Raw genomic sequence first — 57,671 nt, 5'->3', positions numbered from 1 at the left:
GCGTCGGCGCCGGGACGGGTGCGCGGGCGCGGGCCCCGGGAGCCACCGCCGGCGGCCGTGCCGAAGAAGGCGTCCATGATGTCCTGGAAGCCGACGAACGGGCCGGCGCCGCCGGCACCGCCGGGCATGCCGCCACCGGGCGCGAGCGGGTCACCGCCGAGATCGACGATCTGGCGCTTCTGGTCGTCGGAGAGGACCTCGTACGCCGCGTTGATCTCTTTGAACTTGTCGTGCGCTTCCGGATCCGGGTTGACGTCCGGGTGGTACTGCCGAGCGAGTTTGCGGTAGGCGCGCTTGATCTCGTCGTCGGTTGCCTCCCGGCTCACACCGAGAATTCCGTAATAGTCCTTGGCCACGGGGTTTGGAGTCCTCAATGTCTGCGCGAATCCGTCAATTCTGTGCCAACAGGTCGCCAACGTAGCGTGCCACTGCACGAACGGTAGCGATAGTGCCGGGGTAGTCCATCCGCGTGGGCCCCAGCACGCCGAGCCCACCAACGATCGTGGTGCCCGGTCCGTAACCACTGCTCACCACGGACGCCGACCGCAGGTTGTCGATCTCGTTCTCGTCACCGATCCGGACCCGGGTGGTCCGGGGCTCCAGGTCGCCGATGAGCTTCAGCAGGATCACCTCCTCCTCGAGAGCCTCGAGGACGGGCCGCAGCGTGCCCTGGAAGTCCAGCACACCGCCGCGTGTCAAATTCGCCGTGCCGGCGAGGGCGAGGCGCTCCTCACTCCGCTCGACGAGGGTCTCCAAGAGTACCGACGCGAGGCATGCCATCGTGGCCCGTCGCTCGGGCTCGTCACACTCGTCGACCAGCCGCTGCACCAGCGGCGGGGTGTCGGCGAGCCGCTGGCCGGAGAGCTTCTCGTTGACGCGACGGCGCAGGTCCCACACGTCGCGGTCGGGCACCGGGCCGGGCATCTCGACGAGGCGCTGCTCGACCCGCCCGGTGTCGGTGATCATCACGAGCATCAGGCGGGTGGTGGAGATCGGCACGAGTTCCAGATGGCGCACCGAGGAGCGGGAGAGCGACGGGTACTGGACGACGGCGACCTGGCGGGTGAGCTGGGCCAGCAGGCGAACTGTGCGGTGCACCACATCGTCCAGGTCGACGGCGCCGATCATGAAGCGCTCGATCGCGCGGCGCTCGGCCGGGCTGAGGGGCTTGATCCGGGTGAGCCGGTCGACGAAGAGCCGGTAGCCGGCGTCGGTGGGGACCCGGCCGGCGCTGGTGTGCGGCTGCCGGATGTAGCCCTCCTCCTCCAGCACCGCCATGTCGTTACGCACGGTGGCCGGAGAGACGCCGAGCTTGTGCCGGTCCACCAGGGCCTTGCTGCCGACCGGCTCCTGGGTCTCGACGTAGTCCTCGACGATCGCCCGGAGCACCTCGAGCTTGCGGTCATCCAGACTCATATGACCCCTCCCCCTGCTGGCACTCCCGCTAATAGAGTGCCAGTCTACGACGCCCCGGGCGGCAACGCGATGATCGAAAGTACCTGCCTGGTCGTCGACCGGCTCGATAGCGGGCCCTAGCGTGTCTTTCATGACCGAACAGCCCCGCCCGCCGGACGACGACCCGACCGCCCGCTATCAGCCGCCGGGCGGACATCCACCGCCTCCCTACAACCCGCCTCCGGGGTACGGCTACGGCTACCGGCCGCCGTCCACCGCCGGCGACGAGCGCACCTGGATCCTGGTGGCGCACTTCGGCGGGGCGGCCGGCGCGTTCTTCGGCGGCACGTTCTTCGGCTGGATCGCGCCGCTGGTCGCCCTGCTGGCCCGGGGCAACACCTCGCCGTACGTGCGGGAGGAGGCCGTCAAGGCGCTCAACTTCCAGCTGCTCTGGGGCATCATCGGCCTGGTCGGCAGCCTGCTCATCTGCGTCGGCGTGGGAATCTTCATCGTCGGCGCGGCCTGGCTCGTCGCCACCATCCTGGGTGTCGTCGCCGGCGTGAAGGCGGCCAACAACGAGCCGTTCGACTATCCGCTGAGCGCGCGCTTCATCAGGTGAGACTCACACCACGTCACGGATGACCGCGTCGGCCAGCAGGCGGCCGCGCAGCGTGAGCACGAGGCGGCCGTCGTCGTACGCCCCCGGCTCGAGCAGCCCGTCCGCCAGGGCCCGCGCGGCGCCCGTGGCGTCGACCCGGTCCAACCGGATGCCGTCGCGCAGCCGGACCCGGAGCATCACGTCCTCCATGTGCCGGTCGTCACCGCTCAGCTTCTCCCGGGCGTGACCCGGCGAACTCCCGGCGGCCAGGCGTTTCGCGTAGGTCACCGGGTGCTTGACGTTCCACCAGCGGACCCCGCCGACGTGGCTGTGCGCGCCCGGCCCGAGACCCCACCAGTCGGCGCCGGTCCAGTACAGCAGGTTGTGCCGGCACTCCCCGCCCGGCTTCGCCCAGTTGGACACCTCGTACCAGGTGAGACCGGCCGCACTCAGCGCGGCCTCGGCGGCCAGGTAGCGGTCGGCGGCCACGTCGTCCGAGGGGTACGGCAGTTCGCCCCGGCGCATCCGGCCGGCCATCCGGGTGCCGTCCTCGACGATCAGGGCGTACGCGCTGACGTGGTCCACCCCGGCGCCGATCACGGCGTCCAGCGAGGCCGCGAAGTCCTCCGGGGTCTCGCCCGGCGTGCCGTAGATCAGGTCGAGGTTGACGTGCTCGAACCCGGCCTCGCGAGCCTCGGCGGCGGCCCGCGGCGCCCGCCCGGCGGTGTGCCGGCGGTCCAGGACCCGCAGCACGTTCTCGGCGGCCGACTGCATGCCCAGCGAGATCCGGGTGAACCCGCCCCGGCGGAGTTCGCGCAGGTAGGCCGGGTCCACCGACTCCGGGTTGGCCTCGGTGGTCACCTCGGCGCCGGGGGCCAGACCCCAGGTGCGGTCGATGCCCTCCAGGATCCGGGCCAGGTCGCCGGCCGGCAGCAGGGTGGGTGTGCCGCCGCCGACGAAGACGGTGTCCACCCGGCCCGGCTCGATCACCCGGGCGGCCAGGGCCAGCTCGGCCAGAACGGTGTCGGCGTACTCCTCGCGGCTCGCCCCGCCGCCCAGCTCGCTCGCCGTGTACGTGTTGAAGTCGCAGTAGCCGCAGCGGCTGGCGCAGAACGGGACATGGACATAGACGGCGAAACCGTCCTTACCGACCTCACGGGTCGCTTCGTCGGGGAGCGACCCGTCGTCGGGTACGGGTTCGCCATCGGGGAGTGCGCCGGCCATCCAGCAAGCGTAGTTAAGGTTCCCGGCATGGATCTGGTCCGTACCGCCACCGGCGCCGGGGTGACCACCCTTACCCTGGACAACCCCGGTAACCGCAACGCCCTCTCCACCGCCCTGCTCCGGCGGCTGCTCGACGCGCTGGCCGCGTCGGCCGCCGACCCGGACTCCCGGGTGGTGGTCCTGTCCCATACCGGCCCGGTCTTCTGCTCCGGCGTCGACCTCAAGGAGACCGCCGAGGCCCGGCCCGGCGACAAGCTGCCCGCCGAGATGCTCGCCGACGTGCTGTCCGTGCTCTGGGAGTTCCCCAAGCCGGTGGTGGCGCGGATCGGCGGTCCGGCCCGGGCCGGCGGCCTCGGCCTGATCGGCGCGGCCGACATCGCGGTCTGCGCCCGCACGGCGACGTTCGCCTTCACCGAGGTACGGCTCGGGGTGATCCCCGCGGTGATCAGCTCCACCGTGCTGCCGCGCCTGGCGCCCCGGGCCGCCGCCGAGCTCTATCTCACCGGCGACGTCTTCGACGGGACCAGGGCCGCCGAGGTGGGCCTGGTCACCGCGGCGGTCGCCGAGGAGGAACTCGACGCCGCCGTCGCGGCCTACTGCGCGTCGCTCGTCCGCGGCGGGCCGCTCGCGCTCGCCGGCACCAAACAACTTCTCCGGCGTACGCGGAGCGCGTCCATCCGTACCGACCTGGCCGATCTCGCACAGCGGTCGGCGGGATACTTCAAGTCCGCGGAGGGCCGGGAGGGTGTGGCGGCCTCCCGGGAGAGGCGCGACCCCGACTGGGTTCGATGATCGCCCCTGGTCGGGGCCCCGGAGATCCAGTCACGCCGGGGCACGAGCGATCGTTGTCTAGGCTTGGCGTCCGGCTTCGCGGAGGAGGTGACGGTGCGAACCAGATCGATCGTCGGTGTGATCACCGCGCTGACCCTCGTCGGCGTGGTCGGCGTGATCGTGCTGATCAACAACCTGGCGGGCACCATCAAGCTGCCCCAGCTGGGCCCGGAGTGCACGGTCAGCGCCGAGGGTGAGGTGACCCTGGACTCGGCACAGATGGCCAACGCGGCGACGATCGCCGCCGTGGGCGTGCGCCGCGGGATGTCCGAGCAGGCGGTGGTGGTCGCGCTCGCCACCGCCTTCCAGGAGTCGAAGCTGGAGAACCTGGACAGCGGCGACCGCGACTCGGTCGGCCTCTTCCAGCAGCGGCCCAGCCAGGGCTGGGGCACGGTCGAGCAGATCCGGGACCCGAGGTACGCGGCCGGCAAGTTCTACACGGCCCTCAAGAAGGTCAAGGGCTGGGAGGACATGCGGGTCACCGACGCGGCCCAGCGGGTGCAGCGCTCGGCCTACCCGAACGCGTACGAGAAATGGGCCGACGAGTCCCGGGTGCTGGCCGCCGCGCTGACCGGCCGGGCCACCGGCGCCGTCGCGTGCGTCGTCCCGGACACCCCGGCCATCCGCGGCGCCGAGGCGGCCACCGCCCTGCTCAGCAGCCTCCAGCTGGACTGGGGCAAGAAGCTGGGCGGCCAGGCCCGCAGCGCCGAGACGGCCGGGCTGACCGTGGCCGTGGCCGACACCAGCGTCGGCTGGCGCTTCGCGCACTGGCTGGTCTCACACGCCTCGTCCACCGGCCTCGAACGGGTCCGGTTCGGTGATCTCGAATGGCACGCCCCCGAGGGGAAGTGGCAGCCGGTGGCCGACGGCAGCGGCGGCGACCAGGCGCAGGTGGTGGCCGAGGTCTTCCGCTGAAAGCACGGAAAGCCGGACCCGCGGGGGCGGGGCCGGCTTTTCCGTCTTCGCGGTCAGGCCGCGGTCACCGGGTCAGGTGGCGACGGCCACCGACACCGGCGACCAGCGCCACACCGATGGCGGCCAGAGCCACCTGGAAGAAGAACTCGATCCAGTCGAAGCCGGCGGTGTCGGCGACACCCGCGGCGCGGGCGATCACGGTGCCCAGCAGCGCGGCCACCACACCGACGACCAGGGTCAGCCAGAGCGGGATGTTCTGGCGGCCCGGTACGACGAGCCGGCCGAGCGCGCCGACCACGAGGCCGACGATCAGGGCGACGATGATGCCGGTGAGCGTGAGTTCCATGAGGTTCCTCCTCGGGGGTGGAGCTTGGTGGTTGCGTCCGTCGAGCCCCTGTGTTCCCGACCCCCCGAGGAATCAAACCGCCCTATTTCTTGCCTGACCCCTTCGCGTCAGTGCTGTCGGAGGTGGAGAGCGCGGCGATGAAGGCCTCCTGCGGAACCTCCACACGGCCCACCATCTTCATCCGCTTCTTGCCCTCTTTCTGCTTCTCCAGCAGCTTCCGCTTCCGGCTGATGTCACCGCCGTAGCACTTCGCGAGCACGTCCTTGCGGATCGCGCGGATCGTCTCGCGGGCGATGATCCGGGAGCCGATGGCCGCCTGGATGGGCACCTCGAACTGCTGCCGCGGGATGAGCTTCTGCAGCTTGGCGGCGATCGTCGTGCCGTACGAGTAGGCGTTGTCCTTGTGCACGATGGCGCTGAACGCGTCGACCGGCTCGCCGTGCAGCAGGATGTCCACCTTCACCAGGTCGGCCACCTGCTCGCCGGAGGGCTCGTAGTCGAGGGACGCGTACCCCTTGGTCTTGCTCTTCAACTGGTCGAAGAAGTCGAAGATGATCTCGGCGAGGGGCAGCGTGTACCGCAGCTCCACCCGTTCGGAGGACAGGTACTCCATGCCGAGCAGGCTGCCGCGGCGGCTCTGGCACAGCTCCATGACGGCGCCCACGTACTCGTTCGGCACCAGGACGGTGGCGCGCACCACCGGCTCATGAATCTCCGCGATCTTGCCGGACGGGAACTCGCTCGGGTTGGTGACCACCGTCTCCTTCGCGTCCTCGGTGATCACCTGGTAGACCACGTTCGGCGCGGTGGAGATCAGATCCAGGCCGAACTCGCGCTCCAGCCGCTCGCCGATGATCTCCAGGTGCAGCAGGCCCAGGTAGCCGACGCGGAAACCGAAGCCCAGCGCCGCCGAGGTCTCCGGCTCGTAGGTGAGCGCGGCGTCGTTGAGCTTGAGCTTGTCGAGCGCGTCACGCAGCGCCGGATAGTCCGAGCCGTCGATCGGGTAGAGACCCGAGTAGACCATCGGCTTCGGGTCCTTGTAGCCGCCGAGCGCCTCCTTGGCCGGACGGTTGTTACCGGTGACGGTGTCGCCGACCTTCGACTGGCGGACGTCCTTCACACCGGTGATCAGGTAACCGACCTCACCGACGCCGAGGGCTCCCGCCTTCTCCATCTCCGGCGAGGCGACGCCCAGCTCCAGCAGCTCGTGCACGGCGCCGGTGGACATCATCTTGATCCGGTCGCGGGCCTGGATCCGGCCGTCGACCACCCGGACGTAGGTGACCACGCCGCGATAGACGTCGTACACCGAGTCGAAGATCATCGCGCGGGCCGGGGCGTCCGGGTCGCCGACCGGCGGCGTGAACTGCCGGACGATCTCGTCCAGCAGGTGATCCACGCCGACACCGGTCTTGCCGGAGACCCGCAGCACGTCGCTGGGCTCGACGCCGATCAGCTTGGCCAGCTCCTCGGCGTACTTCTCCGGCTGGGCGGCCGGCAGGTCGATCTTGTTGAGCACCGGGATGATGTGGAGGTCGTTCTCCATCGCCAGGTACAGGTTGGCGAGCGTCTGCGCCTCGATCCCCTGCGCGGCGTCGACCAGCAGGATCGCGCCCTCACAGGCGGCCAGGCTGCGGGACACCTCGTAGGTGAAGTCCACGTGCCCCGGAGTGTCGATCATGTTGAGGACGGCGGACTCGCCCTGCTTGTCGCCCTCGCGGACCACCCAGGGCATGCGCACGGCCTGCGACTTGATCGTGATGCCGCGCTCGCGTTCGATGTCCATCCGGTCGAGATACTGCGCGCGCATCTGGCGCGGGTCGACCACCCCGGTGATCTGCAGCATCCGGTCGGCCAGCGTCGACTTGCCGTGGTCGATGTGGGCGATGATGCAGAAGTTGCGGATACGGCTCGGATCGGTCGATCCGATCACGTTCACGCCGGGGTCGAGCGGTCCAGGCACGGTCATCCGTTCTTCTCGGGCTGGTCTTGAGCGCCGGACTTCAGCCGGCGCCCCCTATCGTCCCACGCCCGCGGGGGCAGGTCCGATCACACCCGTTCGAGCGGTCCGTGCGGGCCCGGCGGCAGCTCCACGGCAACCGGATCTCCGGGACGAATCACCCCACCCCGCAGCACCACCCCCATCACCCCGGCCTTGCGGACCAGATCGCCCCGCTCGTCCTTCCGGAGCACCTCCTTGAGCAGCCCGGCCCGGAACCCGTTGATCTGCGCACACGGATTCCGCAGCCCGGCCAGGATGACCGCGGGCCGGGGATCGTCACCCCGGTCCCGCCGGGCGGCCTCCTCGACCGCCACCGCGGCCCGGGCGGTGGCCTCGTCCAACGTCGCGGCCTCCGCCGCCGCGAACACGGCCCCCAGCACCGCCACCCCGTCCCGCCGGGCGGCCTCCCCGACCGCCACCCCGTCCCGAGCGGTGGCCTCGTCCAACGTCGCAGCCTCCGCCGCCGCGAACACGGCCCCCAGCACCGCCACCCCGTCCCGCCGGGCGGCCTCCCCGACCGCCACCCCGTCCCGAGCGGTGGCCTCGTCCAACGTCGCAGCCTCCGCCCCCGCGAACACGGCACCCGGCACCCCCACCCCGTCCCGCCGGGCGGGTTCCGCGGCCGGGACGGCGCCGAAACGCAGAATCGTGCCGCGCGGAAGCCCGAGCAGGTCGAGGCCGTGGGTGGTCACGTTCTCCCCCAGGCCGCCGGAGGGCACGTCGTAGCCCTTCGAGGCCACCTCGTCGAAGAGCTCCGCCTGGATCAGGTGCACCTGCCGCAGGTTGGGCTGAGTGGGGTCGGCCTGCACCCGGCTGCGGTGCCGCACGTGCACACCCGCGTGCACATCGCCCTCCACACCGATCCCGGCCACCAGCACGATCTCGTCGCGATTCGGCTTCGTGAACGAGTAGACGTCGTTGCGACTGACCGCGGCCACACTTCCCGATTCAGCACTCATGCCGCCGAGTCTGCCCAACCCGCCCAACCGGGCCCGGCCCGTTTCCCACGTCCCGGGCACCCACCCGTCAGGCGACACGAACCGCCACCGGCCGGACCTCGACCCGGCTGTCATCCGCCAGGCATGACCCACCGCTGGTCGGGACCCAACCCACCGCATCCATCAGTCACCCGGCACGGAGCGCCGCCGGCCAGAACTCAACCCACCGCACCCGTCGGTCACCCGGCACAGAGCGCCGCCGACCGGAACTCAACCCACCACATCCGTCGGTCACCCGGCACAGAGCGCCGCCGGCCAGAACTCAACCCACCGCACCCGTCGGTCGCCCGGCACAGAGCGCCGCCCGGCCCGGAACAAGCCCACAGCACCCGGCACGAAGCGCCCTTGCCAGTGCCCATGTCCCGCCCGGCGGCTCATCCGGCCCAGGCCCGGACAGCACGTCAGTCCGGTGGCTCCAGGAAGAGGGCGGACAGGCGCGGGAGGCGGCGGCGCATCTCGTCCTCGTTGTCGAAATCCCACAGGTCGCCGACCTCCGGGCGGGTGCGTGGCCGCTCCTCGGCCGGCAGCGGCCCACCGGTGGCCTGCTCGTAGGCCCGGGCCGCGATGTCGAGCACCTCCTCGGCCGCGAAGACGGCGCCGGTATCGGCCGCCTGCTTGATCACGACGACGTTGGCCAGCACGTCGGGTTTCTGCACCGCCGACGCGACGGCCTTGCGCCCGTGGGCGATCAGCCAGCCCCGGAACGCGTCGAACCCGGCCTCGTCGACGCCGCCGTTGATCAGGTAGGCGGCCGCCCACAGATCCTCGGTGCCGGACGCGACCATCACCTTGTCCAGGTGACGGCCCCAGGCGACGATCTCCTCCGGATCGCGCGCGGCCAGGTCGGCGACGGCCCGCTCGGCCACCTCGGCGGGCGAGGCCGGCCGGTCGGCGGTGGCACGGTCGATGACCGCCCAGAAATCGTCGGTTCTCATGCCTGCGATCCTCCCAGTGGGGTACGACAATTCCGCCGGCGGCAGGATGGGGAACATGCGGCCGATCTCGCTGCCCGACGTACCGTACGACGCCACCGCCGTACGCCCGGAATGGTCTGATCTGCCGCGTGGCGTGCGAAAGGCGATCACCGCGCGTCTCGGATCGCCGGTCGTCGCCGCGCGCAGCGCCGGCGGCGGCTTCACCCGGGCCTTCGCCGCGCTGCTCACCACCGGGACCGGCGTCGCCGCCTTCGTCAAGGCCGCCCGGCTCGACGACCCCACCGCCCAGTGGTACGCACGTGAGCACGCGATCACCGCGGCCCTCCCCGGGGAGGTGATCGCGGCCCGGCCCCGCTGGACCCTGGCCGAGGCCGGATGGTTCGTCCTGTGCATGGAGCCGGTCGACGGCCGGATCCCGTCGCTGCCGTGGTCGGCGGCCGACCTGGAGGCCGCGCTGGCCTCCTGGCGCCGGGCCGCGTCGGCGCTGGCCCGTCCCACCCCCGAACTGCTCGCCGTGGGGCTGCCCGCGCTCCCGGACATCCTGCGCGCGGAGATGTCCTGGTGGTCGCTGATCGAGGCGGGGCACGAGCCGATGCCGGTGACCGCACGGGGCACCGTCGCGCCGGAGCGGCTGCGCGAACTGGCCGACCTCGAACGCCGGCTGCCCTCGACGGCCGGCGGCCCGGGAATGTGCCACGGCGACCTGCGCGTCGACAACGTCCTCGTCGACGGTTCCGGCCGGGCCTGGCTCTGTGACTGGACGTGGCCCTGCCTGGGGGCGCCCTGGTTCGACACGGTCACGCTGCTGATCAGCGCGTACGCCAGCGGCCTGGACACCGACGCCCACCTCCGGGCGTGGAAGCCGCCGCCGGACGGCGTGGACGGCGCTCTGGCCGCCCTCGCCGGGTACTGGCTGGTCCGGGCGGCCGACGGACCGACCAGCGCCTCACCGCACAGCCGTCAGCATCAGCGGTTCAGCGGAACCCAGGCGCTGGCCTGGCTGGCCGAGCGCCGCGGCTGGACTCGCTGACCGTGGGGCCGCGGCTGGACTCGCTGACCGTGGGGCCGGAGCCGTTTTGGCGGCTCGGAACGGTGCTGGTAGTCTGGCTCATCGCGTGTGGTGACACCCTGTCAGCTGCTCCGGCTCCGAGCCGGGACAGTCGGCGAGGCGCCCACCGCTTGAGACCATTTTTCCGAACCTAGTCAGGACAAGGCTGTCGCGTGGCGAACATCAAGTCCCAGATCAAGCGCAACCGGCAGAACGAGAAGGCCCGTCTGCGCAACAAGTCGGTCAAGTCTTCGCTGAAGACGGTGATCCGCAAGCTGCACGAGGCGAGCGACTCGGGCAACGTCGAGTCGGCCACCGCTCTTCTGCGTGACGCTTCGCGTCAGCTGGACAAGGCCGTCAGCAAGGGCGTCATTCACAAGAACCAGGCGGCCAACCGCAAGTCGGCCATCGCCAAGAAGATCGCCGCGCTGTCCGCCTGATCCGCTCGTTCCGGATCATGTCAGAGCCGCACAGTCGCGGCAGCTGACCCCGGCCACCCTTCGGGTGGGGCCGGTATTGGACAAAACCCGGGCACCGCTGGACCTCACGGTCACAGCGGTGCCCGGTCCTATTTCCGCGGTACGGGCGCCGAGCTTCGCATCCGGAACCAGTACGTTTCGGGCGGCCCGCCGTCCGGATCGCCGACTGAGCCGCGGCTGCGGTCGGCCGGCGGCATCGGATGCGGTGCCTTCCGGGTGCGGTGCCTCCCGGGTGCGGTGCCTTCCGGATGCGGTGGCGGGGTGCGGCAAGCCTCAGGGCGCGGTGACGGGGTGCGGCAAGCCTCCGGCCGCTGGATCGCCGGCCTCGCACCGGCTGTCGTGGGCAGACGGATCCGTCACACCGCGAGACTCGCGCCGTCGCCTCACTCGTAGCGGCGAGCCGCCGCCTGACGAGCCATCTGCTGCCGCACGTCCAGCCGGTCGGCCCACGGCCGGCGGATCGGCGCGCCCTTCCCCGCGGGACGGGCGTCCTCCGCCGGGTCCGGGGTGGCCGAGCCGCCCCCGGTCGCGGGCGTCACCGCCGGCTGGGCATGAAGCGGCTCACCAGCGGGACCGCCCCCACCGTGCCCCGGCCCGGCGTTGTGGTTGCCGCCGCCGTCACCGTAGGCGGGGCCGCGGGAATACGTGCCGGGATATCCCACCGCCGGCACACCGGGCAGGTCCTCCGTCGGAAACCCGTCCCCGAGCGACTCGGACAGCGCCGCCGGTCCGTACCCGGCGGTCTTCCGCTCCGGCGCGTAGCGCGGGGTGCCGAAGTCATCCGGCGATCCACTGACCGACCGGTACGCCGACAGCCCCTCCTCCTCCGAGGACGTGAGCCCCGGCTCCGTCATGGCGGCCGGGCGCAGCACGGACACCCGCGCCGTCGCGGTCTCGGTGGCCACCGGCCGTGGCGTGATCACGCCCGCGACCAGGTCGTTGAACTTCACCATCAGCGCCACGGTGATCGGCAGGACGAGCACTCCCCACCAGCTGACCAGCTCGGCGAGCGCGAGGAGGATGCCGAGGACGACCGCGCCCTCGAGGAAGACGAAGCAGAGCAGCCCGCTGGGCGCGAGACGGCGGAGCCGCAGCGCCCGGGCGTACAGCGGCCGGTTCGCCTCGTCGGCGCGGCGGGAGCGAATGGTCCGGGTCATCGGTTTCCTCCGTCCCGGCGGGCGGCCGCGATCGCGAAGACGGTCTGCTCCAGGGCGTAGCCCCGGTCCTCGGCGCCGCCCTTGACGGCGGCGTTGCACTCGGCGGCCGCGCGCATGGCGTCGGCCAGCCCTTCCGGGGTCCAGCCGCGGCTGCGCCCCTGGGCCTTCTCGATCTTCCAGGCCGGCATGCCGAGCGTGCCGGCCAGCTGGTACGGATTCCCCCGCCCCGCCGACGCGACCCGTGCCACGGTCCGCACTCCGTCGGCGAGCGCGTCGGCGATCGGCACCGGGTCGACCCCGACGTGCAGCGCCCAGCGCAGCGCCTCGAGCGCACCGGGAAGGTCCCCGACCATGGCGGCGTCGGCCACCGCGAACCCGGTCACCTCGGCACGCCCCTTGTAGTAGCGGGCCACCACCGCCTCGGTGATCTTCCCGTCGGTGTCGGCGAGCAGCTGGGAGCAGGCCGCCGCGATCTCGCGCAGGTCGTTGCCGACCGCCTGGAGCAGCGCGGAGGCCGCGGTGTCGTCACAGCGGGCCCCGTGGCGGCGGAACTCGTTGCGCACGAACGCGATCCGCTCCGAGTCCTTCTTCAGCTTCATCACGGGCACCACGGTCGCGCCGGCGGCGCGCAACCCGTCAGCGAACGCCTTGCCCTTGGCTCCGCCCACATGGGTGACGATCAGTGTCACGTCGGGGTCGGGGTTCTTCGCGTAGGCGAGCAGGGCGGTGGTCAGATCCTTGCGCGCGTCCTGACCGCTCCGGATCACCAGGACCCGGCGGCCGCCGAACAGCGACGGGCTGAGGATCTCGGCGACCTCACCGGCGACCAGCGACCCGGCCTCGAACTCCCGAACGTCCGCGCCGGGGTCAGCGGCCCGGGCCGCCTCGACGGCCTCAGCGACGGCACGGGCGGCGAGCAGCTCCTCATCGCCTTGGACGAGCAACAATGAGGGAGGCGGCGCGGCATTCACGCGCAACATCGTCGCACGGGGCAGCGACAAGTCCGCGAGCCTCACTCGTTAGCGCAGGACGCCGATCACCGAACGCGAAACCAGACATATCGGCAGGCTGGCATGTCGCCCCGTCCGCAGAGTCGCCTGCTCAGGACGAACGCATTGCCACACCGTTTTGCACCTTTAGTCCTTATAGAGCTTTATCAAGCACAAATCCCACCCTCCCACCACTCCCCTCGGGCGTGTCGCACCACCCGGCCACGAGGAACCGACGGCTCGGACGCGCCGCCCCGCCCCCACCGACCACGTCACGACGGCTCGGACGTGCCGGGCCACCCGAACCGCCGACGTCACGACGGCGGATCACCCCTCACCGCCACCGCCAGCCGCCCCTCCACGACCACCGCGGCCACGTCCCCCGACTCATCGGTACGCAGGACCCGCGCCCCACCCCGCGCGATCCGCCCGATCACCCCGGCGTTGGGATGGCCGTAGTCGTTGTCCCGCCCGACCGAGACCAGCGCCACCGCCGGGCGCACGGCGTCCAGCAGCGCCGTCGCCTGCAAGGAGCTCCCGTGGTGAGCCACCTTGAGCACGTCGGCCCGGAGCCCGGCCGTCCCCAGGCCCGCGACGAGATCCTCCTGTTCCTCGGTCTCCGCGTCGCCGAGCAGCAGCACCGACCGCCCGTCGGCCCAGGCTCGCAGGATCAGCGAGTTGTTGTTCGGATCCGAGTTGGTGCCCCGCATCACAGTGATCGGCCCGAGCGCCTCCAGCCGCAGCCCACCGACCGCATAGGCCCACCCGGCAGCGGCCACCCCCACCGCGACGCCGGCCTGCGCGGCGGCCTTCTCCACCGCGGCCCGCCCGCTCGCCGGCTCCGGCCAGGCGGGCCCGATCACCGCACCCACCCGCCGGCCCCGGAACACTCCCTCGACGCCGCCGATGTGGTCGACGTGGAAGTGGCTGACCACCAAAACCGCCACCTCCCGCACACCGAGCCGCCGCAGGCACCGGTCCACCGCGTTCGGTTCGGGCCCGGCGTCCACCACCACGGCCCGCCCCGCCCCGGCGGCCAGCACCACGGCGTCTCCCTGCCCGACCGCGCACGCCACCACGAACCACCCCGGCGGCGGCCACCCCGGGGACAGCAACCGCACCGGCAGCGCGCCGAGAACCACACCGAGCGCCACCACGGTCGCCAGCCGCCGCACGATCGCCCGGCGGGCGGCGAACAGCACGGCCACCGTCAGCCCGGCCAGCAGGAGCCCGCCGGCCGCGCCGTCCGGCCAGGGCAGCGCGCCCGCCGGCACCCGCGCGCCGATGTGCGCGACGAGCACCAGCCACTCCGCCGGCCAGTGCCCGAGCCATGCGGTGAACTCGGCGGCCGCCGGCCAGACCGGCGAGAGCACCGCCGCGCTCACGCCGAGCAGCGTGGCGGGGGCGATCGCCGGGACCACGACCAGATTCGCCGGTACCGAGATGAGGCTGACCGTGCCGGAGATGGCCGCCACCACCGGCCCGCAGGCCACCTGCGCGGCGGCCGGCACGGCCAGCGCCTCCGCCACCCCGGCGGGGCATCCGGCCCGCCGCAGCCCGTCCCGCCACACCGGCGCGAGCAGCAGCAACCCGGCCGTGGCGAGCACCGACAGCGCGAACCCCGGATCGGCGGCCAGCTCCGGATCGGCGATCAGCAGCGCCGCGGCCCCGGCGGCCAGCGCGGGCACCGCCGCCCGTGGCCGCCCGCCGGCCAGGCCCAGCAGCCCGATGGCGCCCATCGCACCGGCCCGGATCACGCTTGGTGACGGCCGGGCCAGGATCACGAACCCGGCCAGCGCGACCGCGCACAGCACCGCGCAGACGACCGGCCCGGCCGGGAACCGGCGCACCACGAACAGCACGACACCCAGCACGATCGCCACGTTCGTCCCCGAGACAGCCGTCAGGTGCGTGAGCCCGGTGGCCCGGAAGTCCTCCTCCAGCGCCGGGTCCAGCCGGCTGGTGTCGCCCACCACCAGACCCGGCAGCAGGCCACCGGAGTCGTCCGGCAGCGGCTCACAGGCCCGCTGGAGCCCGGCCCGCAGCACACCGGCGCCGCGCTGCGCCCACGACGGCCGCCCCCGCGGCACCGGCGGGGTCCGTGCCGAGAGCACCGCGGCCCGCAGGTCCCCGGGCCGGGGCGGCAGGAGGCGGCCGGTCACCGTGACCCGCTGCCCGGGCAGCAGCCCCCGCCAGCCCGGATCGGCGCCGAGCACCAGGGCCCGCGCGGAGAGCCGGACCGGCGGCGCGTCCTCCGCGGTCACCGACTCGAGGGCGACCGCCACCACGAACGTCGGCGGCCCGGCCGTCCCGGTCAGGAGCCGGGGATCGTCGCGCACCACGAGGGCGGCGCGGACCGTCGCGCCGGACTCGACGAGCACGGACAGCGCCGGCGCCTCCCGCACCGACATCCGCGCCGCCGTGGCGACCGCTCCGCACCCGGCTCCGAGCGCCACCGCCACACCGATCCAGCGCACCACGGCGACGGACCGGAGCGCCCCGGCGAGAACCGCCGCGCACCCCAGGCCACCCGCCCCGGCCACCATCCCCCACCCGGCGGAGAGGTGCAGGGCGCCCAGCGCCGCGAGCCACAGCCCGACCGTGAAACCGGCCAGCCGCAGATCCGGGACTGCCTCGCTCATCAGACCGTCACCAGGTCTTTCAGCTGCTCGAAGCGGGCCTGCCCGATGCCGTCCACCTTCCGCAGATCGCTGACCGCCCGGAACCCGCCCTGCGCCTCGCGGGCGTCCAGGATCCGCTGCGCCAGCACCGGCCCGACGCCGGGCAACCCGTCCAGATCGGCGAGGGTGGCGGCGTTCAGGTTCACCAGCTGTCCCGTACCGGCCGGAGCCGACGGCCCGGCGGCCGGCACGGCGCCCGGTGGCGGCGTGACCCCCACCATGATCAACTCGCCGTCGGCGACCCTCCGCGCGAGGTTGAGCATCGCCACGTCCACGCCCGGGTCGGCCCCGCCCGCGGCGGCCAGCGCGTCGGCGACCCGGGCGCCCGGGCTGAGCCGCACCAGGCCCGGCCGCCGGACCTTGCCGCCCACCGCCACCACCACCTCGCCGGCGGAGGCGCCGGGCCGGGACGGCTCCGACGGGACCGCCTCCACGACCACCGGCGACGGCTCGACCGGATCGACCCGCGGCCGGGCCCGCCACGCCACGAACGCCGCGATCAGCACGACCGTCAGTGCCACCGCGCCGAGCGCCCGCACCCCGGGACGCCCCGGATCGAGGGCGTGCAGCCACCGCCGGCGGCCACCCCCGAACGCGCCCTCACCCGGCAAGGCGCCCGAGCCGGCGGCGGGCGGAGCGTCCCCACCCGGCGAACCGCCGGCGGAACGGCTCTCTAAAGGGGAGACATCGTCCTCCTCCGCCGACCAGGCGGGGATGATGTCCGTCCACTCCAGCGGCCCGTCCGCCGGCGCCGCGCCCCCGTCGAGCACGGCCCGCAGCCGCGCCCCCACGACGTCACCGCTATCCTTCGCCTCTCGCACGGCCCGACCGTAGGAGCGATCGGCGTTCCCCCGCCCGAGGCCTTGTGGATGACGCGGCATTGTGGACAACCGCCCGATGCCTTCCGATTCGTGCTGAGGACTGCGTGTGACAGATGCCCGGGCCGCCGCGATCGTCCGGCTGCGTGCCGCCGGCTGCGTGTTCGCCGAGGAGGAGGCGGAGGTGCTGAGCGGTGCCGCGACCTCCGCCGACCACCTGGCCGCGCTGGTCGAGCGGCGCGCCGCCGGTGAGCCCCTGGAGCAGGTGGTCGGCCACGCCGACTTCTGCGGCGTCCGCGTACGCCTCCGGCCGGGGGTCTTCGTGCCCCGGGTCCGCAGCGAGCTGCTGGTCCGTCTCGGCGCCGCCGCGGTCCGTCCGGGTGACGTGGTCGTCGACCTGTGCTGCGGCTCCGGCGCCCTGGGCCTGGCCGTCCATCACCGGATTCCGGGGATCGTCCTGCACGCCGCCGACGTGGATCCGGTCGCCGTGGCGTGCGCCCGGGACAACCTGCCGGGTCACGCCGTCCATCAGGGCGATCTGTTCGGCGCCCTGCCGCCGGAGCTGCGCGGCCGGGTCACCCTCCTGCTGGCCAACGTGCCCTACGTCGCGACCCGCCACCTGCCGTTCCTGCCCGCCGAGGCCCGGGATCACGAACCGCGTACGGCGCTGGACGGCGGCGACGACGGCCTGGCCGTGTTCCGCGCGGTCACCGCCGGGGCGGCCGGCTGGCTGGCCCCGGGCGGCCTGCTGATCTCCGAGATCACCGAGGCGCAGACCGCGGCGGCGCTCGCGGCGGCCCGCGGGAACGGATTGACGCCCACCGTCACCACCGACGATGATCTCGACGCCCGCGCGATCGTGTCGCGCCAACCGCTGACGTAAGAAGAGGGACTCCGTGGGCCTGTTCCGCAGGATCGCCCGCGCCCGTCTGGCCGCCAAGGTCGTCCGGCGGCTGCGCCGTGCCGGTGTTCAGGACGCCCGCTATCACGCCACACCGTTCGAGGTGCGGTTCACCGCTCCGGGTGACACCGAGCCGACCATCCTGCGTCTCGATCCGCTGCTGAACGACCGGGCGCAGCTGGACGCCCTGGTCGCCGGTCTGCAACCCGTCCCGGCCACGTGGCCGGACGCCGCCCCGCTGTTGCGCCCGGTGCTCCGCGGCGCCGCTCCGGGCGCTCCGCTGCGTCGGCCGGTGCTGCCGTTCCTCTCCGAGTTCGTGGTGGTCGACCAGCCCGACACGATGACCTACGTCACCCCGGCCCAGTCGAAGACCTGGGGAGTCCGCACCGAACGGATCTTCGCGACCGCCCGCGGCAACCTGACCGGCGCGGTCCTGCGGGGCGTGGCCGCCGGCCCGGTGGTGGTCCGGTTCGTCGACGACGGCAACGCCTACTGGACGTCCCACCTGCTGCTGGACGGCTGGCTGGCGCACCTGGCCGACCAGGTCGGCGGCGCCCCGGTCGCCTTCGCCCCGGAGCGCGGCACCCTCCTGGTCACCGCCGACGGCGGGCCCCACCTGCCGGCCCTCTTCGCCGAGGCGGAGACGATCTTCGTGACCTCCCCGCACGCGCTGAGCCCGATGGCCTACACGAGCGACGACCGCGGCTGCACCATCCCCTACCCGGCGGCCCCGGACCATCCCCTGTACCAGCCGGTCCGTCGCGCCGAGCGCCTGCTGGCCGTGCACGAGTACACCCACCAACCGCCCGATCCGGACCTGCCGTCGGCAGCCATCGAGTTGCTGGGCTCCGCCACGGAGGGCTGGCGCACCCGCGCGGTCTGGCCCCGCGACACCCCCACGTTGCTTCCCGAGGCCGACGAGGTCCAGCTGGGCGACCGCGTCCTGCCCTGGTCCGCCCTGGCTCCGCACCTGACCGCCGGCGAGCACACCCCGGCCCGCTGGCTGGCCTCCTCCTGGGAACGTTTCCCGGGCTGACGGACCAGCGCGGGGTCAGGCGCGCTGGTGGACCACCACGCCGGCCAGCCCCGGACCGGTGTGGGCGGCGACGACCGCGCCCACCTCGGTGAGGTAACAGTCCCGCAGCCGGTCGCCGAGGCGGGCGCTCAGGTCGCCGACCAGCGCGGCCGCCCGGTCCGGCGTGCCCAGGTGATGGACCGCGACGTCGGCCTCGCCGTCGCCGGCCGCCTCGACAGCCAGGTCGACCAGGCGGGTGAGGGCCCGCCCGGCGGTGCGGACCTTGTCACGGACCACGACCGCGCCCTCGTCGACGTGCAGGATCGGCTTCACCGACAGGGCCGTGCCGAGCAGGGCCGACGCGGCGCCGATCCGGCCCCCGCGGCGGAGGAACTCGAGCGTGTCGACGTAGAAGAGGGTGGTGACCCGGGCCGCGTGGTCGGTGGCCGCCTGCCAGACCGCGTCCAGGTCGTGGCCCTTGCGGGCGGCCTCCGCGGCGGCCAGCGCCGGGAAGCCGAGCCCCATGGCCGCGGTCCCGCTGTCGACCACCTTGACGCGGGAGCCGATCTCGGCGGCGGCGAGCTGCGCGGCCTCGTAGGTGCCGGACAGCTTGGCCGAGATGTGCACCGAGACGACGCCGTCGGCGCCCTCGTCGAGCAGGCGACGGTACACCTCGGTGAAGGCTGAGGGCGCCGGCCGTGAGGTGCTGACGGCGGCCCGGCGCGCGGTGAGCGCCCGGGCCACCTCGGCCGGCGAGACCTCGATGCCCTCCAGGCCGCCCCAGCCGTTGATCACGACGGTGAGCGGCACGATGGTCAGGTCGTACATGCCGTCGAGTTCAGCCGGCAGGTACGCGGTGGAGTCGGTCACGACCGCGATGGTCATGCAGGCAAGGTACTTGATTCAGGGGGACGTCAGCTGCCGGCCACCGAGGAGACCAGGAACGGCTCACCCTGCATGCAGGTGGTCATCATCCCTGGATCGGCCTTGCCGACCACCGTGACCTCGGCGCCGACCTGCACCGTGGCCTGCAGTTTCTGGTCGTCGAAGACGAGCAGGTGGTCGCCGGCGCCGTCCTTGAGGAGCAGGCAGTTCGGCTCGACGCCGGCGGTCACGGTCCCGGTGAGGGTGGTCGAGCCGGCGGGTGCCGAGGGCGCGGCGGCGCTGGAGGTGACCGGCGCGGGCTCGGGGGCGCCGCCGGCGTCGATGGGGGCGTTGTTGTTCGCGCAACCGGCGGAGAGCGCCAGGAGCAGCGCGACGGGGACGACGGTTTTACGGATCAGCATGGTGGTGAGACGTTACCGGACATCGGCCGGTTCCCTCAGACCGGCGGCGGGACCGGCCGCTCGGCGAGGACGCCCACGTTGTACGCCGCCATCTGCCATCCCCGCGCGCTGTCGTGGGTCAGCTCCACCCAGTGACAGTTCTGCAGGGCCCGAAGGGTGCGCAGCTGCCCGCGCCCCCAGCCGAGCAGGTGGCCGACGCCCTGCCGGGCCGCCGCGCCGTGGGTGGCGACCACCACCGTGCCACCGGGCGGGGCCAGCCGGGCCGCGTCCTGGAGCGCGTCGGAGACCCGCTTGCCGAGGTCCTCGAGGGTCTCCACACCACCGCCGATGACGTCCTCGCCGGCGGTCCAGCGGGCGTGCTCCTCGGGCCGCCCGGCGGCCACCTCGGCCATGGTGAGGCCCTGCCACTCGCCGAAGTGCCGCTCGCGGAGCCGCTCGTCGGTGCTGATGGTGAGACCGGTCAGTGCGGCGAGCGCGGCCGCGGTGTCGGCGGCCCGGCTGAGGTCGCTGGCGACGATCGCGGCCGGGCGCGTCCGGACGAGCAGCTCGGCGGCGTCGACGGCCTGCCGCCGGCCGAGGTCGTTGAGCGGCACGTCGGTCTGCCCCTGCACGCGGGCGCCCGCGTTCCAGTCGGTGTTGCCGTGCCGCCAGACGATGAGCCTCGTCACGGCGCCTCGGTGCCGGCCGTGGCGTCGACCATGTCACGGTCGACGAACGGGATGATCGGGCAGTCCTTCCACAGCCGGTCGAGGGCGTAGAACTCGCGCTCCTCGCTGTGCTGCACGTGCACCACGATGTCGACGTAGTCCAGCAGCACCCACCGGCCCTGGTTTTGGCCCTCGCGCCGCACCGGCTTGGCCTTCTCCGGCAGGTTGACGAGAGCTTCCTCGATGGCGTCGACGACCGCGATCACCTGACGCTCGTTGGACGCCGAGGCGATGACGAAGGCGTCGGTGATGTAGATCTGGTCGGCGACGTCGATGACGGAGATGTCGTGTGCCTTCTTGTCCGCGGCGGCCTGAGCGGCCGTCAGGGCGAGTTCAAGAGCACGTTCGGTGACGGGCAAAGAAGAGTCCCCTCGGTCGGGTTTTCGGACTTCAAGCGTCTCACACCGGCTTGGCAATACCCGAGTCCCGATACAGGCCCCGCTTGTTGATGTACTGCACAACACCGTCCGGTACCAGGTACCAGACCGGTAGGCCGGACGCCACCCGGTTACGGCAGTCGCTGGACGAGATGGCCATCGCCGGCACCTCGACCAGGGTCACGCTGTCGGCCGGCAGGTGGGCCCCGGAGAGCTCGAAACCCGGCCGGGTGACGCCGATGAAGTGCGCCAGCTCCAGCATGGTGAGCGCGTCCTTCCACGACATGATCCGGCCCAGCGCGTCGGCCCCGGTGATGAAGTACAGCTCGGCCGACTGGCCGTAGACGGCGCGCATGTCCCGCAGGGTGTCGACGGTGTAGGTGGGGCCGTCCCGGTCGATGTCGGCGCGGCTCACGTGGAAGCGGGGGTTGGAGGCGGTGGCGACGACCGTCATGAGGTAGCGGTCCTCGGCGGGTGAGACACGGCCCTTCTCGTACGGCTGGCCGGTGGGGACGAACATCACCTCGTCCAGATCGAAGCGGGCCTGCACCTCACTCGCGGCGACCAGGTGACCGTGATGGATCGGGTCGAAGGTGCCACCCATGATGCCGACACGTCTTCCGGACATCGCAGAAGAATAACCCGGAAAGATCAACCATCGAGACGACGGCGTACGGCCACGAGCAGGTCGGCGGCCGTGAACGGTTTCTCCAGCAGCGCCACCCCGGGGTCGAGGGTGCCCTGTGAGGCCAGCACCGGCTGCGCGTAGCCGGACATGTAGAGGACCCGCGTCCCCGGCCGGGCGACGATCAGCCGCTCGGCCAGCTCCTTGCCCAGCATCCCGGGCATCACCACGTCGCTGACCAGCAGGTCGATCCGGCCGTCATGGCCGGCCGCCAGCTCCAGGGCCTGGGCGCCGCCCTCGGCCGCGAGCACCCGGTAGCCGGCGCCGGTGAGGATCCGCCCGGCCACGTCGCGCAGCGCGTCCTCGTCCTCGACGACGAGCAGGGTCTCCCCGCGCCCGCCGGTCGCGGCCGGCCGTTCGGCGCCCCCGTCGGCGTCCGGCGTGGCCCCGGCCGGCAGCAGCACGGTGATCGTGGTGCCGACTCCCACCGCGCTGTTCAGGGTCACCTCGCCGCCGGCCTGGGTGACGATGCCGTAGACGGTGGCCAGGCCCAGCCCGGAGCCCTCGGCGCTGCCCTTGGTGGTGAAGAACGGCTCGAGGCCCGTTCCGCCACGTCGGCGGGCATGCCCCGGCCGGAGTCGCAGACCCGCAGCCGGACCTTGTCGCCGAGCGCCGCGGTGTCGATCACCAGGTCGCCGCCGGAAGGCATCGCGTCCCGGGCGTTGAGGGCCAGGTTGACCAGCATCTGTTCGATCTGGCCGGGATCGCAGGTGGTCATCGGGAGGGCCGGGCCGGGCCGGAAGATCAGCTTGACGTGCTCGCCGAGGGTCCGCCGCAGCGGCTCCCGGACCCGTGTGATCAGCGCGTTGAGGTCGACCGGCCGCGGTCGGACCACCTCCCGCCGGGCGAAGGCGAGAAGCTGATGGGTGAGCTCGGTGCCGCGTCGGCCGGCCCGGACCACCTGCATGGCGTCGGAGGCGATCATCGCGACGTCCGGTTCGGCCGACTCGGCCTCCTCGATCACGAAACCGGCGTAGTTGAGGATCACCCCGAGCATGTTGTTGAAGTCGTGGGCGATCCCGCCGGCCAGCTGGCCCAGGCTCTCCAGCCGCTGGCTGCGGTGCGCGTGCGCCTCGGCCCGGAGCCGGTCCTTCTCCTCCTCGGCACGGATCCGCTCGGTGATGTCGCGCACCACGGAGACGGCGACACGGCCCTGGGCCGTGTCGACGAGTGCGGTGGAGACCTCGATCGGGAACTCCCCGCCGTCGCGCCGCCGGGCGGTGGTGACGACCCGGCCGGTCGAGCCGGGCAGGCCGTGCTCGATGAAGCGCTGCCGTTCCGGGAGAAGCGCCCGGGAATGGTCGGTGAGCAGCACCTCGATGGTTTGGCCGACGAGTTCCTCGACGGGCCAGCCGTACATCTGCCCGGCCCGGTCGTTGGCGAGCACGATGCGGCCCTCGTCGACGACCAGGATCGCGTCCGGCGCGGCCCGCAGCAGACCGCCGGACAGCTCCTCGGACCACTCCACGCCTTCACCCCCGCAGCCTCAGGCTACGAAAGCCCCGAGGCCGCGGGGGTGGAGTCGACCGAATCCGGTCAGCCGCGGGCGGCCAGCGCCCGCCGCATGTCGTCGTCGGAGTCCTGCACCACGCGGCGCAGGATCGGGTTCAGGCCGTCGGCGCCGAGCAGGCCGGCGGCGAACTCCCGGGTACGCGCCGACACGGCGACCGTCGGGTAGGCCATCAGGGCGATGTGCTCGGCGCTCATCCCGCTGCGCATCCGCATCATCTCCGGCATGTCGGCGAAGTACCGCTCGACGTACGGCTCCAGCAGGTCCAGCTGCTCGGGCTGCCAGAAGCCGGCCGCGGTGAGCTCGGCGAGCCGGTTGGAGAGCGAACCGTCGCCGATGACCGCCGCCCAGGCGGCCTCCTTGGCCGCGGCGTCCGGCCGGGCGGCCCGGCACCGGGCGGCCCACTGCTCACCGGACGCGCTGCGATCCTGCTCACGCTCCGCCTCGATGATGTCCAGGCCGGCCGCGCCGAGGACCGAGAGCCGGTAGATGATCAGCCAGCGCAGGTCGGCGTCGACGGTCAGGCCGTCCGGCACGCCGTCGCCGGCCAGCCAGCCGTGCAGCCGCGCGGTGTCGACGGTGGCGCCGATCAGGCCACGGACCGCGGCGAGCTGCCGGGAGCTGCCGCCCATCGAGGCGGCGAGCAGCCGGTCGGCGGCCTGGGCGACGAGTTCCAGGGCGGCCGGGCGGGTCTCCGGGGTGGCGTACCGGTCGACCAGGCCCCGGGTGGCGCGCAGCACGTCCTCGACGACGGCCACCTCGGTCTCCATCGGCAGCGCGGCCAGGACCAGGGTGACCAGCTCGGCGACCGGGCGCTCGCCGTCCACCACGGCGTCCAGCATGGCGGCCCAGATCACGGCGCGGGCCAGCGAGTCGTCCAGCAGCGGCAGGAGCTGCGGCACGGCGGCGGCCGACTCCGGATCAAAACGGATCTTCGCGTACGTCAGATCGCCGTCGTCCAGCAGCAGCAGGTCCGCCGCCGGCTCCCCGGTGAGAGCGGTCAGCACGGTACGCCCGGACGCCTCCAGCTCGACCTCGAGGCGCTTGCGGCGGACCACGCCTCCGCCGGGCACCCGGTCGTACAGGCCGACGCCGATCCGGTGCGGGCGCAGGGTCGGGTAGCCCTCGGGGGCGGTCTGCGCCACGGCCACCTCGGCGTAGTTCGCGCCGTCCCGGGTCACCTCGGCTCGCAGCGTGTTGACCTGGGCCCGGCGCAGCCACACCTCGGCCCAGCCGGACAGGTCCCGGCCGGACGCCTTGGACAGCGCGCCGAGCAGGTCGGCCAGGGTGGCGTTGCCGTACGCGTGCGCCTCGAAATGCGCGTTCAGCCCGGTCAGGAAGGCCTCGTCACCGAGCCAGGCGACCAGCTGCTTGAGGACGGCGGCGCCCTTCGCGTACGAGATGCCGTCGAAGTTGAGCAATGCCTCGTCGGTGTCGGAGACCTCGGACGGGGCGACCGGATGGGTGGAGGGCCGCTGGTCGGCCCGCAGTCCCCAGGCCTTGCGCTGCATCGCGAAGGTGGTCCACGCGTCGGAGAACCGGGTCGCCTCGGCGGTCACCCGGCTGCCCAGGTACTCGGCGAACGACTCGTTCAGCCACAGGTCGTCCCACCAGGCCATGGTGACCAGGTCGCCGAACCACATGTGGGCCATCTCATGGGCGATGATGTTGGCCCGGCGCTCCCGCTCGCTGTCGGTGACCTTGGAGCGCGGGATCATCTCGTCCCGGAAGACGACCAGGCCCGGGTACTCCATGGCGCCGAAGTTGAACTCGGGCGCGAACGCCTGCTGGTAGTGCCCGAACGGGTAGCGGATGTCGAACATCTCGTGGAACCGGTCCAGGCCCTGCCGGGTCAGCTGGAAGATCTCCGGCGCCTGGGCCTCCAGGTGCTGGGCCAGGGCGGCGCGGGCGTAGAGCGCCAGCGGGATGCCGTCGTGCTCGCTGGTCACCACGTGGTACGGCCCGGCGACCAGGCTGGCCAGGTAGGTGGAGATCCGCTTGGTGGGCGCGAACTCCCAGCGCCCGCCCTCCCGGGAGACCAGCATGCCGTTGGTGGCCACCACCCAGTCGGCCGGGGCGGTCACGCTCACCCGGAACGACGCCTTGAGGTCGGGCTGGTCGAAGCTGGGCAGCACCCGGCCCGCGTTGTTGATGAACAGGTGCTGGTAGAGGTAGGTGCGACCGTCGGCCGGGTCGGTGTACCGGTGCAGGCCCTCGCCGTCGTTCGAATACCGCATCAGGGCGTCGACGACCAGCTCGTTCTCCTCGGCCAGGCCGGTCAGCTCCAGCCGGACGCCGGTGGACGCCCCGGCCGGCACCGGCGCGCCGTTCAGCGTCATCGACGCGACCTCGACCGGCTCGAACTCCAGGAACGTGGCGGCGCCCGGCCGGGCCCGGAACCGGACCACCGTACGGGATCGGAAGGTGTCACCCTCCCCGGTGAGATCCAGGTCGACGTGATAGTCCTCGACGTCCACGACGGCCGCTCGGTCGGTGGCCTCGGCACGGGTCAGGGTCGGCATGACGACCATCATGCCCCGCCGCGGTCCGTCGATACGGCGAGGGCGGCGCCCTCGCCGTATCTTCGCGCCGAACTATCCCTCGATGTCGTCGTCCTCGTCGGTGACCAGCACCGGCATCTGCGAGTTCGCCACCGTGCTGACCGTCCCGTCGGCGGCCATGTGCTGAATCTCGTCGTCGTTGCGGACGCGGCGGGCCTTGCGGGCCGCGAGCCGCTGCGCCGCGGACGGCCGGGTGTCGAGTTCCTCCAAGCGGGAGTCGGTGCCGCGCGGTCCGGAGACGTACTCGCCGGCGTTGGGCTGCCAGTCGAACTCACGCGTGCCGATGCGCACCGGGTCGCCGGCCTGGGCGCCCTTCTTGGCGAGCTCGCTCTCGACGCCGAGCCGCTCCAGCCGGTCGGCCAGGAAGCCGATGGCCTCGTCGTTGTCGAAGTTGGTCTGCTTGATCCAGCGCTCCACCTGGGCGCCGCGGATCACGAAGACGCCGTCCTCGTCCTGCTCGATGGTGAAGCCGGTGTCGTCGACCGCCCGGGGGCGGATCACGATCCGGGTCGCCTCCTCGACCGGCTTGGCCGCGCGGTTCTCGGCGACCAGCTTGGCCAGGGCGAAGCTGAACTCGCGCAGGCCCTCACGGGTGACCGCGCTGATCTCGAAGACCCGGTAGCCGCGGGCCTCCAGGTCGGGCCGGACCATCTCGGCGAGGTCCCGGCCGTCCGGGATGTCGACCTTGTTGAGCACCACGAGACGCGGCCGGTCCTCCAGCCCCCCGTACGCCGACAGCTCGGCCTCGATCGCGTCCAGGTCGGCCAGCGGGTCCCGCTCGATCTCCGGCGCCGCCGCGTCCAGCACGTGCACCAGCACCGAGGTCCGCTCGATGTGCCGCAGGAACTGCATGCCCAGGCCCTTGCCGGTGGCCGCGCCCGGGATCAGGCCGGGCACGTCGGCGATGGTGTAGGTCTCGTCACCGGCCTGCACCACACCCAGGTTCGGCACCAGGGTGGTGAACGGGTAGTCGGCGATCTTCGGCTTGGCCGCGGACATCACCGAGATCAGCGACGACTTGCCAGCCGACGGGAAACCCACCAGGCCGACGTCGGCGACGCTCTTCAGCTCCAGGACCACGTCCAGCCGGTCGCCGGGCTCGCCCAACTCGGCGAAACCGGGCACCTTGCGCCGGGTGTTGGCCAGCGAGGCGTTGCCGCGGCCGCCCCGGCCCCCGCGGGCCACGGTGAACTCGGTGCCGGCCCCGATCAGGTCGGCCAGCACCTCGCCGTCCTCGGTCTGCACGACCGTGCCGTCCGGCACCTTGAGGATCAGGTCCCTGCCGGTCGCGCCGTCCCGGTTCGACCCGGCGCCGCCGCCACCGTTGTTGGCCTTGATGTGCGGGTGGAAGTGGAAGTCCAGCAGGGTGTGCTGCTGCGGGTCCACCACCAGGGTGATGCTGCCGCCGTGCCCGCCGTTGCCGCCGTCCGGCCCACCGAGCGGCTTGAACTTCTCCCGGTGTACGGAGACACAGCCGTGCCCGCCGTCACCCGCCTGCAGGTGCAGCACTACCCGGTCGACGAACGTGGTCACTTTGCGACTCCTACTACTGCTGGCTGAGAACCAGCCGCCGGGTTGAAAAACGACAGCGGGCCGCGGACCCGAGGGTCCACGGCCCGCTGTAGAGAAAAACTACTCCGCGACCGGCACGATGCTGACGGTCTTGCGACCACGCGTGGTGCCGAACTGGACGTTGCCGGCGGCGAGCGCGAACAGCGTGTCGTCGCCGCCACGGCCGACCAGGTCGCCCGGGTGGAACTTCGTGCCCCGCTGGCGGATCAGGATCTCGCCGGCGTTGACCAGCTGGCCACCGAACCGCTTCACACCCAGTCGCTGAGCGGCGGACTCACGGCCGTTACGCGAGCTGGATGCACCCTTTTTGTGAGCCATGGCGCGCCTACTTCCCGGTCTTGATGCCGGTCACCTTGACGCGGGTCAGCGGCTGACGATGCCCCTGGCGCTTGTGGTATCCGGTCTTGTTCTTGAACTTGTGGATCCGGATCTTCGGACCCTTGGTGTGCTCGGCGATCTCGCCGGACACCGTAACGTTGGCAAGCTTGGCCGCTTCGGTCACCAGGTTGTCACCGTCGACGAGGAGGACCGCGGCGAGGGTCAGGGCGTCGCCGGGCTGACCCGCGAGCTTCTCGACCTCGATCACGTCGCCCTCGGCAACCTTGTACTGCTTGCCGCCGGTCTTGACGATCGCGTACATGGGACGCGGACTCCCTGAGACTTACGCAGCCGTAGGGCTGCTGGCGGATGTTGCTGAGAGGCTCCGGCAAGCGCTTGGAGGCGCGCACGGAACTAGCGCCGAAAAGGCGCCGTCGGCAAGACTACTTCATAGCCGGGCCGAGGCCCAAACCGGGCTCTACCCTCGGCCGCAGGCCTTGTCCAGCGTGGCGTGCAGGGCGGCCAGCTTCTTGTCATCGATCTTGGCCACGTCACCCTTCAGGGCGGCGATCTGCGCGCCCATGGCGGCGAGCGCCTTCTTGAGCTCCGCGTCCGAGGCGAGCTTCGACATGTCGAGCAGGGCGAAGGAGAAGTTCTGCACGTCCCGGGTGATCTTCTCCTGAGCCTTGGCCTTCGCCTCGGCGCCCTCGGCGGCGGCCTTGGTCAGCAGCTGGTGGTCCTCGGCGAAGGTGGTGCCGAAACTCGTGCTGGTCCGGCTCGCCTGGGCGCAGATGGCCTCGGTGTCCGCGGCGAGCGCGGTGTCGGTGGGCTTCTCGGTGGTGGCGGCCGCCGACCCGGCCACGGCCGGGGTCGGCCCGGCGGCCGTGGGCGCGGGGTCGCCGCCGGAGCAGCCGGCCAGCAGGATCGCGGCGAGCGCCACGGAGGCGAGAGCAGGGGTACGCATGGGCGCCGGTCTCCTCGGGGGACGGGGATCGATCCCGCCGAGGGTAACGGAAAACCCGGCCCGGTAGTTAGCTTTCTTTACAGATCGCTACCGGGCCGGGTTTCAGCCGCTCAGGGGCGGGTACGGCGCCGTGTGCCACCACGCCGGGACCGTCGGCGGGTGCCCGTGCCGGCGCCCACCACGTCCTCGTCCTCGTCGTCGTCGGAGTCCTCCGCCGCGTCCGGGTCGTCGGCCCCGGCCAGCCGCATCGGCTCGGCCTCGCCCGCGTGCCCGTTGGTCTCCGGCGCGTCGTACCGGGACAGGTCGTAACCACTGATGTCGTAGTCGTCGTCGCCGTCCGAGGTGGTCAGCGCCGGCTGCGCGCGCCGGACGATGCCGGAACCCGCCACCGGGGCGGCCGGCGGCACCTCGGCCACCTCCGCGACCGGACCGGGCTCCTCGGCCGGCTCGGCGACGGCCGGCGGCTCCTCCACCGGCGTCACCAGCTCCTCGGCCGGCTCCACCGGAGTCACCGGCTCGACGGCCTCGACCTGCTCCACCGGCTCGACCGGGGCGCTGTCGCCACCACCGCGGCGGCGCCGCTGCCGGGAGGACGGCTGCTGCGGGGCCGGTGCTTCGGTACGCACCGCCGCGGCGACCGCCTTCACCTGGGAGGCACCGCCACCGCCACCGCCGCCGTTGGACCGTTTCTCCGGCACCGGCTCCTGGTGGATGATCAGGCCGCGACCCTTGCAGTGGTCACAGTTCTCGCTGAACGCCTCCAGCAGGCCCGCGCCGATCCGCTTGCGGGTCATCTGCACGAGACCCAGCGAGGTGATCTCGGTTACCTGATGCTTGGTCCGGTCCCGGCCCAGGCACTCGGTGAGCCGCCGCAGCACCAGCTCGCGGTTGCTCTCCAGCACCATGTCGATGAAGTCGATCACCACGATGCCACCGAGGTCACGCAGCCGCAGCTGGCGCACGATCTCCTCGGCCGCCTCCAGGTTGTTGCGGGTGACCGTCTCCTCCAGGTTGCCGCCCGCGCCGGTGTACTTGCCGGTGTTGACGTCGACCACGGTCATCGCCTCGGTCCGGTCGATCACCAGGTGACCACCGGACGGGAGGAAGACCTTGCGGTCCAGGCCCTTGAGGATCTGCTCGTCGATGCGCCACTCGGCGAAGACGTCCGCCACACCGGTGTGCCGGCGCAGGCGCTCCACCAGGTCCGGCGAGACCGAGTCGAGGTAGTTCTCCACCTCGGCGTACGCCTGCTCGCCCTGCACCACGAGCTCGCGGAAGTCCTCGTTGAAGAGGTCCCGGACCACCCGGATGACCAGGTCCGGCTCCTCGGAGAGGGCGCGCGGCGCGTTGCCCTCGGCGGCCCGGGCCTGGATGTCCTCCCACTGCGCCTGGAGCCGCTTCACGTCGCGGGCCAGCTCGTCCTCGCTGGCGCCCTCGGCCGCGGTCCGGACGATCACGCCCGCGCCGTCCGGGACCAGCTTCTTCAGGACGTCGCGGAGCCGCTTGCGCTCGGTGTCCGGCAGCTTGCGGCTGATGCCCGACGCGTTGCCGTTGGGCACGTAGACCAGGTGCCGGCCGGAGAGCGCGATGTGGCTGGTCAGCCGGGCGCCCTTGTGACCGATCGGGTCCTTGGTCACCTGCACCAGCACCGAGTCGCCGGAACGCAGCGCCTGCTCGATCGAGCGGGCCCGCCCCTCCAGGCCGGTGGCGTCCCAGTTGACCTCACCGGCGTAGAGCACGGCGTTGCGTCCGCGGCCCACGTCGACGAACGCGGCCTCCATGCTCGGCAGCACGTTCTGCACCTTGCCGAGGTAGACGTTGCCGACCATGGTGCCGGAGGTGGCGCGGGCCACGTAGTGCTCGACCAGGATGCCGTCCTCGAGGACCGCGATCTGGGTACGGTCCTGCTTCTGCCGGACCACCATGACCCGGTCCACCGCCTCGCGGCGGGCCAGGAACTCGGACTCGCTCAGGATCGGCGGACGGGTACGGCGCTGCTCCCGGCCGTCCCGGCGGCGCTGGCGCTTGGCCTCGAGCCGGGTCGAGCCGGAGACGCCCTGCACCTCGTCGGTACGCCGGGGCTCGCGCACCCGGACCACGGTGTGCACGCCGTCCTCGATGCCGCCGGTCTCGCCGTCACCGCTGGAACCCTTGCGCCGCCGCCGGCGCCGGCGGCGGGTGACCCCGTCGCCCTCGCCGTCCTCGGACTCCTCGTCCTCCTCGCCGTCCTCGGCGGAGGCCTCGGCGCCCTCCTCGGCGTCGCCGTCCTCGGTGTCGGTCTCGTCGGCCTCGTCGGACGGGCCCTTGCCCCGGCCGCGGCCACGACGGCCCCGGCGGCGGCGACGGCGGGTGCCGCCGTCCTCGTCCTCGTCCTCGTCGGCGCCGTCCTCGACGTCGTCGGCGCTCTCGTCGACCTCGTCCACCTCGTCGGTGACCGGCTCGGTCTCGGTGGCGGTGACCTCGGTGGGCTCCTCGGCCGCGCCACGACGGCGGCGCCGGCCACGGCGCGGGGCCTCGGCGGCCTCTCCGGTCTCCTCCTCGGCCGTCTCGGCGACCTCGGCGGCCGGGGCCTCGACGGCCACCGGCGGCTCGGCGGCGCCGCGACGGCGACGGCTCACCGGTGCGGGCTCGGCCTCGGCGGCCTCGGGCGGCATGAAGAGCACGGCGGGCGGCAGCGCGGCCCGGCGGGACCGGGCGGGCCGGGCCGGCTTCTCCTCGACGAAGTCGTCGTCGAGCGGCAGGACCCCGACGACCGGTACGCCGGCCGCGCGGGCCGCGGCGGCGGCCTCCACGGCGGCGTCCTCGATGAGGGCGGCCTCGTCCTCGGCGGTCTCGTCCTCGTCCTCGGCGGCGGCGACCGGGATCTCGGCGACCTCGGCGACCGGGGCCGCGGGAGCGGGCTGCTCCTCGGCCTTCTTGCGCCGGGCCCGGGTGGCCTTCTTCACCGGCGGCGGAGTCTCGGCGACCGGTTCGTCGGCGGCCGGTTCGTCAGCGACCGGCGCCGCGGCCTTCTTACGGCTCCGGGTGGCCTTCTTCACCGGAGCGGGAGCCGGGGTCTCGGCCTCCGCACCGGGCTCGGCGGCGCTGTCCGGCTCGGCGGCCTCCGGCGGAGGTGCCGCCGCCTTGCGACGCGGGGCCCGCGTCCGGCGTGCCGGGGTGGTGCCTGCGGCGGTATCTCCGGGAGGAGTCACTGCTCCGTCCCGTTCGCCGCCCTGATCTCCCAGGTTGACTGGGGGCTCGTTATCGAGCATGGGGCGCTCTCCAGTTCTCGGCGACCCCGGGCGCGGGTGAGCGCTGCCACGCAGGATCGCTGCAAAGTTTTTCGGGCCCGGCCGATTGGGGACGGGCTTGCCGAAGTCTGCCAAGTGAACCTTTTTCAACCTGGCAGCGGGCCGAAGACCGCCGGGCCGTTGGCCGGCGCCGGGTGCTGCCGCCCTCGCCACGTTGAAAAACGTTCAGCGAACGCCGGCCGGTTCGCGGCTAGCGTCCTCCGATGCCGACGTCCCCGCGATCCGCGTCCAACGGATCGACGATCTCCCCCTGCGCGGTGAGTGTGCCCTGGGCCAGCCGGGTAACCCGCGGGGGCACCGGCGGCTCCAGGCCGGCCACCACGCGCAGGCCGGAGAGGACGTCATCGGGTCGCACGGCGGGCGTCACCTGCCGTACGACAAGGTCGATTATCGCACACCGTACGCCAACGGCCCCGGAAGGTAGGTCCGGCTCCCCGGCCACCGCACAACGGGTCACCGCGGCCCGGGCGTCGAAGGTGCGGCGACCCTGTTTGGTCATGCGTTCCACCAGGACTTCCGCGGAATCGAGGAACGCGGTGACCGCCTTCTCGGCGTCCGCGGGATCGACCTCCGGCAGTTCCAGTTGCCAGCGGGACGCGTCGATCCGGTCGGCCAGGCTGCCCTCGCCGGCGATCACCGCCTCCAGGACGTCCAGGCCCGGGGAGAGCGCGGCGTCCAGTGCGGCGCGCAACTGCTCCGGGTCGACCGGCGCCTGCAGGCCTATCTCCAGATACTCCGCCTCGCTGCCGACGCCGGTGGGCGCGGCGCTCGCGTACGAGATCTTGGGGTGTGGGGTGAAGCCCTGCGAATAGGCGATCGGTACGGCGGCACGGCGCAGCGCCCGCTCGAACGCTCGGGCGAAGTCGCGGTGCGAGGTGAAGCGCAGCGGACCGCGCTTCGCGTACCGCAGGCGGATCCGCTGGACGACCGGCGCCTGGCCGCCGACGGGTTGGTTCTTCGGGGGAATCGGAAATCTCCTAAGCGGGGACCCGCAGATTGTTCACGGGTGTCAGAGGAAGCAGCTTCTTGCCGGTGGGGCCGATCTGGATCTCGGTGTCCATCGCCGGGCAGACGCCGCAGTCGAAGCAGGGGGTCCAGCGGCAGTCGTCCTGCTCGTACTCGCTGAGGGAGTCCTGCCAGTCCTGCCAGAGCCAGTCCTTGTCGAGGCCGGAGTCGAGGTGGTCCCAGGGCAGGACCTCCAGCTCCTCACGCTCGCGGGTGGTGAACCAGTCCAGGTCCACGCCCATCTCGGGCAGGACCTCGTCGCAGGCCTCGACCCACCGGGCGTACGAGAAGTGCTCGGACCAGCCGTCGAAGCGGCCGCCCTTCTCCCAGACCCGGCGGACGACCTTGCCGACCCGGCGGTCACCGCGGGACAGCAGGCCCTCGATCAGCGACGGCTCACCGTCGTGGTAGCGGAAACCGATCGCCCGGCCCAGCGAACGGTCACTGTTGATCTCCTGCTTGAGCAGCCGGAGGCGGGCGTCGATGACCTCGGGACGCTCCATCGGGGCCCACTGGAACGGGGTGTGCGGCTTCGGCACGAAACCGCCGATCGACACGGTGCAGCGGATGTCCTTGGTGCCGGCGGCCTCGCGGCCGGCCCGGATCACCTCGTGGGCCATGTGCGCGATCTCGAGGACGTCCTCGTCGGTCTCGGTGGGCAGGCCGCACATGAAGTACAGCTTCACCTGGCGCCAGCCGTTCGAGTACGCCGTCACGACCGTACGGATCAGGTCTTCCTTGGTCACCATCTTGTTGATGACCTTGCGGATCCGCTCCGAGCCGCCCTCCGGCGCGAAGGTGAGGCCGGTACGCCGTCCGTTGCGGGACAGCTCCTGGGCCAGGTCGATGTTGAACGCGTCGACCCGGGTGGACGGCAGCGACAGCGAGACGTTGGTGTCCGCGTACTGCTCGGCCAGGCCGGAGCACATGTCACCGATCTCGGAGTGGTCGGCGCTGGACAGCGAGAGCAGGCCGACCTCGTTGAAGCCGGAGAACTCCAGGCCCTCCTTGACCATCTGCCCGACCGTGGTGATCGACCGCTCCCGCACCGGGCGGGTGATCATGCCGGCCTGGCAGAACCGGCAGCCCCGGGTGCAACCCCGGAAGATCTCCACGGCGTAGCGCTCGTGGACCGTCTCGGCGAGCGGGACGAGCGGCTTCTTCGGGTACGGCCACGCGTCCAGATCCATGGTGGTCCGCTTGGCGACGCGGAACGGCACGTCCGGCCGGTTCGGCACGACCCGCTGGATCCGGCCGTCGGGCAGGTAGTCGACGTCGTAGAACCGGGGCACGTAGATGCTCTCGGTGCGGGCCAGGCGCAGCAGCAGCTCGTCCCGGCCACCCGGGCAGCCCTCCGCCTTCCAGTCCCGGATGATCCCGGTGATCTCCAGGACCGCCTCCTCGCCGTCACCGAGCACGGCGGCGTCGATGAAGTCGGCGATCGGCTCCGGGTTGAAGCTGGCATGGCCGCCGGCCAGCACGATCGGGTGGCTCTCGTCCCGGTCGGCGCTGTCCAGCGGGATGCCGGCCAGGTCCAGGGCGCTCAGCATGTTGGTGTAGCCGAGCTCGGTGGCGAACGACAGGCCGAACACGTCGAACGCCTTCACCGGGCGGTGCGCGTCGACGGTGAACTGCGGGACGCCGTTCTCCTTCATCAGCGCCTCGAGGTCGGGCCAGACCGCGTAGGTGCGCTCGGCGAGCACGTCCTCCTGCTCGTTGAGCACCTCGTAGAGGATCTGCACACCCTGGTTGGGGAGGCCGACCTCGTACGCGTCCGGATACATCAGCGCCCACCGGACCGTGGTGGCGTCCCAGTCCTTGACGACGGCGCCGAGCTCGCCGCCCACGTACTGGATCGGTTTGCTGACCCGGGGCAGCAGCTGCTCGAGCTGCGGGAAGACGGAACTCACGCTCATGGGTGTCCAGGGTACGCGAGGCCGATGGAGGCTATCGGTCCAGTTCCGCCGCCGCCCGGTCCAGATCGGTGGCCAGCAGGTCATCGCGGAACGAACAGAGCTGCAACGTCATCCGTGCGGCCCCACGCTCGCCGACGACCAGACGAACCGGCTTCCTCCGATCATCCAGGTCACCCACGATGAAGTCGAGCAACCGGACCCCGGCGCTGTCCAGGAAGGAGACCGCGGTCAGGTCGATCAGCACGGCGTCGGCCCCGGTGGTCCGGGCGACGATGGCCCGGCCGATGTCGTTGGCGTTGGCCAGGTCGATCTCACCCTTGAGGTGGACCAGTTCGGCGGCACCCCGCCGGGAGAAGCTCACCCACTGGTCCGTCATGGCGCGTTCCGATGCCGTCGCATGGTCACCGTCGTCCCCTGGTCCTGGTCGAAGCTCACGTCGTCCATCGACTCGTAGATCAGTTGCAGGCCCCGGCCCCGGGCCAGGTCGGCGCCCGGCCCGCGCCAGGTGCCGTGGTCGCTGACCCGGATCTCCACGGCGTCGGCGCTGATCGTGGCGGACACGTCCACCATCCCGAACGGGTCGTCCTGGTAGCCGTGCTCGATCGCGTTCGCCACCGCCTCGGAACAGGCCAGCAGGACCGCGTTCAGACAGTCCGGGTCGACGCCGTGGCCCGCCATCCAGCCCCGCATGTCCGCGCGGAGCAGGGAGATCTGGACCGGGTCGGCGCCGATCGAGCGCTCCAGCCGCTCGTCGGTGCCGAGGGAGACGCAGAGCATGCAGACGTCGTCGCTGTGGTCGCGGCCGACCAGGATGTCGGCCAGCCCGGCGGTCAGGCCCTTGAGCGGGGCGTCCCGCATCCGGGAGAACTCCCGGGCGAGGATCTCGAAACCCCGGTCGAGTCCGCGGCCCCGGCGCTCGATGAGCCCGTCGGTGTAGAGCAGCAGACGGCTCCCGCCGGTCAGCCGGATCCGGTCCTCGACCCGGCGCCGGTCGCCGGCCCGGGAGCCGAGCGGCGCCGAACGGGCCCGCATGAGGTACTGCGGCGAGCCGGCCGGCTCGTGCAACAGCAGCGGCAGGTGACCGGCCGTGGCGTACGCCAGTTCGTTGCCGACCAGGTCGATCTCGGCGTAGACGACGGTCGCCATCCGCGCCGACTCGACCCGCTCGCAGAACCGGTCCAGCCCTTCCAGCAGCCGGGCCGGGCCGTTCTCGGCGGTGGCCAGCGCCCGGATCGCGCTGCGCAGCTGACCCATCGTGGTGGCCGCGTCGATGCCCCGGCCGACCACGTCGCCGACCACCACGGCCAGCTTGTTCGCGGTGATCAGGAAGGCGTCGTACCAGTCGCCGCCGACCTCCAGGTCCTGCGCGGCGGCCTGGTAGTGGGTCTCCAGCGCGAACCGGGAGTCGGCGCCCGGCACGTCCGCGGCGAGCAGGCTGCGCTGCAACGTCCGGGCGATGGCCCGCTCCTGCTCGTAGAGCCGGGCGTTCTCCAGCGCCAGGGCGGCCCGGTCGGCCAGATCGACCAGGAAGAGCCGGTCCGCCCCGGCGCCGCGCCGGTCCGGGGCCATCCGCAGGGCCAGGGTGCCGATCACCCGGCCGCGGACGGTCAGCGGCAGCACGGTGCAGCCCAGTCCGTCACCGTCGTCGGCGTAGACCGGCGCGCAGGTCTCGACCGCCTCGGCGACCCGGGCGTCCAGCAGCTCCGGATCGGGGGCGGGGCCGCCGTGGTACTCGACCAGGCCGGCCGGGCCCACCTGGAGGCGGACCAGCGCCCAGTCGGCGATCTCCGGCACCACCCGCTCGACCAGACGGCGGGCCCGCTGCAACAGGCGGTGCTGCTCGTCCAGCGCCCGGGTGGTGCGGGCCAGGAAGGAGGACCGGTCCTCGCGGCGGCGTCCCTCGTCGTACAGCCGGGCGCGGTCCAGCGCCTGTCCCGCCTGCTGTCCGAGCAGACGGATCACCCTCAGCTCACCGTCGGTGAGCACGCGCTCCTCACGGAAACTGAACGCCAGCACACCCAGCACCGACGCGGCGCCGTGGTCGTCGGCCGGCCCGGTGGTGAGCGGCAGCAGCACCACCGTCTTGCGCTCGGAGCGGCGCATCGACTCGGCCAGATCCGGGAAGTGCGCCTCGGCCTCGGCCACCGTGGCGATCACGTGCAGGTCGCCGCGCCGGGCCACCTCGGCGACCGCCCGGGTCGACGAGCGGGGCATGTCGTCCCAGTTGCCGGTGGTCGGGTCGGTCGAGGAGACCGCGATCAGCTCGTCCCGCTCCGGGTCGACCAGGAAGATGCTGCTGCTGGTGGCCTGGAACGCGGGTTCCGGCGCGCGGATCACGGCTTCCGCCACCTCGGCCTCGGTGGGCGCCGCCGCCAGATCGGCCACTATCTGCTGGAGCACCCGTACCCGCTGCTCGGAGGACTCCGCGGCGCGGCGGGCGCTCAGCAGCTCCCGCTCGTAGCCGCGCCGCTCGGTGGCGTTGAAGACCATCGTGCGGATGATCCGGGGCGTGCCGGTGGCGCTGCGCTCCAGCACCGAGTTGACCAGGGTGGGCACCCGGCTCCGGTCGGCGCGGACCACGTCGAGCGCGATCTCGTGCACCTCGCCCTGCATCGTCAGCAACGGCGCGTAGTGCGTCTCGTGGTAGATCTGGTCACCCGGCGTGAGCAGGTCACGGAACCGTTTGTGACCGATCAGATCGGTACGGGCATACCCCGTCCAGGTCAGGAAGGTCTCGTTGACCCGGACGATGGTGCCGTCCGGGAGCGTCGTGAGGTAGCCGCACGGCGCGTGTTCGTACAGATCCTCGGGATCGTCGTCCCAGGGCAGTCGCAACTCCTGTGTCACGTCCGGCCCGCCAGATTCACTCACGCCAATCGTCCGCCGATCATGCCCGTGTCTTACAACCAGGACTTGATCGCGTCAACCGTCTCCTCCGGTGCGCTCAGATTCGGGCAGTGCCCGGTCGCGTTGAGGGTCATGAAGGTGCTCTCCCTGGTGTTCTTGTGGACGTACTCACCGACCACGGTGGGGGCGATGACGTCGTCCGAGCACTGGAGGATCAGTGACGGGACCCGGAGCTTCGGCAGGTCGGCGCGGTTGTCCGAGAGGAAGGTGACCCGGGCGAACTTCTTGGCGATCTCCGGATCCGTCCGGCAGAAGCTGTTCGTCAGCTCCTCGCCCAGCTCGGGCCGCTCCGCGTTGCCCATGATCACCGGCGCCATCGCGCTGGACCAGCCCAGATAGTTGCTGTCCAGCGACTCCAGCATCTCCTCGATGTCGGCACGGGCGAACCCGCCGACGTAGCCGTCCGCCTCGTCGTCGATGTACCGCGGGGACGGGCCGACCATCACGATCCCGGCGAACCGGTCCGGTTCCCGGATCGCGGCCAGCACACCGATCATGGCGGCCACCGAGTGACCGACGAAGACGACGTCCCGCAGATCGTGCTCCTCGACGATGTCCAGAACGTCCTCGGCGTACCCGGAGAGCGTGCCGTGCCGGGAGTCCCGGTAGGCCGACAGGTCCGAGCGCCCGTTCCCGACGTGGTCGAACAGGACGATCCGGTGGGTGTCCGCGAACGCCGGGGTGACCAGCCGCCACATGTTCTGATCGCAGCCGTACCCGTGGGCGAACAGCATCGGGCGGCCGGAATCCGCCCCGGAGATCGTGACAGCGTTCCTCTGCGTCGTGCTCATGGTGCGGCGACCTCTTCCGTCTGCACGCGAACGTGAATCCGGGCACTCATCCGGCCAGTGAGGCCGGACGATGCCAAGTCCGGGTAACCATACGACTCCGGAGCGTCTCGCACATCGCCCTCGTTGTCCGCCATTGGTGTCCGCTGCCCGGATCCGGCCCGGCCGCCCGATTGGCACGGCGTCCCTAACCTGGGTGAAGACGACTGTGTCGCCGAGCGTGGAGGAGATCGGAGAGATGGCCGACCCGCAGCCGGGCGACGAGACTCCGGCCGCCGGAATGCCCGACCCCACCCGGGACGCCGGATCCGGCGAGAACGACCCGCCCACCGCGGCGCTTCCCGGGCGGTGGAGCGGCGCCGCCGCGGTGCCCGAGACCGGTCCGCGCCGTTCCCGCTGGTCCCGCATGGTCGACCGGCTCACCGGCGGCGAGGCCGAGCCGGAGGACGACCGCACCGCGGTGCCGGCCGTCGACCCGTGGGCCGATCAGGACACCCCGGTCTGGGCGGACCCCTGGACCACACCGGTCGCGCCGGTCGCGCCGGTCGACCTGCCGGCGACCCGCCTCGACGCGCCCGTTCCGGCGCCGTCGGCCCCGCCCACCCGGGCGGCGGCCCCGAAACCCGCCGTCCCGCCACCGGGCACCTACCCGCCGCCGGCCGCCGGCACCGGCCTGCCGGCGCTGCTCCCGCCGAAGGTCCGCGCCTGGGGCCGCCGCACCGCCACGAAGGGCCAGGAAGCGGCCCGCCGTACCGCGGCGAGAGGTCAGGAGGCGGCCGGCGGCGCCCCGGAGAAGCTGCGGTCGTGGGGCCGGAAGGTCACGACCCCGGACCGGATCCCGGTTCAGCCCCGCCCGCCGGCCACGCCACCACCCTGGGCGGCCCGGCCGCTGCCAAGGCCACGCCGGCGCCGCCGGCTGCGCCGCGTCGTGCTGCTGGTGGTCATCGGGCTGGCCCTCGGCTACTGGCTGGTGCCGGGCGCCCGGCAGTACCCGGTGACGGCCGCGCTCCCGGACTCCTTCGCCGATCTGAAACTGCGCGACACCGCGGCCGGCCAGCGTGCCGCACAGCGGCTGGCCGACGAGTTGCAGTCGGCCGGCTCGGGCGGCGACTCCTTCGCCGGCATCTACGCCGACGGGCGCGGCAAGCGGGTCACCGTCTTCGGCGTCACCGGGTTCCGGCTGACCCCGGGTTCCGACGTGGAGGCTCAGCTGGCGCGGCTGTCCGACTCGCTCCGGCTGCGCGACGTGCAGCCGTTCGACCTGGGTGTGTTCGGCGCGTATCAGCTCTGCGGGACCGGCCGGCTGGAGGACACGGCGGTGGTGGCGTGCGCTTGGGCGGACCACGGCAGTCTCGCCACGGTCCTGCTCACCCGGCGGTCGCTGGAGGAGAGTGCCGAGCTGGTGAGCAGCCTCCGCGACACCGTCCTGGAGCCGGCCGCGTGACACGGCCGGCGCTGGGGGCCGTGTTCTATTCCTCGCGCTTGGGGGCGTAGCGGGGAACGTACTCCTGACCGGTGAGGCGCTGGATCTCGCCCATCACCTGGTCGGTGAGTTCGCGCAGCGCGGTGCGGTCGTCGGACCGGCCCACGGTGTCGATCGGCTTGCCGAACTTGACCGTGATGACGCCGCGCTGCAGCTTCGGGACGAGGCGGCCGATCGGCTGAACCTTGTCGGTCCCGAGGACGCCGACCGGAATGATCGGGACGCCCGCGGCGACGGCCAGCCGGGCGACGCCGGTCCGCCCGCGGTAGAGGCGGCCGTCGGGCGACCGGGTGCCCTCGGGATAGACCGCGACCAGCTCGCCGCCGCGCAGCGCCGGGATGGCGGCGTCGAAGGCGGTGAGGGCGGCCCGGCCGCCGGCACGCTCGACGCGGATGGCGCCGAGGCCCTCCATCAGCTTGCGGTTCAGGAAACCCTTGACGCCGGTGCCGGTGAAGTAGTCGGACTTGGCCCAGAAGGCCAGGTGGCGGGGCACCGCGGCGCCGAGGAGGAGCTCGTCGGCGACGGAGAGGTGATTGCCCGCGAAGATGGCGCCCCCGGTCTGCGGGATGTTCTCGATGCCTTCGACGTGCGGCCGCCAGCCGGTCATCAGCACCTTGCCGACAGTGACCTTGCCGATCGAGTAGAGCAGCGGCAACTCGTCCTCCGGACGCGTGGGGGGTGGATGGTGTTGTGAGGTTAGCTGACAGTGGCCGCGATGTACCTAGTGATCTTGGACCAGCCCGGACATTCGCCCACACCAGGCGAACATCCGGGCCAATCGGTTGAATCACACGGCCGAAACGGTCACCGTGACCTGCTCGGCGTCGCCGACCTCGCCCGTGAAGCCCTCCGCCAGCTCGGCGAACTCCACCGACGTGGCGAGAGTCTCACCGGCGACGAACTCCCGGTACGCCTCGACCGCGGCCCGGACCACCGGCGCGGCCGACAGCACGAGCGCGATCCGGTCGCTGACGTCGAGGTCGGCGTCCCGGCGGGCCTGCTGCACGACGCGGATCACGTCGCGGGCCAGCCCCTCGGTGGCCAGCTCCTCGGTGACGACCGTGTCGAGGACCACGACACCACCGCCGGCCGGCAGCGGCGCGGAGTTCTCCACGTCGGCGGCGACCAGCTTCAGCTCGTACTCCCCCTCGGCGAGGGTGACGCCGGCCGCGACCGGCGCGCCGTCGACGAGCTGCCACTCGCCGCTCTTGACCGCCTTGATCACCTGCTGGACCTGCTTGCCGACCCGGGGGCCGAGCGCCCGCGGGACGACCGTCAGAACCTGCTGGCAGTACGCGGCCACGTCGTCGGTGAAGACCACGTCCTTGACGTTGACCTCGTCCTTGAGCAGGTCACCGAGGCCGGCCAGCCGGCTTCCGTCGGCGGTGGCGACGGTGAGCGTGGCCAGCGGCAGCCGGACCCGCAACCCCTTGGCCTTGCGCAGCGACAGGGCCGCCGACGCCACGTCCCGGATCGCGTCCATCGACGCGACCAGCTCGTGGTCGGCCGGGAACACGTCCGCCGAGGGCCAGTCGGTCAGGTGCACCGAACGGCCACCGGTCAGACCCCGCCAGATCTCCTCGGCGGTCAGCGGCGCGAGCGGCGCCACCACCCGGGTGAGGGTCTCCAGCACGGTGGCCAGGGTGTCGAAGGCGTCCTCGTCGCCGGCCCAGAAACGGTCCCTCGACCGGCGCACGTACCAGTTGGTCAGGGCGTCGAGGTAGCTTCGCACGGTCGCCGCCGCGCCCGAGATGTCGTAGTCGTCCATCTGGCTCTGGACGTCGGCGACGAGCTCCCGGGTCTTCGCGAGCACGTAGCGGTCGAGCAGGTGCTGCGAGTCCGTCCGGAACTTCGCCTCGTACCCCGAGGCGTTCGCGTACAGGCTGAAGAAGTACCAGACGTTCCACAGCGGCAGCAGCACCTGCCGGACCGAGTCACGGATCGCCACCTCGGTGACCGGCATGTCGCCACCCCGGAGCACCGGAGACGACATCAGCATCCAGCGCATGGCGTCCGACCCGTAGGTGTCGAACACCCGGTACACGTCCGGATAATTCCGCAAAGACTTGGACATCTTGCGACCGTCCTCGCCCAGCAGGATGCCGTGGCTCAGGCAGTTGCGGAACGCGGGCCGGTCGAACAGCGCCGTGGCCAGCACGTGCATGGTGTAGAACCAGCCGCGGGTCTGCCCGATGTACTCGACGATGAAGTCGCCCGGGTAGTGGTGCTCGAACCAGTCCTTGTTCTCGAACGGATAGTGCACCTGGGCGAACGGCATCGACCCGGACTCGAACCAGCAGTCCAGCACCTCGGGCACGCGCCGCATCATCGACCGGCCGGTGGGGTCGTCCGGGTTCGGGCGGACCAGCTGGTCGACATAGGGCCGGTGCAGGTCGGTGATGGCCACCCCGAAGTCACGCGACAGCTCCTCGTAGGAGCCGTAGACGTCGACGCGCGGGTACTGCGGGTCGTCCGACTTCCACACCGGGATCGGCGAGCCCCAGAACCGGTTCCGGGAGATCGACCAGTCGCGGGCGTTGGCCAGCCACTTGCCGAACGAGCCGTCCTTGATGTGCGACGGCGTCCAGCTGATCTGCTGGTTCAGCTCGACCATCCGGTCCCGGAACGTGCTCACCGCCACGAACCAGGACGACACCGCCTTGTAGACGAGCGGGGTGTCGCAGCGCCAGCAGTGCGGGTACGAGTGCGTGTACCCGTCGTGGCGCAGCACCACGCCGCGCTCCTTCAGCGTGGCGATCACCGGCTTGTTGGCGTCGAACACCTGCAGGCCCTGGTAGTCCGGGACCAGCGAGGTGAACCGGGTGTGGTCGTCGACGGTCACGACGGTCGGGATGCCGGCCGCGTTGCACGCGTTCTGGTCGTCCTCACCGAAGGCCGGGGCCATGTGGACGACACCGGTGCCGTCCTCGGTGGTCACGAAGTCGGCGCCGAGGACCTGGAAGGCGTTCTCGCCGCCCGGCTCGACCAGGAAGTCGAACAGGGGGGTGTAGCGGCGGCCGACGAGGTCCCGACCGTAGACGCTGCCGACCTGCTCGTAGCCTTCGAGCTCCTTGGCGTAGGCGCCGACCCGCCCCGCACCCACCAGCAGCTTCTGGCCGGAATCATCGGACATGACGGCGTACTCGATGTCCGGTCCGACCGCGAGCGCCAGGTTCGACGGCAGCGTCCACGGCGTGGTGGTCCAGACCGCGATGTCCTCGCCCGAGTCGAGCCGGAACTTCACCGTCAGAGCCGGGTCGGTCCGGTCCCGGTAGACGTCGTCCATCCGCGTCTCGGTGTTGGACAGCGGCGTCTCGCACCGGAAGCAGTAGGCGAGGACCCGGAAGCCCTCGTACACCAGGCCCTTGTCATGCAGCGTCTTGAACGCCCACATGACCGATTCCATGTACTCCGGGTCGAGGGTCTTGTAGTCGTTCTGGAAGTCCACCCACCGGGCCTGGCGGGTGACGTAACGCTCCCAGTCCTTGGTGTAGGCGAGCACCGACGTCCGGCAGGCCTCGTTGAACTTGTCGATGCCCAGGTCGACGATCTGCGCCTTGGTGGTGATGCCGAGTTGCTTCTCCGCCTCGACCTCGGCGGGCAGGCCGTGCGTGTCCCAGCCGAACCGCCGCTCCACCCGCTTGCCGCGCATCGTCTGGTAGCGCGGCACCAGGTCCTTCACGTACCCGGTGAACAGGTGGCCGTAGTGCGGCAGGCCGTTGGCGAACGGCGGACCGTCGTAGAAGACGTACTCGTTCGCGCCGTTCTCCCCCGCCGGGCGCCGCTCGACGGACGCCTCGAACGTCTTGTCGGCGGCCCAGTGATCGAGGATGGCACGCTCGACCGCCGGCAGATCCGGGCTGGCCGGAACGCCGGCGGCGTCGGTGTGTTTCGGGTAGGCCATCTGGTGTTCCCCTCAAGCAGTTCACATGACGTGACTGCGAGGACGAGCCTTCGACGAAGACCCGCGGTACCACCTCGCTTGGCGGTTCGTGGAGACCCGCCCGCTCATTCGCCGGAAGGCTGCGCGGTCCGGTGTCCGCCCGGTTCTACTAGGGCCCAGGGCCCGTTCTTCCGGAGGCTCCCCGGTGATGGCCGGTTCAAAGCCTGCGTGCGCACAACGATACCGGGCACGCTCGGCTTCCCTCATCCGCATTACCCCGAGGGGTACGGGCTCCGCGCGGCCGCCGTGGGCCGGAAGCGGCGTCCGTCGCTGCTCGCGCCCGGTGCCGCCCGCGCCGGGCGGAGCTGCCCACTCACCCTTCGACCGTAGACTCGTGACCGTGATCCGGATCGAGCTCGACGAACCGACGCTGTCGCGTACCCGGATCGCGATCAGCCCGCTGATCGAGACGGTCTGCGGGCTCTGGCTGCTGCAACGCAACCCGGAGACGGCGCCCTGGCCGTACGACGGCTGGGCCCGGCGGGCGCGGGCCGTGCTGCGCTCCGATCCGGCGACCGCCCCGCTGCGGGTCTACTTCGAGGTGGGCCGGATGCTGCCGGACTTCCTCGCCCCGATGCCGGGATCGCCGGCGCCCACCATCGACGAGCAGCTCGACGAGGTCCGGCACACGCCCGCCGAGGTGATCGCGGGGCAGATCGCCCGGCACCATCCGGACGGCGTGCCACCCTGCCTGCGCCCGTTCGTCGACGACCGGGAGAACGCGCTGAACCGGCTCACCGACGCGCTCGCCGCCTTCTGGGACGGGGCCATGGCGCCGTACTGGCCGGCCATGCGGGCCGCGCTGGACGAGGAGGTGCTGCTGCGGGCCCGGGCGCTGGCCGCCGACGGCCCGGACGCCCTGCTCGCCCGGCTGCACGACCGGGTCCGCTGGCAACGGCCGGTGCTCACCCTGATGAAACAGCTGGAGGACGACGTCACCGCGACCGACCAGCGGCTCCTGCTCGTACCGCTGATCTTCTCGCGGGGCGCGCTGCTCTACTCCTCGGACCATCCCGAGGTGGTGCTGGTGACCTACCAGGCGCGCGGCGCCGCCGTCCTGGCCGAGAGCCACACCCCGGCCCCGGACGACCGGCTCGCCCTGCTCATCGGCCGGGGCCGGGCCACCGTGCTGCGGGCACTGACCACCCCGGCCACCACCACCGGGCTGGCAGAGGTGCTGGGGCTGGCGCCGAGCACGGTCTCCGAGCACCTGGCCGGGTTGCAGGCCGCCGGGGTGGTGCACCGGCGGCGGGCCGGGCGGCGGGTCCTCTACGGCCTGGAACCGGCCGGGCTGGCTCTGGTCAAGCTGCTCGGCGACGATTCGGCCACGACCGAATTCGTTTCCTGAATCGACGGTCGTTCCCTAGTTTTCCCGGCATGGAAAGCGACTACGCCATCGAGGCGGAGGGCCTGCGCCGCACGTACCGGACCCGCACCGGCTGGCTGCGGCCCCGGCGCGAGACGGTGGAGGCGGTCCGCGGGGTCGACCTGACGGTGCGCCGCGGCGAACTGTTCGGCCTGCTCGGCCCGAACGGCGCCGGCAAGACCACCACCATCAAGATGCTCAACACCCTGCTCATCCCGACCGCCGGCACCGCGCGGATCCGCGGCTTCGACGTGGTCGAGCAGACCCGGGAGGTACGACGGCGGATCGGGTACGTGTTCGGCGGCGACCGCGGCCTCTACGACCGGCTGTCGGCGCTGGACAACCTGCGGTACTTCGCCGAGCTGTACGGCGTACCGCCCCGCGACCAGAAACGGCGGATCGCCGAACTGCTGGAACTCGTCGGGCTCACCGGACGGGAGAGGGAGCGGGTCGAGGGCTACTCCCGCGGCATGCGGCAGCGGCTGCACATCGCCCGCGGGCTGCTGCACGCCCCCGAGGTGCTGTTCCTCGACGAGCCGTCGATCGGGGTGGATCCGGTCGCCGCCCGGGAGCTGCGCCGCACCGTGGCCGGGCTGGCCGCGAACGGCGCCACGGTCGTGCTGACCACGCACTACATGGCCGAGGCGGACGAGCTCTGCGACCGGATCGCGGTGATCTCCGGCGGCGAGATCCAGGCTCTCGGCACACCGGCCGAGCTGCGGAGCCGGGCAGACGGGCGGCGGGTCGTGGAGGTCGAGGCGTACGGCGTCCCGGACACCGCGATCAGCGCCCTACGGGGGCTGCCCGGCGTCCGCGAGACCTCGGTGGAGGACCGCGGTGCGCTGCAACTGCTGACCGTCCAGTCGGACGCGCACGTCGACGTCCAGGGTGACGTGCTGCGGGAGCTCGCCGGGATCCGGCTGGGCCGGGTGGACAGCCGGGAGCCGACGCTGGAGGACGCGTACGTGGCGATCGTGGGCGCCGCATGAGGACACTGCGCACCCTGCTGATCGGCACCCTGCTGCGCGCCAAGCACCTCAGCCGGTCCCCGTTCGAGGTCGCCCTGGCGCTGGTCATCCCGCTGGTCCAGGCCACCCTGGCGGTCTACCTGTTCCGGGCCGGCGACGAGCCGCACCGGCTGCTGGAGGCCGCGGTCGGCGCCGGCCTGATGGGCGTCTGGGCCTCGGTGCTCACCGGCTCCGGCGGCGCCATCCAGCACCAGCGGTTCGAGGGCACCCTGGAGATCATCATGCTGACGCCCCGGCACCCGGTGCTGGTGGTCCTGCCGCTCACCGCCGCCACCGCGGTCACCGGCTGCTACGCGCTGGTCGCCACCCTGCTGTGGGGCCGGATCGTGTACGGCATCCCGATCGACCTGGCGCACCCGCTCGCCTTCGGGGCCGCCACCCTGGCCTGCATCGCCGGGCTCGGCATGTTCGGCCTGCTGCTGGCGTCCACGTTCGTGCTGATGCGCAACGCCAACGCGCTGGCCAACCCGCTCGACTACCCGATCTGGCTGCTCTCCGGGATGCTCGTGCCGATCAGCGTGCTGCCGGCCTGGACCGCCCCGATCGCGGCCGTCCTGCCGACCACGTGGGGTGCCCGGGCGCTGCGCGAGGCCACCGTCGGCGGGCCGGTCTGGCCGTCGATCGGGATCTGCCTGGCCCTCGGCACGGTGTGCCTGGTGCTCGGCGCGGTCCTGCTGAAATCGTTCGAACGCCGCGCCCGCGCGGCCGCGACCCTGGCGCTGGCATGAGGACACTGAGGCTGATGGGCATCGGGGGCGCGCTGGCGTACCGGGCCCTGTTCAACTGGACCACCCCCGCCATGTACACCGGGACGCTGCTCGCCGGCCCCACCTTCCAACTGCTGTTCTTCGCCTATCTGGGGCGGCAGTTGCAGGTGGCCGACGACCGGTTCTTCATCGTCGGCAACGCGGTGCTGGCCGCGTCCACCGCCTGCGTGTTCGGCGGGACGATGGCGGTGGCCAACGAGCGCCGCTACGGCACCCTCGGCCACGTGCTGCTGTCCCCGCGCAGCCGGACCGTGGTGTTCTGGGGCCGGGTGCTGCCGTACGCCGGAAACGGCCTGCTCATCGCCGCGTTCACGCTGCTCATGGGCGTGTTGCTGCTCGGCCTGCGGATCCCCGTCACGGCCCTGCCCGGCCTGGCGCTGGCCCTGGCCGCCGGCTCCCTGGCCTGCGGCTTCTTCGGGCTCGCGCTCGGCGCGCTGGGTCTGCGGTTCCGCGACGTGTGGGTGGTCTCCAACGTGTCGGCCGCGCTGCTGCTCCTGCTGACCGGGGTCAACGTGCCGCGCGACGGACTGCCCGACTGGATGATCACTGTCGGACAGCTGCTGCCGATCACCCACGCGGCGGAAGCGGCCCGGCTGCTCGCCGCCGGGCGCGGCCTCGAAGCGGCCGCGCCCGCGCTGGGCCGGGAACTGCTGGTCGGCGCCGGCTACGCGGTCCTCGCCGCGCTCCTGCTCAAGGTCTTCGAGGCCGAATCTCGTCGCCGGGCCAGCCTGGAGACCCTGTAACGACTGTCAGATCTAGAACTTCGGGAACCAGAGCGCCAGCTCGCGCTCGGCGCTCTCCGGGGAATCGGAGGCGTGCACCAGGTTCTCCCGGTTGGAGAGTGCCAGGTCACCACGGATCGTGCCGGCGGCCGCCTTGCGGCCGTCGGTCGCGCCGATCATGGACCGGACCACCTCGACGGCCGAGTCACCGGAAAGGATCAGAGCCGCCAGCGGGCCACTCGTCATAAAGTCCTTCAGCGGCGGGTAGAAGGCCTTGTCCACATGCTCGGCGTAGTGCGCGTCGGCCAGGGAGCCGTCCATCGTGCGCAACTCCAGCGCCTCAATGACCAGGCCCTTACTCTCGAAACGGGACAGAATCTCGCCGAGCAGGCCGCGGCGTACCGCGTCGGGCTTGATCAGGACGAGCGAACGCTCGGTGGGGCTGGACACGCAGTTCCTCCGTTATCACTACAGGCCGACACGCGGGGAGTTCAGCCTATCGGTACCGCGAACGGGGCGAGCGGCGATGTCCGTACTGCCGCACTTTCGCGGACGCACCACCGGGCCATAACCTGACGGGAACAACCGGGAGGTCCACAGTGGCGAACCAGACCGGCCGGCCAATCGCCCCGGCGCGCAAGCTGGTAGCGGCGATCATGGCCACGCTGGCGGCCTTCGTGATCGTTTACGGGCTCGGCATGCGCAGTTCGGCCGTCGCCTTCTTCGGCGTCGCCGTTCTCGCCATCGCCATAGCGGTCGCTTTCCTCAACGTGTCGCGCCGCGGCGGCCGGGCCACCGTGGCGGGCACCGCCGAGGTGCGGTCGATCACCGAGCCGCCGCCGGTCGGGGCGTACGGGCGGGCCACCATCGACCTCATCGTGGTGGCGCCCGGCCTGGGCGCCTTCGACGCCACGGTCCGCGAGTCCCGGGTGCCGATCGAGAAGTGGCCGGATCCGGGCACGACCGTCCCGATCACCGTCGACGTCGACGACACCCGCCGCGTCCGGATCAACTGGAAGGACGCCGTCGCCCGCCCCCTGGACGGAGACCCGCCGCCGCCTCCCGCCCCCACCGACGGCCTCCCACCGGACGACCTCGACGACGAGTTGCTCGGCCCCGCCGACGCGGCCCCTTGGGAGGGCCGCGACCGCGAGTGGGACGTCGACACCACCGAGGACCCGCCACCCCCGCCCGGCCCGCGTGCCTCCTCCGGCGGGTTCGGCCGCCGGAGCGCCACGCCGGTCGTGGTCCGCGACACGCCCGCCGGCACCATCGTCGAAGGCCAGGTGGTCGGCACCGACGAGGAGCCGCCCCCGCTGCCCCGCCGGGCCCGCCCGTTCGGCCCCGCCGCCGCCAGCGCGTCCACCGCCTTCGACGACCCGCCACGGTCCGGTGCACGCGACCACGCCGAAGACTTCACCACCTCGTCGTACGACCCGGACCCCACCCCGTCGTCCGGCCCCACCCCGTCGGCGGGCCCGCGCCCAGGCCCCGGCCCCGGCCCGTCGACCGGCCCGCGCCCAGCCCCCGGCCCCACATCGTCGGCCCGCCCGGCCCCCGGCCCCACCCCATCGGCCGGCCCGCGCCCGACCCCGGGCCCCACATCGTCGGCCCGCCCGGCCCCCGGCCCCGCCGCGTCGTTCGCGGGACCGCCGTCCGGCGCGGCCTTCGCCACCTCGCCGGCGGATGCCACCGGCCCCGACCTCTCCGACCCGTCCGCAGGCGGACCCGGCCCGGCGAGCGGCCCCCGCACCACGACCGCCTCGGCCACCGCCCGCCCGCCGGGCTCCCGCCCGAGCCCACGCCCCCGGAGCGCCTCCGCCACCGCGACGGTCGAGCGCGACACCCCACCGGCCGCGTCCCGCACCACCAGGACGGCCACCACCGTGCCCCCGGCCCAGCGCACATCAACCGAGTCGGCTTCCACGCCACCGGCTGATCTCCACACCACCGAGGCCTCCAGCACGGCCGAACCCGACCGGACCGAGACCGACCGGACCGAGAGCAACCGGACCGGAATCAACCGGGGCGAGACCAACCGGGCCGAGACCAACCAGACCGAGACCAACCGAGCCGAGAGCAACTGGGCCGAGACCGACCGGGCCGAGAGCAACCGGGCCGAGAGCAACCGGGCCGAGACCGACCGGACCGGAAGCAACCGGACCGAGACCGACCGGACCGGAAGCAACCGGGCCGAGACCAGCTGGACCGAGACCAACCAGGCCGAGAGCAACCGGGCCGAGAGCAACCGGGCCGCGTCCCCGGCGCCCCGACCGCGCCGGCCCACCGAAGCCGGCGGCAGTGCACCGTCCACCCAGACCGCCCCGGAAGCGGAGACTCCTCAGAGCACCGTCCATCAGTCCGGCCTTCACGCGAACGAGACCGACACCGAGAGGCCCGAGACCAGCACAGCGGGCGCACACCGCGCCCACACCCACGCCGAACCCCAGGCCGATCCGGTCGTCGATCTCGATCTGGAGGACACCGACTCGGCCGCCGATCTCGGCCCGAGAGACACCGACTCGGCCGTCGACCTGGATCTGGAGGCCACCGACCCGGCCGTCGACCTGGACCTGGACGGCCCGCCCACCCGCACAGCGCGCTCCAGCACCGCGGCCGCAGCCGGCACCGCCGCGGCCTCGTCCCGGTCGGGGGCGATCCCGCGCCAGGCATCCCACCGCCGAGCCGACGACATCGACCCTCCGGCGCATCCCTCCGACGGCGCAGCCGTCCCCGGCATCCCCCGTGAGACCCCGGCTGGTCCGGACACCTCCGACCGAGGTCGCCACGATCGTGAGGCCGCCGGTCCGCGATCCGCCCCGGAGGCCACGGCCACCTCCAGCGCGCCGACGGTCCCCGCCGAGCACCCGTCTTCGCAGGCCCCCGAGGGCTCGCGGCGGCCACGCCGCAGCGCCGGGCCGGTCGATCCCGTCTCGCCCGCTTCCCGGGCGCCCCGAATCGGCACTCCCCCGCCACCACCCCATGCGTGGAGCCAGGGCCTGAAGCCACCACCGCCTCCGGCCCCGCGCCCGGCCGACGCCCCGCCACCGCCGCCCAGGCGCGTGCCCCGCCCGACTCACACGGCACCGCCCCCGCCCCCGGCCCGGCCCGCACCGCAAACGGCCGCCCCGGCACGGCCCAGCCCACAGACGGCCGCCCAGGCGCCAGCCCGGCCCAGCCCACAGGCCGGCGCCCAGACGCCAGCTCCGCCCAGCCCACAGGCCGGCGCCCAGACGCCAGCCCAGCCCAGCCCACAGACGGCCGCCCAGACGCCAGCCCGGCCCAGCCCACAGACGGCCGCCCAGGCGGCACCCCCGGCTCGGGCCGAAGCACCGCCCCGGGAGCCGTGGTCCCGGCCATCGCAGGCGACCGCACCCCGCGGCGCCGAACGCTGGGCCGCGCCCGCCCCCGGGGCATCGGATCACCCGGCGCCGCGGCAGTCCGCACCGAGCGCCCCCGCCCAGCCGCCCCACGACGACCGCTGGGCGCGTCCCACGGCCTCCCCGTGGGCGGAGCCGGAGGAGGAACCCACCCCGGTTCCCCCGAACGTCGACGCCCATCCGCTGGGCAGCCGAACCCGGTTCTTCGTGCAGCCGGGCACCGAGCCGGGCGCCGAGGACGAGCCGGACACCAGGCCGGGGCCGGGGCCGACCCCGGTGGCGTTCCCGGCGCGGCCCCGCCCGGAGCGCGCCACGCCCTCGCCGGCCCCGCTGACGACGCCCCCGACCGCCCCGGCCCCGGACCGCCCGTTCCCGAGCGCGCCGGCGCCGGCCGCCTCGCGTCCGTCCCGCGACCACGTCGACATTCCGCTGGATCTGCCGTTGCGCGGCAATCCGGAACCGGCCCCGGAGACGTCCCCGCAGGCGGCGCCCGCGGTGGCCGACGGCATCGTCGCGCCTCCGGCACAGCCGCCGAAGGGCACGTCGGCGTTACGTGACGGCATCCTGGGTGTGGCGGTGGGCCGCGCGGCCGTCGCACCGCATCCGGAGGGCGGCAACCCGTGGGGTGATTTCGCCGGCCGTAACGAGCCGGACGAGCATGCCGCCGAGGTGATCACCGGCTATCCGAGCGCCCGTCCGGGCCCGGCCGGCTCGATTCACGGGGTGGGCATCACGATCCTGGTCACCGATCTGGCGCGCTCGACCGAGTTCTACCGGGACGTGCTCGGCTTTCACGAGATCGACAACGGCGACGGCAGTGCCGTGCTGGCGTCCGGCGACACCCGCCTGGTGCTGCGTACGGTGCACAACCTGTCGTCCGACGCGGGCCGGCTGATCTACCTGAACTTGGAGGTCGGCGACATCGAGGCGGTGCACGCCGAGTTGCGGGAGAAGGGTGTCAAGTTCGTCCACTCGCCGCGCCCGGTGAACCGTGGCGACCGGCTGGAGCTGTGGTCGGCGACGTTCCGCGACCCGGACAACCACAACATCGCCATCACCCAGTGGCGGGCCATCCACTGACGGGTGTCACCCGGTCCCGGACGGGACCGGGTGTCAGCCCAGGATCGTCCGGCGTACGTGCAGCACGTACGCCCACGTCAACCCGAAGATCAGCCCGACCGCGGCCAGGGTCCAGTGCAGGAACCCGCCGAGCAGCAGCAGGACCTGGAGCACGGTGCCGCCGGCCCACGCCCAGCTCCGTTTCATGCTGCCGGCCAGCACGATCGCCAGGACGACGAGGACGAGCACCAGGGTGATCGCCGGGCCGCTGTCGTCCCCGGCGATCATCTTCAGGGGCGCCACCATGAGCAGCAGCACGACCGTCTCCAGCGCCAGCGTCCCGGCGCCGAGTCCCCGTACCGCTGCTTGGGGGTTCTTGAGCCCGGAGGGGCGAGGCTCTTGCGGGGCGCTCATCGTTTGAGCAGCTTCCGCGCGTCGGCGACGGTGACGACCGATCCGGTGATCAGCACCGCGATGCCGCTGGTGTCCCCGGAGGCGTCCTCCTCGGCCAGGACGACGGCCTCCTCGATGGCGTCGGGCATGGTGGCCGTGACCGTGACCCGGTCCTCACCGAAGACGGCCACCGCCAGCCGGCCCAGCTCTTCGGCGGGCATGGCGCGCGGTGAGCTGTTCTGCGTCACCACGATCTTGGCGGCGACCGGTTCGAGCAGGTCGAGAAGGCCGGTGACGTCCTTGTCGCCAAGCACCGACACCACCGCCACCAGGTGCCGGAAGGAGAACTCCTCCTCCAGCGCGGTGACCGTGGCGGCCATCCCGTGCGGGTTGTGCGCGCCGTCGAGCAGGATGGTGGGCGCGCTGCGTACCCGTTCCAGCCGGCCGGGCGAGTCCACCTGGGCGAACCCTTCCCGGACCAGGTCGACATCGAGTTGCTTGCCGGCGCCGGCGCCGAGGAAGGCCTCGACGGCGGCGAGCGCGATCGCGGCGTTCTGCGCCTGGTGGGCGCCGAAGAGCGGCAGGAAGATCTCGTCGTAGACGCCGCCGAGCCCTTGCAGGGTGAGCACCTGCCCGCCGACCGCCTGGGTCCGTTCGACCACCCCGAACTCGCTGCCCTCCCGGGCGAGGGTGGCCTGCATGTCGGCGCACCGTTCGAGGATGGGCCGCATGGCCTCCTCGTTCTGGAGCGCGGTGATCACGGTGGCGCCCTGGTGGATGATGCCCACCTTGTGCCAGGCGATGTCCTCGATCGTGTCGCCGAGCCACTCGGTGTGGTCGAGCCCGATCGGGGTGAGCACGCACACGCCGGCGTCGATGACGTTGGTGGCGTCCTCCTCGCCGCCGAGCCCCACCTCGACGACCGCGATGTCCACCGGCGCGTCGGCGAACGCCGCGTACGCCATGGCCGTCGTCATGTCGAAGTAGGTGAGCGGCTCGGCGTGACGCGCGTCGACGAGCTCGGCCAGCGGCGCCACCTCGCCGTACGTGGCGACGAGCCGCTCCTCCGACACCGGTTCCCCGTCGAGGCTGATCCGCTCGCGGACGCTTTCCAGGTGGGGGCTGGTGTAGCGCCCGGTGTGCAGCCCGTGCGCCCGCAGCAGCGCGTCGATCATCCGCGCCGTGCTGGTCTTGCCGTTGGTCCCGGTCAGGTGGATCGCCGGGTACGCCCGCTGCGGACTGCCCAGCACGTCCATCAGATCCCGGATCTTCTGCATGTCGAAGGCCATGCGGGTGAAGCCGCGCTTGTCCAGCGCGGCCTCGACCTCGTCGTACTCGGGGTTGCTCATGACGCCGGCAGTGCCTCGAGGGCGGCGGCGATCCGGACCAGGTCGGCCTCGGCGGCGGCGAGCCGGTCCTTGATCTTCGCGACCACGGCTTCCGGCGCCTTGCCGACGAAGGCCTCGTTGCCGAGTTTGGCCCGGCACTGGGTGGCCTCCTTCTCGGCGGCCGCCCGGTCCTTCTCCAGCCGGGCCCGTTCGGCGGCCACGTCGATGGCGCCCCGGGTGTCCAGGTCGACGGTGATCCCACCGGTCACCGCGAGGGTGGCGGTGGCGGCGAAGTCGGCGCCGGGCGCGTCGAGCCGGGCCAGCGAACGGATCAGCGGCTCGTGCGCGCCGATGCCGACGTTGCCCAGGCCGGTGAGCGCCGCGGTGACCCGCTGGCTCGGCTTGAGCCCCTGGTCGGAACGGAACCGCCGGACCTCGGTGACCACCTTCTGGAGGGCGGCCAGCTCCTCCTCGGCGGCGTCGTCGACGAGCGCCTGGTCGACCGACGGCCACGCCGCCTTCATCACCGTCTCGCCGCCGGTGAGCGCGATCCACAGCTCCTCGGTGACGAACGGGATGACCGGGTGCAGCAGGCGCAGCAGCTGGTCGAGCACGTGCCCGAGCACCCGCCGGGTGTTCTCCCCACCCGAGGCGAGGACCGGCTTGCTCAGCTCGACGTACCAGTCGCACACGTCGTCCCACGCGAAGTGGTACAGAGCGTCACAGACCTTGGCGTACTCATAGGCCGCGAAGTAGCCGTCGACCTCCGCGGTCACATGCTGGAGGCGGGACAGGATCCACTTGTCGATGGCGGACAGCTCGGAGGACGGCGGCAGGTCACCGGCAACGGTGGCGCCGTTCATCAGTGCGAACCGGGTCGCGTTCCACAGCTTGTTGCAGAAGTTGCGGGAGCCCTGGCACCACTCCTCGCTGATCGGCACGTCGGAGCCGGGGTTGGCGCCGCGGGCCAGCGTGAAGCGGGTGGCGTCGGCGCCGTACCGGTCGATCCAGTCGAGCGGGTCGACCACGTTGCCGAACGACTTCGACATCTTCTTGCCGAACTGGTCGCGCACCATGCCGTGCAGGTTGACCACGTCGAACGGCTGCCTGCCGTCCATCGCGTAGAGACCGAACATCATCATCCGGGCGACCCAGAAGAAGAGGATGTCGTAGCCGGTCACCAGCACGCTGGTCGGGTAGAACTTCTCCAGGTCGGCGGTCTGCTCCGGCCAGCCGAGCGTGGAGAACGGCCACAGGCCCGAGGAGAACCAGGTGTCGAGGACGTCCTCGTCCTGCTTCCAGCCCTCGCCGGTGGGCGGCTGCTCGTCCGGTCCGACGCAGACGACCTCGCCGTCCGGCCCGTACCAGACCGGGATCCGGTGCCCCCACCACAGCTGCCGCGAGATGCACCAGTCGTGCATGTTGTCGACCCAGGCGAAGTACCGCTTGGACAGCTCCGCCGGCTCGATCTTGACCCGGCCGTCACGGACCGCGTCCCCGGCGGCCTTGGCCAGCGGCTTCGTGTTGACGAACCACTGCAACGACAGCCGCGGCTCCACCGTGGTCTTGCACCGCGAACAGTGCCCCACCGAGTGCAGGTAGGGCCGCTTCTCGGCGACGATCCGGCCCTGCTCCCGCAGCGCCGCCACGATCGCCGGGCGGGCCTCATAACGATCAAGACCTTCGAACGGCCCGGGTACGGTGATGATCGCCCGCTCGTCCATGATCGCCGGACTGGGCAGACCGTGCCGCTGGCCGATCTCGAAGTCATTGGGGTCGTGCGCCGGGGTCACCTTGACGGCGCCGGTGCCGAACGACGGGTCGACGTGCTCGTCCGCCACGATCGGGATACGCCGGCCGGTCAGCGGCAGCTCGACCTCGGTGCCGACCAGGTGCTTGTACCGCTCGTCGTCGGGGTGCACGGCCACCGCGGTGTCACCGAGCATCGTCTCGGCACGGGTGGTGGCGACGACGATCGCATTATCGCCCTCGCCGTACCGGATCGAGACCAGCTCGCCCTCGTCCTCGGTGTGCTCCACCTCGATGTCGCTGAGCGCGGTGAGGCAGCGCGGGCACCAGTTGATGATCCGGTTGGCCCGGTAGATCAGCTCGTCCTCGTACAGCCGCTTGAAGATCGTCTGAACGGCGCGGGAGAGGCCCTCGTCCATGGTGAACCGCTCGCGCGACCAGTCGACGGAGTCGCCGAGCCGCTTCATCTGCCCGAGGATGGCGCCGCCGGACTCGGCCTTCCACTCCCAGACCCGCTCGACGAACTTCTCCCGCCCCAGGTCGTGCCGGGACAGCTGCTGCGCGGCGAGTTGCCGCTCCACCACGTTCTGCGTGGCGATGCCGGCGTGGTCCATGCCGGGCAGCCACAGCACCTCGTAGCCCTGCATCCGCTTGAGCCGGACCAGGGTGTCCTGAATCGTGTGGTCGAGGGCGTGCCCCACATGCAGGGACCCGGTCACGTTCGGCGGCGGGATCACGATCGTGAACGGCGGCTTGTCACTCTTCGGGTCCGCGGTGAAGTAACCCTCCGATACCCACCGCTCGTACCGCCGCTGCTCTACCTCGCCCGGCTGGTACTGGGCGGAGAGGCCACCGGTGGGCCGGCTGTCGGGAGTACGGGGTTCGGTCTCATCGGTCACCCGACAAGTCTACGGATCCCCGCCCACCGACCCGAATTCGCACCTCCTCCGAAGGACCCCGGCACCCCGGGTGATCGGCCCGTCCACCACCCACAGCACCGGCCGCCACCGGATAGGCTCGCCTGATGTCGGACCGCGGTCAGCACACACCCTCTCCCGCCTCCCCCGAGCAGGCGGAGCCCGGGCCCGCTGCGGAGTCCCCCGCGGACCAGCCCACTCCCCACCCCGGCACCCCTCCATCACCCGCCCCCGCCGACACCCCGCCGCCCGCGGCCACCCCCGCGCCTAGCGACAATCCGCGGCCCGCGGCTGGACCGGCGCCCGTCGAAACTCCGCCGCCCGCAGACGGCCCGGCGCTCATCGAGACTCCGCCGCCCGCGGCCGGCTCACTCTTCAGCGCGCCCGAAGCGCCGGCCGACGGTGAAACCCCACTGGAACTGAGCGCGACCCCCGACGACCCGGACGGTGACAACGCGTTCGGTCTGACTGCGGAGAGCGACGACACCACCCGCCCCGCGAAGCCCCGCAGCAGGACCCGCACGATCGTCCTGGCGAGCCTGCTCGCGGTGACGGTCGCCGGAGCCGGCACCATGGCCGTCCTCGGCTGGCGGATCAACTCCCAGCGCAACGCGACGCTCGCCACCCCGACCAGCATCGGCTCGCTCACCCTCGACGACAGCGAGGAGGCCACCGCGACCGCCGACTACCTGCAGACCGCTCTCTCCGCGGAGATCCCGATGACCAAGGCGGTGGGCGCCGTCTACACCGGGGCCGACGAGAAGAGCGTCCTGTTCTTCGGCGGCACCAGGCTCATCTGGTCCCCCAGTTCCGAGCTGGACACCGCCTTCGACCTGGTGGGCGACGACCAGGGCGCGGTCACCGACATCAAAGACGTGGAAGCCGGCGATCTGGGCGGCACCATGAAATGCGGAGTCACCCATTCTCCCGAGGGCGACCTGACGGTCTGCGGCTGGGCCGACCACGGCAGCCTGGCCCTGGCCATGTTCCCGAACCGCACTCCCGCCGAAGCCGCCCCTTTGCTGCTCCAGATCCGTTCCGCCACCCAAACCCGAAGCTAAAACCCTTTCCCGGTACGCACGTCCCCGCCCCCAAACGCACCACCCCCGTTCCGGGAGTCCCCGCAAGGCGCTGCGCCGTCCCAGCCGTGCAGCGCCCGCCGGGCGTGAGCGTTCCGTCGCCAAAAAAAGGCAAAAAGAAAGGCCCACCCCGTACGGGGTGGGCCTTTCTATCACGTTGAGTCCGGCGGCGTCCTACTCTCCCACACCCTCCCGAGTGCAGTACCATCGGCGCTGGAGGGCTTAGCTACCGGGTTCGG

Annotated in this window: 48 protein-coding genes, 1 rRNA gene and 1 pseudogene (1 of these 50 running past the window's edge); 14 read left to right on the top strand and 36 right to left on the bottom strand. The window is 72.3% G+C overall.

What is annotated here, in order from left to right; translation table 11 throughout:
* A protein-coding gene (gene dnaJ, locus J5X75_RS12165; RefSeq protein ID WP_208467465.1) for a molecular chaperone DnaJ crosses the window boundary here: on the bottom strand, positions 1–356 show its start. The gene continues 781 nt to the left of window position 1, outside the view; the window shows 356 of its 1,137 coding nt (coding positions 1–356); the start codon lies at positions 354–356; its stop codon lies off the left edge, out of view.
* A 34-nt stretch (positions 357–390) separates the two neighbouring features.
* Positions 391–1,416 (bottom strand): heat-inducible transcriptional repressor HrcA, encoded by a 1,026-nt coding sequence (gene hrcA, locus J5X75_RS12160; protein WP_208467464.1) that lies wholly within the window; start codon positions 1,414–1,416, stop codon positions 391–393.
* Positions 1,417–1,546: 130 nt separating this feature from the next.
* Here hrcA and J5X75_RS12155 point away from each other — a divergent pair, with 130 nt between their 5' ends.
* Positions 1,547–2,014 (top strand): DUF4870 domain-containing protein, encoded by a 468-nt coding sequence (locus J5X75_RS12155; RefSeq protein WP_208467463.1) that lies wholly within the window; start codon positions 1,547–1,549, stop codon positions 2,012–2,014.
* Positions 2,015–2,017: 3 nt separating this feature from the next.
* Here J5X75_RS12155 and hemW read toward each other — a convergent pair whose 3' ends face one another.
* Positions 2,018–3,217, bottom strand: a complete 1,200-nt coding sequence (hemW, locus tag J5X75_RS12150; RefSeq protein WP_208467462.1) for a radical SAM family heme chaperone HemW — start codon at positions 3,215–3,217, stop codon at positions 2,018–2,020.
* Between the two features lie 27 nt (positions 3,218–3,244).
* On the opposite strand from hemW, the gene J5X75_RS12145 reads away from it, so the two are divergent.
* Both J5X75_RS12145 and J5X75_RS12140 read left to right on the top strand, forming a co-directional pair.
* Positions 3,245–4,009 (top strand): enoyl-CoA hydratase-related protein, encoded by a 765-nt coding sequence (locus tag J5X75_RS12145; protein ID WP_208467461.1) that lies wholly within the window; start codon positions 3,245–3,247, stop codon positions 4,007–4,009.
* Positions 4,010–4,096: 87 nt separating this feature from the next.
* A complete protein-coding gene (locus J5X75_RS12140; RefSeq protein WP_208467460.1) occupies positions 4,097–4,963 on the top strand; it encodes a hypothetical protein in 867 nt (288 codons plus the stop codon).
* A gap of 64 nt (positions 4,964–5,027) precedes the next feature.
* Here J5X75_RS12140 and J5X75_RS12135 read toward each other — a convergent pair whose 3' ends face one another.
* From J5X75_RS12135 to J5X75_RS12120, 4 genes are all read right to left on the bottom strand, one after another.
* Positions 5,028–5,309, bottom strand: coding sequence for a GlsB/YeaQ/YmgE family stress response membrane protein (locus J5X75_RS12135; protein ID WP_208467459.1), 282 nt, complete (start codon positions 5,307–5,309; stop codon positions 5,028–5,030).
* Between the two features lie 82 nt (positions 5,310–5,391).
* A complete protein-coding gene (gene lepA / locus J5X75_RS12130; protein ID WP_208467458.1) occupies positions 5,392–7,278 on the bottom strand; it encodes a translation elongation factor 4 in 1,887 nt (628 codons plus the stop codon).
* A gap of 80 nt (positions 7,279–7,358) precedes the next feature.
* A complete protein-coding gene (locus tag J5X75_RS12125) occupies positions 7,359–8,270 on the bottom strand; it encodes an MOSC domain-containing protein (RefSeq protein WP_208467457.1) in 912 nt (303 codons plus the stop codon).
* Positions 8,271–8,710: 440 nt separating this feature from the next.
* Positions 8,711–9,244 (bottom strand): DUF4240 domain-containing protein, encoded by a 534-nt coding sequence (locus J5X75_RS12120; protein ID WP_208467456.1) that lies wholly within the window; start codon positions 9,242–9,244, stop codon positions 8,711–8,713.
* Positions 9,245–9,299: 55 nt separating this feature from the next.
* Between J5X75_RS12120 and J5X75_RS12115 the strand changes: the two genes are divergently transcribed.
* Positions 9,300–10,274 carry a phosphotransferase gene (locus J5X75_RS12115; protein WP_208467455.1) on the top strand — a complete coding sequence of 325 codons (975 nt, stop codon included), beginning with the start codon at positions 9,300–9,302 and terminating at the stop codon, positions 10,272–10,274.
* 191 nt (positions 10,275–10,465) lie between these two features.
* On the top strand, positions 10,466–10,732 hold the full coding sequence (gene rpsT / locus J5X75_RS12110; protein ID WP_183226191.1) for a 30S ribosomal protein S20: 267 nt from the start codon (positions 10,466–10,468) through the stop codon (positions 10,730–10,732).
* Between the two features lie 965 nt (positions 10,733–11,697).
* Here rpsT and J5X75_RS12105 read toward each other — a convergent pair.
* From J5X75_RS12105 to J5X75_RS12090, 4 genes and pseudogenes are all read right to left on the bottom strand, one after another.
* Positions 11,698–11,928: pseudogene (locus tag J5X75_RS12105) on the bottom strand (hypothetical protein); the annotation flags it as partial.
* A complete protein-coding gene (holA, locus tag J5X75_RS12100) occupies positions 11,925–12,908 on the bottom strand; it encodes a DNA polymerase III subunit delta (protein WP_208467454.1) in 984 nt (327 codons plus the stop codon). The gene holA and the pseudogene J5X75_RS12105, both read right to left, overlap by 4 nt.
* Before the next feature lie 323 nt (positions 12,909–13,231).
* Positions 13,232–15,559, bottom strand: coding sequence for a ComEC/Rec2 family competence protein (locus tag J5X75_RS12095; RefSeq protein WP_208467453.1), 2,328 nt, complete (start codon positions 15,557–15,559; stop codon positions 13,232–13,234).
* Complete coding sequence (locus tag J5X75_RS12090) at positions 15,559–16,419, bottom strand: ComEA family DNA-binding protein (RefSeq protein ID WP_307798042.1); 861 nt, start codon at positions 16,417–16,419, stop codon at positions 15,559–15,561. Before J5X75_RS12090 ends, J5X75_RS12095 begins: the two co-directional genes overlap by 1 nt.
* A gap of 100 nt (positions 16,420–16,519) precedes the next feature.
* Between J5X75_RS12090 and J5X75_RS12085 the strand changes: the two genes are divergently transcribed.
* Complete coding sequence (locus J5X75_RS12085) at positions 16,520–17,299, top strand: putative protein N(5)-glutamine methyltransferase (RefSeq protein ID WP_208467681.1); 780 nt, start codon at positions 16,520–16,522, stop codon at positions 17,297–17,299.
* Positions 17,300–17,312: 13 nt separating this feature from the next.
* Positions 17,313–18,353, top strand: coding sequence for a hypothetical protein (locus J5X75_RS12080; RefSeq protein ID WP_208467451.1), 1,041 nt, complete (start codon positions 17,313–17,315; stop codon positions 18,351–18,353).
* Between the two features lie 15 nt (positions 18,354–18,368).
* On the opposite strand, the gene J5X75_RS12075 is transcribed toward J5X75_RS12080, so the two are convergent.
* The 18 genes from J5X75_RS12075 to J5X75_RS11995 form a co-directional block, all read right to left on the bottom strand.
* The gene (locus J5X75_RS12075; RefSeq protein ID WP_208467450.1) at positions 18,369–19,217 is read right to left on the bottom strand and encodes a DegV family protein; all 849 of its coding nucleotides are present in this window, start codon (positions 19,215–19,217) and stop codon (positions 18,369–18,371) included.
* 29 nt (positions 19,218–19,246) lie between these two features.
* The gene (locus tag J5X75_RS12070) at positions 19,247–19,618 is read right to left on the bottom strand and encodes a hypothetical protein (protein ID WP_208467449.1); all 372 of its coding nucleotides are present in this window, start codon (positions 19,616–19,618) and stop codon (positions 19,247–19,249) included.
* 35 nt (positions 19,619–19,653) lie between these two features.
* Positions 19,654–20,286 carry a histidine phosphatase family protein gene (locus J5X75_RS12065; RefSeq protein ID WP_208467448.1) on the bottom strand — a complete coding sequence of 211 codons (633 nt, stop codon included), beginning with the start codon at positions 20,284–20,286 and terminating at the stop codon, positions 19,654–19,656.
* On the bottom strand, positions 20,283–20,684 hold the full coding sequence (rsfS, locus tag J5X75_RS12060) for a ribosome silencing factor (RefSeq protein ID WP_208467447.1): 402 nt from the start codon (positions 20,682–20,684) through the stop codon (positions 20,283–20,285). Before rsfS ends, J5X75_RS12065 begins: the two co-directional genes overlap by 4 nt.
* Before the next feature lie 40 nt (positions 20,685–20,724).
* Positions 20,725–21,330, bottom strand: coding sequence for a nicotinate-nucleotide adenylyltransferase (gene nadD, locus J5X75_RS12055; protein ID WP_188121413.1), 606 nt, complete (start codon positions 21,328–21,330; stop codon positions 20,725–20,727).
* Positions 21,331–21,353: 23 nt separating this feature from the next.
* Positions 21,354–21,875 carry a response regulator gene (locus tag J5X75_RS44185; RefSeq protein ID WP_372450874.1) on the bottom strand — a complete coding sequence of 174 codons (522 nt, stop codon included), beginning with the start codon at positions 21,873–21,875 and terminating at the stop codon, positions 21,354–21,356.
* Positions 21,830–22,855: a two-component system sensor histidine kinase NtrB gene (locus J5X75_RS44180; RefSeq protein WP_307798039.1), complete on the bottom strand. Its 1,026-nt coding sequence runs from the start codon at positions 22,853–22,855 to the stop codon at positions 21,830–21,832. Before J5X75_RS44180 ends, J5X75_RS44185 begins: the two co-directional genes overlap by 46 nt.
* 68 nt (positions 22,856–22,923) lie before the next feature.
* Positions 22,924–25,419: an aminopeptidase N gene (pepN, locus tag J5X75_RS12045; protein ID WP_208467446.1), complete on the bottom strand. Its 2,496-nt coding sequence runs from the start codon at positions 25,417–25,419 to the stop codon at positions 22,924–22,926.
* Between the two features lie 72 nt (positions 25,420–25,491).
* The gene (obgE, locus tag J5X75_RS12040; RefSeq protein ID WP_208467445.1) at positions 25,492–26,991 is read right to left on the bottom strand and encodes a GTPase ObgE; all 1,500 of its coding nucleotides are present in this window, start codon (positions 26,989–26,991) and stop codon (positions 25,492–25,494) included.
* A gap of 99 nt (positions 26,992–27,090) precedes the next feature.
* A complete protein-coding gene (gene rpmA / locus J5X75_RS12035) occupies positions 27,091–27,348 on the bottom strand; it encodes a 50S ribosomal protein L27 (protein ID WP_208467444.1) in 258 nt (85 codons plus the stop codon).
* Positions 27,349–27,355: 7 nt separating this feature from the next.
* Positions 27,356–27,670, bottom strand: coding sequence for a 50S ribosomal protein L21 (gene rplU, locus J5X75_RS12030; protein WP_093621557.1), 315 nt, complete (start codon positions 27,668–27,670; stop codon positions 27,356–27,358).
* Positions 27,671–27,826: 156 nt separating this feature from the next.
* Entirely contained in the window at positions 27,827–28,312 is a 486-nt protein-coding gene (locus J5X75_RS12025; RefSeq protein WP_208467443.1) for a hypothetical protein, read from the bottom strand.
* Between the two features lie 110 nt (positions 28,313–28,422).
* Entirely contained in the window at positions 28,423–31,563 is a 3,141-nt protein-coding gene (locus J5X75_RS12020) for an Rne/Rng family ribonuclease (RefSeq protein ID WP_208467442.1), read from the bottom strand.
* Positions 31,564–31,792: 229 nt separating this feature from the next.
* Positions 31,793–32,512 (bottom strand): TIGR03936 family radical SAM-associated protein, encoded by a 720-nt coding sequence (locus J5X75_RS12015; protein ID WP_208467680.1) that lies wholly within the window; start codon positions 32,510–32,512, stop codon positions 31,793–31,795.
* A 67-nt stretch (positions 32,513–32,579) separates the two neighbouring features.
* Complete coding sequence (locus J5X75_RS12010) at positions 32,580–34,523, bottom strand: TIGR03960 family B12-binding radical SAM protein (protein ID WP_208467441.1); 1,944 nt, start codon at positions 34,521–34,523, stop codon at positions 32,580–32,582.
* 31 nt (positions 34,524–34,554) lie between these two features.
* The gene (locus J5X75_RS12005) at positions 34,555–34,899 is read right to left on the bottom strand and encodes an STAS domain-containing protein (protein WP_208467440.1); all 345 of its coding nucleotides are present in this window, start codon (positions 34,897–34,899) and stop codon (positions 34,555–34,557) included.
* A complete protein-coding gene (locus tag J5X75_RS12000; RefSeq protein ID WP_307798038.1) occupies positions 34,896–37,394 on the bottom strand; it encodes a SpoIIE family protein phosphatase in 2,499 nt (832 codons plus the stop codon). Before J5X75_RS12000 ends, J5X75_RS12005 begins: the two co-directional genes overlap by 4 nt.
* Before the next feature lie 29 nt (positions 37,395–37,423).
* On the bottom strand, positions 37,424–38,221 hold the full coding sequence (locus J5X75_RS11995; protein ID WP_208467439.1) for an alpha/beta fold hydrolase: 798 nt from the start codon (positions 38,219–38,221) through the stop codon (positions 37,424–37,426).
* A 193-nt stretch (positions 38,222–38,414) separates the two neighbouring features.
* Here J5X75_RS11995 and J5X75_RS11990 point away from each other — a divergent pair, with 193 nt between their 5' ends.
* On the top strand, positions 38,415–39,662 hold the full coding sequence (locus J5X75_RS11990; protein ID WP_208467438.1) for a hypothetical protein: 1,248 nt from the start codon (positions 38,415–38,417) through the stop codon (positions 39,660–39,662).
* Positions 39,663–39,687: 25 nt separating this feature from the next.
* Here the strand turns inward: J5X75_RS11990 and J5X75_RS11985 are convergent, their stop codons facing one another.
* Together J5X75_RS11985 and ileS are read right to left on the bottom strand one after the other, a co-directional pair.
* Complete coding sequence (locus tag J5X75_RS11985) at positions 39,688–40,356, bottom strand: lysophospholipid acyltransferase family protein (protein WP_208467437.1); 669 nt, start codon at positions 40,354–40,356, stop codon at positions 39,688–39,690.
* 132 nt (positions 40,357–40,488) lie between these two features.
* A complete protein-coding gene (gene ileS / locus J5X75_RS11980; RefSeq protein ID WP_208467436.1) occupies positions 40,489–43,605 on the bottom strand; it encodes an isoleucine--tRNA ligase in 3,117 nt (1,038 codons plus the stop codon).
* A 379-nt stretch (positions 43,606–43,984) separates the two neighbouring features.
* On the opposite strand from ileS, the gene J5X75_RS45930 reads away from it, so the two are divergent.
* Genes J5X75_RS45930 through J5X75_RS11960 form a run of 4 tightly spaced genes read left to right on the top strand, consistent with a single transcriptional unit; the run spans position 43,985 to position 47,548 of the window.
* Positions 43,985–44,992, top strand: coding sequence for an ArsR/SmtB family transcription factor (locus J5X75_RS45930; RefSeq protein WP_208467435.1), 1,008 nt, complete (start codon positions 43,985–43,987; stop codon positions 44,990–44,992).
* A 29-nt stretch (positions 44,993–45,021) separates the two neighbouring features.
* Positions 45,022–45,999 (top strand): ABC transporter ATP-binding protein, encoded by a 978-nt coding sequence (locus J5X75_RS11970; RefSeq protein ID WP_208467434.1) that lies wholly within the window; start codon positions 45,022–45,024, stop codon positions 45,997–45,999.
* Positions 45,996–46,766, top strand: a complete 771-nt coding sequence (locus J5X75_RS11965; protein WP_208467433.1) for an ABC transporter permease — start codon at positions 45,996–45,998, stop codon at positions 46,764–46,766. The genes J5X75_RS11970 and J5X75_RS11965 overlap by 4 nt, the downstream gene beginning before the upstream one ends.
* Positions 46,763–47,548 carry an ABC transporter permease gene (locus J5X75_RS11960; RefSeq protein WP_208467432.1) on the top strand — a complete coding sequence of 262 codons (786 nt, stop codon included), beginning with the start codon at positions 46,763–46,765 and terminating at the stop codon, positions 47,546–47,548. The genes J5X75_RS11965 and J5X75_RS11960 overlap by 4 nt, the downstream gene beginning before the upstream one ends.
* A gap of 12 nt (positions 47,549–47,560) precedes the next feature.
* Here the strand turns inward: J5X75_RS11960 and ndk are convergent, their stop codons facing one another.
* Positions 47,561–47,977 carry a nucleoside-diphosphate kinase gene (ndk, locus tag J5X75_RS11955; protein ID WP_208467431.1) on the bottom strand — a complete coding sequence of 139 codons (417 nt, stop codon included), beginning with the start codon at positions 47,975–47,977 and terminating at the stop codon, positions 47,561–47,563.
* Positions 47,978–48,126: 149 nt separating this feature from the next.
* Here ndk and J5X75_RS45415 point away from each other — a divergent pair, with 149 nt between their 5' ends.
* Positions 48,127–51,987, top strand: a complete 3,861-nt coding sequence (locus tag J5X75_RS45415) for a VOC family protein (protein ID WP_307798037.1) — start codon at positions 48,127–48,129, stop codon at positions 51,985–51,987.
* 33 nt (positions 51,988–52,020) lie between these two features.
* Here J5X75_RS45415 and J5X75_RS11945 read toward each other — a convergent pair whose 3' ends face one another.
* Genes J5X75_RS11945 through J5X75_RS11935 form a run of 3 tightly spaced genes read right to left on the bottom strand, consistent with a single transcriptional unit; the run spans position 52,021 to position 56,335 of the window.
* Positions 52,021–52,380: a DUF4233 domain-containing protein gene (locus tag J5X75_RS11945; RefSeq protein ID WP_208467430.1), complete on the bottom strand. Its 360-nt coding sequence runs from the start codon at positions 52,378–52,380 to the stop codon at positions 52,021–52,023.
* On the bottom strand, positions 52,377–53,708 hold the full coding sequence (locus J5X75_RS11940) for a bifunctional folylpolyglutamate synthase/dihydrofolate synthase (RefSeq protein WP_208467429.1): 1,332 nt from the start codon (positions 53,706–53,708) through the stop codon (positions 52,377–52,379). Before J5X75_RS11940 ends, J5X75_RS11945 begins: the two co-directional genes overlap by 4 nt.
* Positions 53,705–56,335, bottom strand: a complete 2,631-nt coding sequence (locus J5X75_RS11935; RefSeq protein ID WP_208467428.1) for a valine--tRNA ligase — start codon at positions 56,333–56,335, stop codon at positions 53,705–53,707. Before J5X75_RS11935 ends, J5X75_RS11940 begins: the two co-directional genes overlap by 4 nt.
* A gap of 125 nt (positions 56,336–56,460) precedes the next feature.
* On the opposite strand from J5X75_RS11935, the gene J5X75_RS11930 reads away from it, so the two are divergent.
* Positions 56,461–57,414, top strand: a complete 954-nt coding sequence (locus J5X75_RS11930; RefSeq protein WP_238487755.1) for a hypothetical protein — start codon at positions 56,461–56,463, stop codon at positions 57,412–57,414.
* Positions 57,415–57,593: 179 nt separating this feature from the next.
* Here J5X75_RS11930 and rrf read toward each other — a convergent pair.
* Positions 57,594–57,671, bottom strand: a 5S ribosomal RNA gene (gene rrf, locus J5X75_RS46550); the annotation flags it as partial.

The sequence above is a fragment of the Actinoplanes flavus genome, assembly GCF_017592555.1.
GTDB lineage: Bacteria > Actinomycetota > Actinomycetes > Mycobacteriales > Micromonosporaceae > Actinoplanes > Actinoplanes flavus.
This window is presented reverse-complemented; position numbering and strand designations above follow the sequence as displayed.

Coding starts and splice junctions, on each gene's coding strand:
- hrcA (WP_208467464.1), bottom strand. CDS start 1,416: ATGAGTCTGGATGACCGCAAGCTCGAGGTGCTCCGGGCGATCGTCGAG.
- J5X75_RS12155 (WP_208467463.1), top strand. CDS start 1,547: ATGACCGAACAGCCCCGCCCGCCGGACGACGACCCGACCGCCCGCTAT.
- hemW (WP_208467462.1), bottom strand. CDS start 3,217: ATGGCCGGCGCACTCCCCGATGGCGAACCCGTACCCGACGACGGGTCG.
- J5X75_RS12145 (WP_208467461.1), top strand. CDS start 3,245: ATGGATCTGGTCCGTACCGCCACCGGCGCCGGGGTGACCACCCTTACC.
- J5X75_RS12135 (WP_208467459.1), bottom strand. CDS start 5,309: ATGGAACTCACGCTCACCGGCATCATCGTCGCCCTGATCGTCGGCCTC.
- lepA (WP_208467458.1), bottom strand. CDS start 7,278: ATGACCGTGCCTGGACCGCTCGACCCCGGCGTGAACGTGATCGGATCG.
- J5X75_RS12125 (WP_208467457.1), bottom strand. CDS start 8,270: ATGAGTGCTGAATCGGGAAGTGTGGCCGCGGTCAGTCGCAACGACGTC.
- J5X75_RS12120 (WP_208467456.1), bottom strand. CDS start 9,244: ATGAGAACCGACGATTTCTGGGCGGTCATCGACCGTGCCACCGCCGAC.
- J5X75_RS12115 (WP_208467455.1), top strand. CDS start 9,300: ATGCGGCCGATCTCGCTGCCCGACGTACCGTACGACGCCACCGCCGTA.
- holA (WP_208467454.1), bottom strand. CDS start 12,908: ATGTTGCGCGTGAATGCCGCGCCGCCTCCCTCATTGTTGCTCGTCCAA.
- J5X75_RS12095 (WP_208467453.1), bottom strand. CDS start 15,559: ATGAGCGAGGCAGTCCCGGATCTGCGGCTGGCCGGTTTCACGGTCGGG.
- J5X75_RS12075 (WP_208467450.1), bottom strand. CDS start 19,217: ATGACCATCGCGGTCGTGACCGACTCCACCGCGTACCTGCCGGCTGAA.
- J5X75_RS12070 (WP_208467449.1), bottom strand. CDS start 19,618: ATGCTGATCCGTAAAACCGTCGTCCCCGTCGCGCTGCTCCTGGCGCTC.
- nadD (WP_188121413.1), bottom strand. CDS start 21,330: ATGTCCGGAAGACGTGTCGGCATCATGGGTGGCACCTTCGACCCGATC.
- pepN (WP_208467446.1), bottom strand. CDS start 25,419: ATGCCGACCCTGACCCGTGCCGAGGCCACCGACCGAGCGGCCGTCGTG.
- rpmA (WP_208467444.1), bottom strand. CDS start 27,348: ATGGCTCACAAAAAGGGTGCATCCAGCTCGCGTAACGGCCGTGAGTCC.
- rplU (WP_093621557.1), bottom strand. CDS start 27,670: ATGTACGCGATCGTCAAGACCGGCGGCAAGCAGTACAAGGTTGCCGAG.
- J5X75_RS12025 (WP_208467443.1), bottom strand. CDS start 28,312: ATGCGTACCCCTGCTCTCGCCTCCGTGGCGCTCGCCGCGATCCTGCTG.
- J5X75_RS12020 (WP_208467442.1), bottom strand. CDS start 31,563: ATGCTCGATAACGAGCCCCCAGTCAACCTGGGAGATCAGGGCGGCGAA.
- J5X75_RS12010 (WP_208467441.1), bottom strand. CDS start 34,523: ATGAGCGTGAGTTCCGTCTTCCCGCAGCTCGAGCAGCTGCTGCCCCGG.
- J5X75_RS12005 (WP_208467440.1), bottom strand. CDS start 34,899: ATGACGGACCAGTGGGTGAGCTTCTCCCGGCGGGGTGCCGCCGAACTG.
- J5X75_RS11995 (WP_208467439.1), bottom strand. CDS start 38,221: ATGAGCACGACGCAGAGGAACGCTGTCACGATCTCCGGGGCGGATTCC.
- ileS (WP_208467436.1), bottom strand. CDS start 43,605: ATGGCCTACCCGAAACACACCGACGCCGCCGGCGTTCCGGCCAGCCCG.
- J5X75_RS11970 (WP_208467434.1), top strand. CDS start 45,022: ATGGAAAGCGACTACGCCATCGAGGCGGAGGGCCTGCGCCGCACGTAC.
- J5X75_RS11965 (WP_208467433.1), top strand. CDS start 45,996: ATGAGGACACTGCGCACCCTGCTGATCGGCACCCTGCTGCGCGCCAAG.
- J5X75_RS11960 (WP_208467432.1), top strand. CDS start 46,763: ATGAGGACACTGAGGCTGATGGGCATCGGGGGCGCGCTGGCGTACCGG.
- J5X75_RS11945 (WP_208467430.1), bottom strand. CDS start 52,380: ATGAGCGCCCCGCAAGAGCCTCGCCCCTCCGGGCTCAAGAACCCCCAA.
- J5X75_RS11940 (WP_208467429.1), bottom strand. CDS start 53,708: ATGAGCAACCCCGAGTACGACGAGGTCGAGGCCGCGCTGGACAAGCGC.
- J5X75_RS11930 (WP_238487755.1), top strand. CDS start 56,461: ATGTCGGACCGCGGTCAGCACACACCCTCTCCCGCCTCCCCCGAGCAG.